Origin of the sequence: Acinetobacter junii CIP 64.5, assembly GCF_000368765.1 — a bacterium.
GTDB lineage: Bacteria > Pseudomonadota > Gammaproteobacteria > Pseudomonadales > Moraxellaceae > Acinetobacter > Acinetobacter junii.
Genome location: NZ_KB849659.1, coordinates 115,363 through 159,739, shown reverse-complemented (window position 1 = coordinate 159,739; position 44,377 = coordinate 115,363). Strand labels below are relative to the sequence as shown.

36 protein-coding genes, 2 tRNA genes, 2 rRNA genes and 1 pseudogene are annotated in these 44,377 nt (G+C 41.2%); 15 read left to right on the top strand and 26 right to left on the bottom strand.

From position 1 onward, the window contains the following. Positions 1-43 precede the first annotated feature (43 nt). From F948_RS15785 to F948_RS15755, 7 genes are all read right to left on the bottom strand, one after another. A 23S ribosomal RNA gene (locus F948_RS15785) occupies positions 44-2,934 on the bottom strand. Between the two features lie 424 nt (positions 2,935-3,358). Next, a tRNA-Ala gene (locus F948_RS15780) sits at positions 3,359-3,434 on the bottom strand. A 70-nt stretch (positions 3,435-3,504) separates the two neighbouring features. Beyond that, positions 3,505-3,581: transfer RNA gene (locus F948_RS15775), tRNA-Ile, on the bottom strand. A 59-nt stretch (positions 3,582-3,640) separates the two neighbouring features. After that, positions 3,641-5,177: ribosomal RNA gene (locus F948_RS15770) — 16S ribosomal RNA — on the bottom strand. Together the 16S and 23S rRNA genes with 2 tRNA genes alongside form the textbook arrangement of a ribosomal RNA operon. Before the next feature lie 717 nt (positions 5,178-5,894). Further along, positions 5,895-7,871: a BCCT family transporter gene (locus F948_RS15765; protein ID WP_004967064.1), complete on the bottom strand. Its 1,977-nt coding sequence runs from the start codon at positions 7,869-7,871 to the stop codon at positions 5,895-5,897. A 160-nt stretch (positions 7,872-8,031) separates the two neighbouring features. After that, positions 8,032-8,721, bottom strand: coding sequence for an ion channel (locus F948_RS15760; RefSeq protein WP_004956532.1), 690 nt, complete (start codon positions 8,719-8,721; stop codon positions 8,032-8,034). A gap of 36 nt (positions 8,722-8,757) precedes the next feature. Beyond that, a complete protein-coding gene (locus F948_RS15755) occupies positions 8,758-9,357 on the bottom strand; it encodes a TetR/AcrR family transcriptional regulator (RefSeq protein WP_004967061.1) in 600 nt (199 codons plus the stop codon). Between the two features lie 85 nt (positions 9,358-9,442). On the opposite strand from F948_RS15755, the gene F948_RS15750 reads away from it, so the two are divergent. After that, positions 9,443-10,648, top strand: coding sequence for an oxygenase MpaB family protein (locus F948_RS15750; RefSeq protein WP_004967060.1), 1,206 nt, complete (start codon positions 9,443-9,445; stop codon positions 10,646-10,648). 52 nt (positions 10,649-10,700) lie between these two features. Here F948_RS15750 and F948_RS15745 read toward each other — a convergent pair whose 3' ends face one another. Next, on the bottom strand, positions 10,701-12,416 hold the full coding sequence (locus F948_RS15745) for a cation acetate symporter (protein ID WP_004905491.1): 1,716 nt from the start codon (positions 12,414-12,416) through the stop codon (positions 10,701-10,703). A gap of 1 nt (position 12,417) precedes the next feature. Next, on the bottom strand, positions 12,418-12,750 hold the full coding sequence (locus tag F948_RS15740) for a DUF485 domain-containing protein (protein ID WP_004956538.1): 333 nt from the start codon (positions 12,748-12,750) through the stop codon (positions 12,418-12,420). Positions 12,751-12,934: 184 nt separating this feature from the next. On the opposite strand from F948_RS15740, the gene F948_RS15735 reads away from it, so the two are divergent. Continuing rightward, the gene (locus F948_RS15735) at positions 12,935-16,435 is read left to right on the top strand and encodes a hybrid sensor histidine kinase/response regulator (RefSeq protein ID WP_171057544.1); all 3,501 of its coding nucleotides are present in this window, start codon (positions 12,935-12,937) and stop codon (positions 16,433-16,435) included. A 345-nt stretch (positions 16,436-16,780) separates the two neighbouring features. Next, positions 16,781-17,542, top strand: coding sequence for a hypothetical protein (locus F948_RS15730; RefSeq protein ID WP_004956542.1), 762 nt, complete (start codon positions 16,781-16,783; stop codon positions 17,540-17,542). A 46-nt stretch (positions 17,543-17,588) separates the two neighbouring features. On the opposite strand, the gene F948_RS15725 is transcribed toward F948_RS15730, so the two are convergent. From F948_RS15725 to def, 3 genes are all read right to left on the bottom strand, one after another. Further along, complete coding sequence (locus F948_RS15725; protein WP_004967054.1) at positions 17,589-19,685, bottom strand: TonB-dependent copper receptor; 2,097 nt, start codon at positions 19,683-19,685, stop codon at positions 17,589-17,591. Positions 19,686-19,758: 73 nt separating this feature from the next. After that, a complete protein-coding gene (locus F948_RS15720; RefSeq protein WP_004967052.1) occupies positions 19,759-20,196 on the bottom strand; it encodes a DUF2946 family protein in 438 nt (145 codons plus the stop codon). 21 nt (positions 20,197-20,217) lie between these two features. Further along, complete coding sequence (gene def / locus F948_RS15715) at positions 20,218-20,748, bottom strand: peptide deformylase (RefSeq protein WP_004905508.1); 531 nt, start codon at positions 20,746-20,748, stop codon at positions 20,218-20,220. Positions 20,749-20,868: 120 nt separating this feature from the next. Between def and F948_RS15710 the strand changes: the two genes are divergently transcribed. The 3 genes from F948_RS15710 to F948_RS15700 are packed head-to-tail and all read left to right on the top strand — an operon-like array spanning position 20,869 to position 23,764. After that, on the top strand, positions 20,869-22,020 hold the full coding sequence (locus F948_RS15710) for a LysM peptidoglycan-binding domain-containing protein (RefSeq protein WP_004967051.1): 1,152 nt from the start codon (positions 20,869-20,871) through the stop codon (positions 22,018-22,020). Between the two features lie 9 nt (positions 22,021-22,029). Then, on the top strand, positions 22,030-23,157 hold the full coding sequence (gene dprA / locus F948_RS15705) for a DNA-processing protein DprA (protein ID WP_004905514.1): 1,128 nt from the start codon (positions 22,030-22,032) through the stop codon (positions 23,155-23,157). A 37-nt stretch (positions 23,158-23,194) separates the two neighbouring features. Continuing rightward, positions 23,195-23,764, top strand: a complete 570-nt coding sequence (locus tag F948_RS15700; protein WP_004967050.1) for an L-threonylcarbamoyladenylate synthase type 1 TsaC — start codon at positions 23,195-23,197, stop codon at positions 23,762-23,764. Between the two features lie 394 nt (positions 23,765-24,158). Here F948_RS15700 and F948_RS15695 read toward each other — a convergent pair whose 3' ends face one another. Together F948_RS15695 and F948_RS15690 are read right to left on the bottom strand one after the other, a co-directional pair. Next, entirely contained in the window at positions 24,159-25,079 is a 921-nt protein-coding gene (locus tag F948_RS15695; protein ID WP_004905522.1) for a DMT family transporter, read from the bottom strand. 103 nt (positions 25,080-25,182) lie between these two features. Next, positions 25,183-25,848 (bottom strand): TetR/AcrR family transcriptional regulator, encoded by a 666-nt coding sequence (locus F948_RS15690; protein WP_004967048.1) that lies wholly within the window; start codon positions 25,846-25,848, stop codon positions 25,183-25,185. 116 nt (positions 25,849-25,964) lie between these two features. On the opposite strand from F948_RS15690, the pseudogene F948_RS15685 reads away from it, so the two are divergent. From F948_RS15685 to F948_RS15670, 4 genes and pseudogenes are all read left to right on the top strand, one after another. After that, a pseudogene (locus F948_RS15685) lies at positions 25,965-27,185 on the top strand (MFS transporter). Positions 27,186-27,200: 15 nt separating this feature from the next. Beyond that, complete coding sequence (locus tag F948_RS15680) at positions 27,201-27,974, top strand: AraC family transcriptional regulator (protein WP_004967045.1); 774 nt, start codon at positions 27,201-27,203, stop codon at positions 27,972-27,974. A 118-nt stretch (positions 27,975-28,092) separates the two neighbouring features. Beyond that, positions 28,093-28,638 (top strand): glutathione peroxidase, encoded by a 546-nt coding sequence (locus F948_RS15675; protein WP_004956561.1) that lies wholly within the window; start codon positions 28,093-28,095, stop codon positions 28,636-28,638. A 104-nt stretch (positions 28,639-28,742) separates the two neighbouring features. Continuing rightward, on the top strand, positions 28,743-29,438 hold the full coding sequence (locus F948_RS15670) for a phospholipase D family protein (RefSeq protein WP_004905534.1): 696 nt from the start codon (positions 28,743-28,745) through the stop codon (positions 29,436-29,438). Positions 29,439-29,518: 80 nt separating this feature from the next. On the opposite strand, the gene F948_RS15665 is transcribed toward F948_RS15670, so the two are convergent. The 11 genes from F948_RS15665 to F948_RS15615 all read right to left on the bottom strand — a co-directional run bounded on the left by F948_RS15665 (position 29,519) and on the right by F948_RS15615 (position 40,187). Beyond that, positions 29,519-31,696 carry a hypothetical protein gene (locus tag F948_RS15665; protein WP_004967043.1) on the bottom strand — a complete coding sequence of 726 codons (2,178 nt, stop codon included), beginning with the start codon at positions 31,694-31,696 and terminating at the stop codon, positions 29,519-29,521. A gap of 324 nt (positions 31,697-32,020) precedes the next feature. Beyond that, entirely contained in the window at positions 32,021-32,440 is a 420-nt protein-coding gene (locus F948_RS15660; RefSeq protein WP_004905537.1) for a F0F1 ATP synthase subunit epsilon, read from the bottom strand. Positions 32,441-32,457: 17 nt separating this feature from the next. Continuing rightward, positions 32,458-33,852, bottom strand: coding sequence for a F0F1 ATP synthase subunit beta (atpD, locus tag F948_RS15655; protein ID WP_004798063.1), 1,395 nt, complete (start codon positions 33,850-33,852; stop codon positions 32,458-32,460). A 30-nt stretch (positions 33,853-33,882) separates the two neighbouring features. Continuing rightward, positions 33,883-34,752, bottom strand: a complete 870-nt coding sequence (atpG, locus tag F948_RS15650; protein WP_004905540.1) for a F0F1 ATP synthase subunit gamma — start codon at positions 34,750-34,752, stop codon at positions 33,883-33,885. Positions 34,753-34,829: 77 nt separating this feature from the next. Then, on the bottom strand, positions 34,830-36,374 hold the full coding sequence (atpA, locus tag F948_RS15645; protein ID WP_004777723.1) for a F0F1 ATP synthase subunit alpha: 1,545 nt from the start codon (positions 36,372-36,374) through the stop codon (positions 34,830-34,832). A gap of 42 nt (positions 36,375-36,416) precedes the next feature. After that, complete coding sequence (locus tag F948_RS15640) at positions 36,417-36,953, bottom strand: F0F1 ATP synthase subunit delta (RefSeq protein WP_004905545.1); 537 nt, start codon at positions 36,951-36,953, stop codon at positions 36,417-36,419. A gap of 12 nt (positions 36,954-36,965) precedes the next feature. Next, a complete protein-coding gene (locus F948_RS15635) occupies positions 36,966-37,436 on the bottom strand; it encodes a F0F1 ATP synthase subunit B (RefSeq protein ID WP_004905548.1) in 471 nt (156 codons plus the stop codon). Positions 37,437-37,475: 39 nt separating this feature from the next. Next, on the bottom strand, positions 37,476-37,721 hold the full coding sequence (gene atpE / locus F948_RS15630) for a F0F1 ATP synthase subunit C (protein ID WP_000424060.1): 246 nt from the start codon (positions 37,719-37,721) through the stop codon (positions 37,476-37,478). Between the two features lie 82 nt (positions 37,722-37,803). After that, positions 37,804-38,679: a F0F1 ATP synthase subunit A gene (atpB, locus tag F948_RS15625; RefSeq protein WP_004905552.1), complete on the bottom strand. Its 876-nt coding sequence runs from the start codon at positions 38,677-38,679 to the stop codon at positions 37,804-37,806. Positions 38,680-38,778: 99 nt separating this feature from the next. Continuing rightward, positions 38,779-39,177, bottom strand: a complete 399-nt coding sequence (locus F948_RS15620; RefSeq protein ID WP_004956567.1) for an ATP synthase subunit I — start codon at positions 39,175-39,177, stop codon at positions 38,779-38,781. A 170-nt stretch (positions 39,178-39,347) separates the two neighbouring features. Next, a complete protein-coding gene (locus tag F948_RS15615; RefSeq protein ID WP_004967039.1) occupies positions 39,348-40,187 on the bottom strand; it encodes a metal ABC transporter substrate-binding protein in 840 nt (279 codons plus the stop codon). Between the two features lie 165 nt (positions 40,188-40,352). Here F948_RS15615 and F948_RS15610 point away from each other — a divergent pair, with 165 nt between their 5' ends. The 3 genes from F948_RS15610 to znuB are packed head-to-tail and all read left to right on the top strand — an operon-like array spanning position 40,353 to position 42,433. After that, complete coding sequence (locus tag F948_RS15610) at positions 40,353-40,850, top strand: transcriptional repressor (protein WP_004905556.1); 498 nt, start codon at positions 40,353-40,355, stop codon at positions 40,848-40,850. Then, positions 40,823-41,611, top strand: coding sequence for a zinc ABC transporter ATP-binding protein ZnuC (znuC, locus tag F948_RS15605; protein ID WP_004967038.1), 789 nt, complete (start codon positions 40,823-40,825; stop codon positions 41,609-41,611). The genes F948_RS15610 and znuC overlap by 28 nt, the downstream gene beginning before the upstream one ends. A 3-nt stretch (positions 41,612-41,614) precedes the next feature. Beyond that, a complete protein-coding gene (gene znuB / locus F948_RS15600) occupies positions 41,615-42,433 on the top strand; it encodes a zinc ABC transporter permease subunit ZnuB (RefSeq protein WP_004967037.1) in 819 nt (272 codons plus the stop codon). On the opposite strand, the gene F948_RS15595 is transcribed toward znuB, so the two are convergent. Continuing rightward, entirely contained in the window at positions 42,430-43,056 is a 627-nt protein-coding gene (locus F948_RS15595; protein ID WP_004905561.1) for a LysE family transporter, read from the bottom strand. The two genes, znuB and F948_RS15595, sit on opposite strands and share 4 nt — an antisense overlap. A gap of 157 nt (positions 43,057-43,213) precedes the next feature. On the opposite strand from F948_RS15595, the gene F948_RS15590 reads away from it, so the two are divergent. Both F948_RS15590 and F948_RS16275 read left to right on the top strand, forming a co-directional pair. Beyond that, positions 43,214-44,134, top strand: coding sequence for a Dyp-type peroxidase (locus F948_RS15590; RefSeq protein WP_004967036.1), 921 nt, complete (start codon positions 43,214-43,216; stop codon positions 44,132-44,134). A 116-nt stretch (positions 44,135-44,250) separates the two neighbouring features. Beyond that, positions 44,251-44,377: DUF4372 domain-containing protein (locus F948_RS16275; RefSeq protein ID WP_004908418.1), on the top strand; the 127-nt coding region annotated here is incomplete at its 3' end.

The window sequence follows — 44,377 nt, the reverse complement described above, 5'->3', positions numbered from 1 at the left end:
TGTATTGAATTTATCTTGAATACAACAACTGTTTGGGTGTTGTATAGTCAAGCCTCACGAGCAATTAGTATTGGTCAGCTTCACACGTCACCGTGCTTCCACACCCAACCTATCAACGTCCTAGTCTCGAACGGCTCTTTAGAGGAATAAATTCCTAGGGAAATCTTATCTTGAGGTAGGCTTCCCGCTTAGATGCTTTCAGCGGTTATCCCTTCCGAACATAGCTACCCGGCGATGCCACTGGCGTGACAACCGGTACACCAGAGGTTCGTCCACTCTGGTCCTCTCGTACTAGGAGCAGATCCTCTCAAATTTCCAGCGCCCACGGTAGATAGGGACCGAACTGTCTCACGACGTTCTAAACCCAGCTCGCGTACCTCTTTAAATGGCGAACAGCCATACCCTTGGGACCTGCTTCAGCCCCAGGATGAGATGAGCCGACATCGAGGTGCCAAACACCGCCGTCGATATGAACTCTTGGGCGGTATCAGCCTGTTATCCCCAGAGTACCTTTTATCCGTTGAGCGATGGCCCTTCCATACAGAACCACCGGATCACTAAGACCTACTTTCGTACCTGCTCGACTTGTGGGTCTCGCAGTTAAGCGCGCTTTTGCCTTTATACTCTACGCGTGATTTCCGACCACGCTGAGCGCACCTTCGTACTCCTCCGTTACTCTTTAGGAGGAGACCGCCCCAGTCAAACTACCCACCAGACATGGTCCTCGTCCCGGATTACGGGACAGAGTTAGAACCTCAACATTACCAGGGTGGTATTTCAAGGACGGCTCCATTGGAACTAGCGTTCCAACTTCAAAGCCTCCCACCTATCCTACACAAGTAAGGTCAAAGTTCAATGTCAAGCTGCAGTAAAGGTTCACGGGGTCTTTCCGTCTAGCCGCGGGTACACTGCATCTTCACAGCGATTTCGATTTCACTGAGCCTCTGCTGGAGACAGCGCCGCCATCATTATGCCATTCGTGCAGGTCGGAACTTACCCGACAAGGAATTTCGCTACCTTAGGACCGTTATAGTTACGGCCGCCGTTTACTGGGGCTTCGATCAAGAGCTTCGCTTACGCTAACCCCATCAATTAACCTTCCAGCACCGGGCAGGCATCACACCCTATACGTCCACTTTCGTGTTTGCAGAGTGCTATGTTTTTAATAAACAGTTGCAGCGGCCTGGTTTCTGCGGCTGCCAACCGCTCAGGGAGCAAGTCCCATCACCGTCAGCAGCGTACCTTCTCCCGAAGTTACGGTACCATTTTGCCTAGTTCCTTCAGCAGAGTTCTCTCAAGCGCTTTGGTCTACTCGACCTGACCACCTGTGTCGGTTTCGGGTACGATTCCTGTGTAACTGAAGCTTAGAGACTTTTCCTGGAAGCATGGTATCAGCCACTTCACTGTACAAGTACAGCTTGCTATCGACTCTCAGCATAGAGCACCCCGGATTTGCCTAAGATGCATGCCTACGGTCTTCCACCTGGACAACCAACGCCAGGCTGACTTAACCTTCTCCGTCCTCTCATCGCATTACACAGAAGTATTGGAATATTAACCAATTTCCCATCGACTACGCCTCTCGGCCTCGCCTTAGGGGTCGACTCACCCAGCCCCGATTAACGTTGGACTGGAACCCTTGGTCTTTCAGCGAACGGGTTTTTCACCCGTTTTGTCGTTACTCACGTCAGCATTCGCACTTCTGATACCTCCAGCATACTTCTCAATACACCTTCATCGGCTTACAGAACGCTCCCCTACCACTTGACTAATGTCAAATCCGCAGCTTCGGCACATAGTTTTAGCCCCGTTACATCTTCCGCGCAGGCCGACTCGACTAGTGAGCTATTACGCTTTCTTTAAAGGGTGGCTGCTTCTAAGCCAACCTCCTAGCTGTCTATGCCTTCCCACATCGTTTCCCACTTAACTATGATTTGGGGGCCTTAGCTGGCGGTCTGGATTGTTTTCCTCTTGACTACGGACGTTAGCACCCGCAGTCTGTCTCCCGGATAGTACTCATTGGTATTCGGAGTTTGCATCGGTTTGGTAAGTCGGGATGACCCCCTAGCCGAAACAGTGCTCTACCCCCAATGGTATTCGTCCGAGGCGCTACCTAAATAGCTTTCGGGGAGAACCAGCTATCACCAGGCTTGATTAGCCTTTCACCCCTATCCACAAGTCATCCCCTGGCTTTTCAACGACAGTGGGTTCGGTCCTCCAGTTAGTGTTACCCAACCTTCAACCTGCTCATGGATAGATCGCCTGGTTTCGGGTCTATACCCAGCAACTAAACGCCCTATTAAGACTCGATTTCTCTACGGCTCCCCTATTCGGTTAACCTCGCTACTGAATATAAGTCGCTGACCCATTATACAAAAGGTACGCAGTCACCGAACAAGTCGGCTCCCACTGCTTGTATGCATGCGGTTTCAGGATCTATTTCACTCCCCTCACAGGGGTTCTTTTCGCCTTTCCCTCACGGTACTGGTTCACTATCGGTCAGTCAGGAGTATTTAGCCTTGGAGGATGGTCCCCCCATATTCAGACAAGGTTTCACGTGCCTCGCCCTACTCGTCATCATTATGTGTGCCCTTTCGTGTACGGGAATATCACCCTCTACGTTCGCACTTCCCAGAGCGTTCCACTAAAACACACATAACTTAATGGGCTGCTCCCCGTTCGCTCGCCGCTACTAAGGGAATCTCAATTGATTTCTTTTCCTAAGGGTACTGAGATGTTTCACTTCCCCTCGTTCGCTTCATAAACCTATGTATTCAGTTTATGATACCCGCCTTATAGCGGGTGGGTTCCCCCATTCAGAAATCTCCGGATCAAAGGATATTTGCCGCCTCCCCGGAGCTTTTCGCAGGCTATCACGTCTTTCATCGCCTCTGACTGCCAAGGCATCCACCACATGCACTTAATTACTTGACTATACAACCCCAAACAGTCGTTAACACATACAAGTGAGTGTTATCGTTGCAAACTTAATTGCTACTGGTTTGTTGTCTGTGAATTTAATCACCATACAGCTTCAATCTAAATTCATATACCAAAACGCTTGATTCAGTGTTTTTGCTAGTTCTCAGATTAAATATTAATTTAACAATTACTTGTTATCTTCCTATTTAATCGAGTTTGAACAATTTATTTCAGACTCAATTTTCTAATCTGTTAATGATTAACTACCACCTCGTCGGTGCGTAGTAAACTGTGATAAATCACAGAAGTTAAGAAGCTATTTGCTTACTAAGTTCTGTAATCTTTAGCTCCAAGCTTCGTTCTATGTGTGCCTGCGCACAGCATAGCTGTTTGCTTAAATTCTCGGACAAAGCGTTGCTTTGTTTACCCTCGAATTTGGTGGAGACTAGGAGAGTCGAACTCCTGACCTCCTGCGTGCAAAGCAGGCGCTCTACCAACTAAGCTAAGTCCCCAGCTTTAATCATAATGAACGACATATCTTTTTATCTAGCAGCTTGTGATTATTCATCACTTCGTCAGTAGTGGTGGGTCTGACAAGACTTGAACTTGTGACCCCACGCTTATCAAGCGTGTGCTCTAACCAACTGAGCTACAGACCCTCAGATACATCTTCGAAGAACAACTTGTTGTGGATTCTTACCGGTCACCAATCTTTCGTTAAGGAGGTGATCCAGCCGCAGGTTCCCCTACGGCTACCTTGTTACGACTTCACCCCAGTCATCGGCCACACCGTGGTAAGCGTCCTCCTTGCGGTTAGACTACCTACTTCTGGTGCAACAAACTCCCATGGTGTGACGGGCGGTGTGTACAAGGCCCGGGAACGTATTCACCGCGGCATTCTGATCCGCGATTACTAGCGATTCCGACTTCATGGAGTCGAGTTGCAGACTCCAATCCGGACTACGATCGGCTTTTTGAGATTAGCATCACATCGCTGTGTAGCAACCCTTTGTACCGACCATTGTAGCACGTGTGTAGCCCTGGCCGTAAGGGCCATGATGACTTGACGTCGTCCCCGCCTTCCTCCAGTTTGTCACTGGCAGTATCCTTAAAGTTCCCATCCGAAATGCTGGCAAGTAAGGAAAAGGGTTGCGCTCGTTGCGGGACTTAACCCAACATCTCACGACACGAGCTGACGACAGCCATGCAGCACCTGTATCTAGATTCCCGAAGGCACCAATCCATCTCTGGAAAGTTTCTAGTATGTCAAGGCCAGGTAAGGTTCTTCGCGTTGCATCGAATTAAACCACATGCTCCACCGCTTGTGCGGGCCCCCGTCAATTCATTTGAGTTTTAGTCTTGCGACCGTACTCCCCAGGCGGTCTACTTATCGCGTTAGCTGCGCCACTAAAGCCTCAAAGGCCCCAACGGCTAGTAGACATCGTTTACGGCATGGACTACCAGGGTATCTAATCCTGTTTGCTCCCCATGCTTTCGTACCTCAGCGTCAGTATTAGGCCAGATGGCTGCCTTCGCCATCGGTATTCCTCCAGATCTCTACGCATTTCACCGCTACACCTGGAATTCTACCATCCTCTCCCATACTCTAGCTTCCCAGTATCGAATGCAATTCCCAAGTTAAGCTCGGGGATTTCACATCCGACTTAAAAAGCCGCCTACGCACGCTTTACGCCCAGTAAATCCGATTAACGCTCGCACCCTCTGTATTACCGCGGCTGCTGGCACAGAGTTAGCCGGTGCTTATTCTGCGAGTAACGTCCACTATCCAAGAGTATTAGCCACAGTAGCCTCCTCCTCGCTTAAAGTGCTTTACAACCATAAGGCCTTCTTCACACACGCGGCATGGCTGGATCAGGGTTCCCCCCATTGTCCAATATTCCCCACTGCTGCCTCCCGTAGGAGTCTGGGCCGTGTCTCAGTCCCAGTGTGGCGGATCATCCTCTCAGACCCGCTACAGATCGTCGCCTTGGTAGGCCTTTACCCCACCAACTAGCTAATCCGACTTAGGCTCATCTATTAGCGCAAGGTCCGAAGATCCCCTGCTTTCTCCCGTAGGACGTATGCGGTATTAGCATTCCTTTCGGAATGTTGTCCCCCACTAATAGGCAGATTCCTAAGCATTACTCACCCGTCCGCCGCTAAGATAAGGTGCAAGCACCTCATCTCCGCTCGACTTGCATGTGTTAAGCCTGCCGCCAGCGTTCAATCTGAGCCATGATCAAACTCTTCAGTTAAAATCATTTTGCACCTTAGTTAAGACAAGGTGCTAATTCTGGCTCATCAATTTTCTGACTAAAAATTCGCTCAAATAAACTTCGAGAAATTTCTACCATTCAATCAATGAAAATTATTTCGATCGATCAACCAGTAAAAATCCACACAAGTTGTTCTTCTATTCTCTTAATGATCTTCTCGATGATTCGTCATCATCAAGCTAGGTCGGCTATATTACTCTAAATTTCTTTAAAGTCAACAGGTAATTTAGATATTTTTAAAACTTATCAACCAACCCAAGAATCCAACCATTTTAGCCAAATCCTTGTTTCTCAACAAGTTTTTATCCGCATCACCGCCGATGGATGTGCATTCTACAGCATTTCAGGTCGCTTGCAAGTGATTTTAAAAATTTAATTATTTGGTTGTTTTATTTTTAAACTTTAACTTATCTAATTTACTGATTTATATAATTTAAAATTTATTAATTATAAGAAAAAACGAATTTTACAAACCTAAGCCACTGTAATTTAATAATTTTATTAAAAATTTGTTTTAATTATCTACAGAAAACTAGCTCTATTTTTATATTTAGCCTGTATTTTAGACAACATCCTGAGTTAGAAAATATTTCTTAAAGTTCAATAATGCTCAAATTTAATTCATTCAAAATAAAATAACGGCTTCAATTACTTTGAAGCCGTTATTTTAGTCTCTCAGGAAATTATTTTTGAGGGTTAGGAAGTTGTCGTTCGTACAATATTTAAGAAATAAAGATGTCGTTCATACTGATCAATAATGTCCTGAATTAAATCTTCTTGCGTCCAATCCATTACATCATAGTTTTGACCACCCTCTCGCAAAAACACTTCGGCTTGGAAATATGAAGAATCATCGATCTCAGATCGACCGAGCATAAAACTCGGTGGAAGCGTTGCATGTGATACGACTTTATAAATAAAGTTAATTTCATGCTGATGGTCAACATGTAGCTGCAAACCCTGTTCAGTCTCTTGAATGTCAACTTCTAAATGTCGACGTTTGAATTCTCGTTGAATGCTTTCAAAGGCTTTGCGAACATCATTTGCAATATAATTTTTCACCTCTTGTTCTGTATGTGGATAATGCATAATCAATCCTAAACGTTGCTGCCAACTTCGTGGGTTGTTGATTGCGCGTGGTGTGATACGTGCCTCTTGGATAGCTCGAGTTTTTGTTACATCCAAATTCAATGCTTTTAAAAGCCCCCAACTCATCAACAACATCACAATCGTAAAAGGCAATGCACTCATAATAATGGATGACTGTAATGCGGCTAGACCACCGACGAGTAAAAGCGTAATCGCCAATAGCGCCATCAAGATAGTCCAAAACAAACGTTGCCAAGTCGGTGAATTTTCGGTTTTTGAGGTGAGATAATCCGTCACCAATGCACCCGAATCAGCTGAGGTAACGAAAAAAAGTATAACCAAAAGCGTGGCAACAGAACTTAAAATTCCTGAGAATGGAAGATGATTTAAAAATTCGAATAATGCAACCGAAGAGTCTAACTGTACCGCCTGAATTAAATTGGTATTGCTTTCTTGCATGATGCTAAAAAGTGCCGCATTTCCTAAAAAGCCCATCCAAATAATAGTAAAGCCTGTAGGAATCAGTAATACACCCACAATAAACTCGCGAATTGTTCGTCCTCTTGATACTCGTGCGATGAACATTCCCACGAATGGAGACCATGAAATCCACCATGCCCAATAAAGGATTGTCCATCCTCCAATCCAACCATTGGGTTGATAGGCATAAAGATTAAAAGTCATCGCAAATAAATTTGAGATGTAAGAACCTGTATTTTGAATCGTGGTCTGTAACAGATAGATACTCGGCCCTGCAATAAATACAAAAGCAAGAAGGGTTAAAGCGAGAATTAGATTTAATTCAGAAAGGCGTTTCACGCCTTTATCGAGTCCTAGAAAAACAGATAAAGATGCCAAAATACTGACAAATATAATAAGTCCAACTTGGATATTTGTACTTTGTTCTATCCCAAATAAATAATGCAAACCTGAATTAATTTGCGTTACCCCAAAACCTAATGAAGTCGCGACACCAAATACAGTTCCAATCGTTGCAAAAGTATCAATACTATCGCCCAAAGGACCATGAATCCGTTCACCGATAATAGGATAAAGTGCTGAACGTGTTTTTAAAGGCAAATTATGTCGATACGCAAAATATGCTAGAGCTAAACCCACCAAGGCATAAATTGCCCATGCATGTAGCCCCCAATGGAAAAAGGTAATTCTTAATGCTTGTTGAGCTGAGGCGACACTTTCAGGATCACCACTCGGCGGACTGACATAGTGCATGACAGGTTCAGCCACACCAAAAAACATCAAACCAATCCCCATACCTGCCGTAAATAGCATGGCAAACCACGAACCATTTTTATATTCAGGCTGGCTGTGATCAGGTCCGAGTTTGATTTTCCCACTGTCCGAACAGGCGATGTAAATCAGTAGAATAAGGAAAACGGCGACTGATAATACATAGAACCAACTAAACGAATCAGTGATCCACTGTTTCAGTTGTTGAGTTAAAAACTCAAACGAGCTTGGGGCAATTATCACAATTGCTAAGAAAATTGCGATAATAATGACTGTGCTAAAAAACACATTTGGATTCACATTCGCAAACTGCGAAGGAGTCTTGGAAGACATAATTCACCCATATTATTTTAATGATCATGACAGACCTATAGGTCAAATAAGACATTCACTTAATGTGAACAAAAGCGAGTTCAAAACAAGAAAAAACTCAAATAAAAGTATATAAAACGTGAAAAATAACGCAGTTGTAATGCTGTAACAGAATTAAAGATTAATCTTGTGAATTTTTCGGTGCATGAGGAATATATTGTAGCGCGATTAATCTCGAAACAATCACTGCAAAATACATCACACCACCAAACATCTGTAGCATGGTTAATACTCGAGCGGCTGGACTGAGTGGCATAAGATCAGATAACCCTGTGGCTGATTGCAAACTAAAACTCAAAAAGAGTAGGTCTAACCAACGTTGTAAGGCTTCAGGATGGTTTGGATTTTGAAAACTATTCGGCAAAATAATCTGACAAATACTATATAAAAAAGCGAATGCCCAAGCGATCAAAGTAAATACGGCACCAGCCGCAAATAATTCGTCTTTTGTGAGATAACGATCTGAAAACATATACCTTAGTAAACCATACGCTGCATAAAAATAGGCTAAGGCTTCAAAACTGTATGCCGTAATCTGTATTGTATGATTGTCAAAACCTACAAAGATCAAAATAGAAAATATAAATGCACCACTGACAAAGAATAGTCCCCAAAATGCAAATACTGGGGTTTGTCGAATGACTTTTGCAATAATAAGTAAGGCTAAAACACCTAATGACCATGTTAATGCACGATAGGCACTATCGTCATAAGTGATTGTGGCTAAAATTAATAAAGCCAATTGCACCAATAAGAGCCAAGCTGATGGCAACAATCTAAATCCATTCCAAAACTGTTTTATTGTTTGCATTACTTTTTCCATGTCCAAATTATTGTTTTTCTGAACTCATGATATGGCATCTAAATAAGAAATAATCATATTGGTGAGTTCTTGTTGTAAGCGTTGTTCTTCGATTAAAAACGTATTCTTACTGGCATAACGCATCATTGTAAATAATGTACTGTTAATAATCACAAAGGACTTATGTTTTAAAGTTTCAAAATCCCAATGCGGATAATAACGCCCAAATAAATACATCCCTATTTCTAAAAAATGCTGTTCCAAAACTTGCGCTGCATCTGAATCACTATAAGCGTGCCAGTTTTTTAAAATTTCGATGAAAAAACCTTCATCGGATTTTAGGGACTCAAAACCAAATGCAATACTCAATCTGATGATATCTTGAATCGCAGTCTGTTGTTGAAGCATCACCAGCTGTTTCAGTGCTTGTCCTAAATTTTCACTTTTTCTTAACAGCAGTTCAGAAACAATCTGATCTTTATTTTCAAAGTATTGATAAATCGAACCAACGCTTACACCTGATTTTTCTGAAATTTTTGGTGTTGTGAGTTGCAGAATCCCCTGTTCGGAAATGCATTTTTGCGTACCTTCCAAAATACTTTCAACGATCATTTTGGCGCGTTGTTGTTGTGGGCGTTTTCTCATCAAGAGGCTCTGTTAAAATGCGAATTGAATGCGAATAAATATTCATATTATGCTTTGATTAAATAACAATCAAAGGTGTTTTGCAATGCTAAGCATCCCTAAGCCAAGTCGTTTAGCTGCATTTGAAACTATGGTGCAGTCCAATTTAAAAACCAAAATCTTGGGTTATATGACCAATCAACATTTACAACCAAGCTATGCTGAATATTTACAACTCAACGAAGCGCTTCAAGCAGGTGATGAACCGATGGATCAAGTGATGCGATGGGTATTACAAAATCCCAAACTTCATCGAAAATACTTTGAGACGGCGTTATATGAAGGTTTAGATAAACTGCCTCATGACGTTCCTGAACTGACACAATTTTTTAGCTTAGTTGAACGAAAACCCACTTGGTATGACCAAGTCAAAATAGATAAAGCTCTGCAATTCACTTATCGATTGGGAGCAAATAATGGTCTGATTCTTAGAGATCTCTCTTTAATGGCGGGCTATATGTATCCTGGTTTTAACCAATCGCTAATCCTCACAGGTGCATTAAAAAAACAAGCAGCTACGCGCCTTGCAGAAACCACAAAATGGTGGGTTGATATCACAGAGAAAGAGGGCTTTGAACGTTATAACAAGGGCTTTTGTTCCACAATTTATGTTCGTTTCATTCATTCTTTAGTACGGCATCAACTACAAAAATCAGAAAAATGGGATGCTGAAACATGGGGCTTACCAATTAATCAATATGATCAAGCCATGACGAATATTGCCTTTAGTGGGGTTGTGCTATTAGGAATTCGAGCCTTAGGTATCTTTCCAAGTGCTGAGGAAGTCGACAGCTTTTTACACTTTTGGAAATATGCAGGTTGGTTGATGGGAATTGAGGAAAAATGGTTGGTGGATCAGGAATCTGAAGGATGGAAACTCATCTACTGGATGCAATTCGCGCATCCAAAATCGGATGCAAGTAGTATTTCACTTGGCTCAAGTCTTTCCAAAGAACCTTTTGAACGAAAATATCGTTATTTACGCTCTTTTCAACAAAAATTGGCATATAAACAACACTTAGAACTGACTCAGTTCTTTATAGGACGTAAGAAGATGAAATTGTTGGGCTTAACCCCTCAGTCAGCCTCTTGGTTTGCCTATTATTTGATTGGCCGAAACTTGGCACTTTACTCAGGTGCTAAACATTTTCCACGATTGAATCAGTTTCTTGAACTTAATGGACGCCATCTGCAAAAACTTGGCTTGTCTCTTTATCGCAATCAAGCACAACAACTGGCCAGTATGCATTAGCAATTAAAAAGCCCTCAATGATGAGGGCTTTTTAATAAAGCGTAGAATCTACTTAGTGATCAGATGCACCTGAGATTCCAATACCTGTTTGTGAGCGAACAAACTGTGCGTCGAATGCTTTGCGTTCTTTTTGAGCGCGTGCTGACTTGTCTGTTACAGAGAAGAACCAGCAGCATAAGAACGATAGTGGCATAGCAAATAATGCAGGACCATTAAATGGGTTTGGTGCTGTTTCTGAGATCGCAAGCGTATCTACCCAAACTGCTTTTGATAAGATAATCAGAGTCACTGCACCAACTAAACCAACAACACCACCGATAACCGCACCACGAGTCGTTAAGCCTTTCCAGAACATTGATAAAACAAGGACTGGGAAGTTTGCACAACATGCTACAGAGAATGCTAAACCAACCATGAAGGCAACGTTTTGTTTCTCGAACAAAATCCCCAAGATCATTGCAAAGATTGCTAAGCCTAAAGTTGCAATTTTAGACATACGCAATTCTGATTGTGGAGTCGTTTTACCTTTTTTGAATACGTTTGCATAAAGGTCATGAGAAATTGCAGAAGCACCTGAGAGTGTCAAACCAGCAACAACCGCCAAGATTGTTGCGAAAGCCACTGCTGAGATGAAGCCCATGAATAGGTCACCACCCACAGCATCACTAAGGTGAACCGCAGCCATGTTGTTACCGCCGACCAACTCTAATTTTCCTGTCATAGCAGCTTTTGCAACATCAAGGAATTGAGGGTTGTTTGCAACAAACAAGATTGCACCGAAACCAATGATGAAAGTTAAAAGATAGAAGTAACCAATAAAACCAGTTGCTACAACTACAGATTTACGTGCTTCTTTTGCATCTTTAACTGTGAAGAAACGCATTAAGATATGTGGTAAACCAGCAGTACCAAACATCAAAGCAAGGCCTAATGACAGTGCATCAATTGGGTTTGCAGCGAGTTTGCCTGGCCCCATGATTTTTGCAGCTTCTTCCCAGCTCATACCATGCGCTTGGCTATAAACACCAATCGCTTGGTTAAACATATTCGTGAAACTAAATCCAACGGCTTTCATTACCATAAATGCCATGAAAGTCGCACCACTGAGTAACATCACCGCTTTGATGATTTGTACCCAAGTGGTCGCCAACATACCACCGAAGATTACGTATGCCATCATCAGTAAGCCAACGATCACAACAGCGATGTTATAGTTCAGACCAAACAATAATTTGATTAACTGACCTGCACCCACCATTTGAGCAATCAAATAGAATGCAACAACAACCAATGAACTAAATGCTGCTAAGGTACGGACTGGCTTCTCATCTAAGCGGAAAGAAACCACGTCAGATAAATTGTATTTACCCAAGTTACGTAAACGCTCTGCAACTAAGAATAATACAATTGGCCAACCCACCATGAAACCAAGTGAGTAGAGTAAGCCATCAAAACCTGAACTAAAAACAAGTGCGGAAATACCCAAGAACGATGCTGCCGACATATAGTCACCCGCAATCGCCAAACCATTTTGGAAACCGCTGATACCACCGCCTGCCGTATAGAAATCACTAGCATTTGTTGTCTGTTTTGCTGCCCATTTAGTAATAAACAGCGTAAAACCCACGAAGATCATAAACATAATGATCGCGTGCCAGTTGGTTGCTTGCTGCTCTGCTGCTCCAAGGTCTGGTCCAGCGTAGGCGATTCCAGAACTCACCAAGCTTGTGAGAGCGAAGAGTTTCGCTTTTATTGACGTCCCTTTCATCTCAGTGCATTCCTTTTTCATGTGTGATCGCCTCAACTTCCTTGAGAGCCTCTTCATTTAAACGGTCTAATTTATTGTTGGCGATATATGAATACACACCACATAACAAAAAGGACAACACGATAATGCCCAAACCAAGAGGCATCCCCCATGTTGTTACACCACCGCTAAATGAACTTGCTAGAAATTCTTTGTTGTAGCCAACTAAAAGCATAAAGCCGACGTAGATAAACAACATGATTGCTGTTAATGTCCAACTTAAAGTACGCTTCTTGCTCACCATCTCTTGAAACTTTGGATTACGTAGAATTCGTTCTACCTGTGAATCATCCATAACCGACTCCTTATTTTTGTGTCCAACCATGGACCCCTTTTCAAATGGGATTTTTCATAATTAAAGTTAACAAGATTATGCTTGACTCGTAACTTAGACTTTGGTCTCTAAATGCACATCTCAACTCATCATGCAAGCGAAGCATCGGGTATGATAAAAAATGGAATTTGAACACGTGGGCAATATGAACAGTTGGCTTATTATCGGGGTACTCGCCCTCTATATCGTGCTACTTTTCGGCTGTGCTTTCTTCGGTGAAAAACACGCTAGCCGCTTGAGTCCACGTGGTCGTATGCTGTTGTTTAGCCTAACGCTCGGCGTGTATTGTTCATCTTGGACGTTTTATGGTGCTACAGGCGCTGCTGTTCGAGAAGGTGTTATTTTCCTCCCGATTTATCTGGGTCCTTTGCTATTTATTTGGTTTGGCTACGATATTTGGAAACGGTTGGGACGTATTCGCCAATACCATGCCATTTCATCTATTGCCGATTTTGTTGCTGCTCGTTACGGTAAAAGTGGAAGTTTGGCTGCACTCGTCACGATTTTAGCAGTCATTGCTATTGTTCCTTATTTGGCATTGCAATTACGCGCTATTGCACTCAGTGCATCGGTCATTCTAGAACAAAATGCACACGTCACTACGACAACAAACAGTGTGTTAATGCTAACTGCCCTTTTGGCTATTTTGGCAATGATTTTCGGAACACGACATATTGCACACACGGAACAACATGGCGGTTTGATGCTGGCGGTTGCCTTTGAATCCTTTGTGAAATTATTCGCCCTCCTCTGTGTTGCAGGATTTTTCTTATTGCAATCGCCTGAAAATATTAAACAAGTCAGCAACGATGTCAGTCAACATTTTCATGACTTACAACAAGTTGGCGTTCCAGAAACCTTTTGGGTGCAAACGCTACTGGCTGGTTTAGCCATGATTTGTCTGCCTCGTCAGTTCCACGTTGCAGTGGTTGAGTTACGCGATGAAAAACATATCCGTGGTGCTCGACGTTGGTTTGCAGCGTATTTGATTTTGACCATCATCGCGATTATTCCTATCGCAAGTTGGGCATTACACTCATTGCCTGAATCATTGGGCACACCTGATATTGCGGTACTCGCACTACCTCTCAGTTATCAACAAGAATGGCTTACATTACTGGCATTTCTAGGCGGATTTTCAGCATCTACAGGAATGTTACTGGTTGCATCAGTGGCACTGTCAATCATGCTCAGCAATGATTTGATCATGCCTGCACTTTGGCGATTTAAGATCATTTCTCGTCAAGATCAACAACTGCCACGTGTTTTGAAATTAACTCGTCGGATTAGTATCGTTGGTGTCATGCTGCTCGGCTTTTTGTTTTTCCATTTTTTCAATGATATCAACCAACTATCAGTTTTTGGCTTACTAGCTTTTAGTGCAGTCGCACAATTTTCACCTGCTTTGATTGGTGGTTTGTACTGGCGAGGAGCTAGTCGTCAAGGAGTATACGCGGGACTGATTGTTGGCTTTGTGATGTGGAGCTATACACTGTTATTCCCAACAGTTTTACGTAGTCTTCCTGAGCATTATCAAAATTTTGCTCAACATTTATTGCTGTTTGGTCCTTTTGATATTAATAGCTTACGCCCAGAAGCATTATTAGGTTTTGAATCTTTTGTTCCATTAACACATGGTGTTTTATGGTCTTTAGGACTAAATATCGCCATGTATATTTGGGTTTCACGCTTGTACCGCCCAAGTATTGCTGAACAAATTCAGGCTGAAAGTTTCTTTTATTACGAAAGCAAACCTCTACCTTCAGCACAGACTTCAACAGATCTCAGTGATTTACATCAAAATGCCGCACGATTAAAAGTCGGTGACCTACTCGCTCTCGCGAAAAGAATTACAGGTGAAAAACCGACAATCCAAGCATTCCAGCAATTTTGTGAACAAAATCATGTGGTTTTAAATGAAAACCATGTCGCAAATGGGATGTGGTGGCGTTTTACTGAACAATATTTAGCGGGGATCATTGGTGCAGCATCGGCACGAACATTATTGACCACTGCTTTGATCAATAACGGTTTAGCTTTAGGTCAAGTCGCCAATATCTTAGACCAAGCCTCACAATGGCAGCGTTTCAACCAAAACTTACTGATGACCATGATTGATCACATGACTCAAGGGGTGAGTGTGGTCGATAAAAATATGTGTTTAGTTGCATGGAACAATCAATATCTAAAACTGTTTGATTACCCTAAAGATTTAGTTTATGTCGGCTGTCCAATTGCTGATCTTATACGCTATAACGCCGAACGTGGTGAATGTGGTCCAGGACCAGTTGAGGAACATGTTCGTAAACGTATTCATTGGATGAAAGTTGGAAGTGCTCATGAATTTGAACGGATTCGTAAAGATGGTCTTGTGATTCAAATGCGTGGTAATCCAATCGAAGGTGGTGGTTTTGTCACGACGTTCGCAGATATTACGGCATTCCGTGAAAATGAAGCTGTTTTAGAAGAAAGAGTCCGTGATCGTACCCGACAGCTTGCCGATGCATTGACAGAACAGCAATTAGCACTTGAACAAGCCGATAAAGCCAATCAATCCAAAAGTCGATTCTTGGCTGCCGCAAGCCATGACTTATTGCAACCGATGCATGCGGCACGACTGTTTAGTACTGCACTTGAGCAAAGTATTGATAATCCAGATGATCAACTCACCCTACAACAGCTAGACCGTGCGCTCTATGGTGCAGAGAGTATGTTATCCGCACTTTTAGATATTGCTCGCCTCGAAGGTGGAACAATTCAACCGAAGCGCCAAGCATATTCATTACATGATTTGTTGAGTGATCTCGAATTGCAATTTAAATCCATCGCAGCTCAACGCAATATTCAACTCAAAGTGCATGACACTAAGTTTTGGGTAGACACTGATCCACAATGGATGCGACGAATAATCCAAAATTTTGTCAGCAATGCATTACGTTATACTGCTCAAGGTCGTGTTGTAGTAGGTGTGCTACGTTCAGCTCAACGTCCGAATCATATTCGAATCGGTGTGTGGGATACAGGACCTGGTATCAATGAACAACAACGCGTAAAACTTTTCCAAGAATTTGAACGTTGTGGACATACTTCACCATGGGGTGAACAAGGACTTGGTTTAGGTCTGGCGATTGTGCAACGTATGACGAGCTTACTAGATTTCCCTGTTCAAGTTTATTCTGAGTTGGGTAAAGGTTCTTGTTTTATGATTGAAGTACCTCTAGCAGAAGCTCCAAAAATCCAAGTCACCTCACCACAAATGACCGCCTTACAACATACGGCTTATAAAGTTTTATGCTTGGATAATGATGAAACGATTTTGGAAGGTATGCGGACTTTACTCAGCAAATGGGGTTATCAAATCTTTACTGCCACTGAACCAGCAGAAGCATTAGAGCTGATCCAACATGAAGATATTCAGGTTTGGCTGATTGATCAACATTTAAATCATGATCAACGTGGACTCGATTTTATCAAACAGCATCGCCCTGCCCACATTCCTGTTGCACTCATCACTGCAGATTCTGACCCAGAGTTACCGCAAAAACTTAAACAACAGAATATCGTCTTACTGAAAAAACCACTAAAACCAGCAGGTCTGCGTTCGTGGCTTTCGGGGTTAAAAATTATGCCGATGCACAAAAATTAAGTTAGAAGGGTCAAACGCCCATTAATGATCAGTGACTAGCATAATATTTTTAGATATAGGCAGAAGTGATCAACAAAAAGCATTTTGGTTGCTAAAAAATTGACCAAAATGCTCAAACAGTAGTTGACTATGGCAAAATAAACCACTTACATTAGTGAACGTTTGTACACTTACTTACAATTACATATATCATTGATTTTAATTATTTTTATAACATAAAAACCCATATCTACAACTTTAGTCGTATTCTACTTGCTTTTTAAATCACGCATAAATTGATCAAATTGCAAGAAACCAATGCATCAATCCTTTGGTTTCTTACTCTCGCCAAAAAGGACATTGATCATGAATAGCAATACAGCCACTTCAGAGCATACCGCATTACAATTTTATCGCCAATATAGTGCGAATGCGCTACTTCCAGAACTTGACTGGCAACAAATTTTCGAACAAAGCAAGCTCAGTGAATTACACACTCGTGCATTAAACACACTGTATCAAGCTGCTGTTCCTCTAGCGCTAAAAGTGTTTCACGAACTGAATTTTGATGTTTTTGCACCAGCTGCATATCATCCACAAGGTTTAGGGCTTTTTGATAAATTAGCTCAGCAAGAAGAGAATCTAGTTAAAGCCTTGGAAAATGAATCTGCACATTTAGATCACGATACACGCCATCAAATGTGGAGCATGCTACTTCGTGGAGGTGCAGTTCTCGTCTTTAAAGCATGGTTAGGGCACGTTAAAACAGGCACACATCAACTCGATAAATCACAATTTGATGAATTGACCGATTTACTGTTTATCAAAACACGTCCTTTAGAGCTTGCACAACGACTCAAAGTCGATGCGAATGCAGACTTAGACCATGTATTCCTGATGTATGAAAATGACGTATTTTTAGATCATTTTAATAGCTTAGAAACTGCTGCTTTATTTGTAGATTTAGGGGTTTACGATGCAGCATTCTTAAGTTTAAGAGATGATCGCGTTGCAGAATATCTCAAAGCTAAAGGCTATGTGACCCAAGAACAAATTGATGACCTACAGTGTGCTTTAAATCCTTTGTATTGCGATAGTTTGATGCCAAAACAAGATTGCTTGGCTTAATTACAAAATAAAACAAGGTGGAATTCCCACCTTGTTTTTTTATTCCTTAGAACTTCATACTCATACGCATCCAATAATTACGTCCAATATTATTGAATTGCTCATTGGCTGCATAACCAAACATCGAAGCGCCTGCTTTATTTAAATGCTCGGTGTAAACCTTATCTAAAAGATTATCAACGCCTACCGAAACATCGACAGTATCGGTCAATTGATATGTTCCATTGATCGCCAAGGTATTAAACGCTTTACTTTCATTCATATCATAACCAACCACATTCCCTTCATTGAGACTGATACGGTCCTGTTTTGCAACGGCACGCCATAGCAATCCTAGACTATATTTTTCATCCACATAACGAAGATTCATACGCGCTTCAAAAGGTGCTATCTGTGGCAAAGCACGATCATCTGACCTATTTTCACCCCACGCATACATTGCTGAAATATCTGCTTGGAAATGATCATTAAATTGATAACCTACCCCAGCCTCTGCCCCAGCAATTGTGGCATCAACATTACGCGCAAGTGGTTTTCTTTTATCTGGTGTATTGTATTCAAGTAGGATGAAATCTTTGATTAATCCAGCATAAACTGATGCCCAAGTACTCCATGCACCATGCTCTGCTTGCAAACCGAGATCCAATTGTGCTGTGCGTTCATTGTTCAGATTGTCTAGATTATCCACCATTTTATATGTGGTTTTACCCATCATATCTGTGGAACCTACACCATGATCTGTCGTGGTGCTATACAACTCCCAAAAGTCAGGTGTGCGTTCCACATATCCCAAACCTAGATAAGTCTTTAAACCATGTCCTGGAAGACTCTTTTCCAAGCGCACAAAACCACTTGGTACAGTATCTTTACGATTTTTAGCATTTTGCAGATTGTCTATTTTGACTTGATCGACACGCGCTCCTGCTACAACTTTTTGATCTTGATCAATCGCATAAGTCCACTCACTAAATGCACCATAAGATTGAAACTTCAAGTCTTCCGCATAAGGCATGTTCATCTTCGGCATGGCATACATCACCATATCGCCACCATGCTTATTCTGTTGCGTGTCTACACCCGAAATCACGCTAAATTTGTCCCAATCGGTTGTTACTGCTAGACGTGTATTTAAGGTACGACGATCAACACGCATCGACATTTTGTTCGGTACAGTCATCTCCATACCGTGCATTTTCATCGTGGTCATCGGAGGTGTGCGTAGACTAAAATTATCCATCACATGATAGTTATAACTGTAATCAATCTGTGCTTGAAGCTTCTTAATCACCTCACTGATATTCTTTTGTTCCGCATGCAAAGCTAAACTTTCGCGTTTAAATTGCGAACCATCCATAGTACGACCTGCATATGCCGCTTCGCCATCTGCTTTACCCGCACGAAACTCTAGCCAAGAATCTTCTGAAGGCTTCCAGCCTAAGGCAAGATCGGCATTCCAGCGCTCCCAATTTGAATGAACCGTCTGACCATCACCATCTTGATAATCATTTGAGACAGAACGATTAGCATTTAATCGCGCATATTTGCTCTCATCCCCAATCGCAGCCTCTACATTATGATCGAGTCTCCCATATGAACCAATCAAGACGCTCGCTTGTCCACGATAAGGCTGATCTTTGCTCAAGTTCTCTGGTTGGCGCTCAAAAATCACCGTTGCTGCAGAGCCAGGCGTTGCGTATTGAACAGTTTGTGGACCTTTCACTACCGTAATTTTGTCAAAACTTTCAGGCTGAATATATGAAGTCGGAGCATCCATTCGTTGTGGACAAGCACCTAAACTCTCACTGCCATCCACCAGCATTTTTATCCGAGAACCAAACATTCCTCTAAATGTAACATCACCATTCGTTCCGCCATTTTTGATGGCGCTAAAGCCTAAGATGCTTTGCAAATAATCAGCACCATCAGTTGCTGGTACAGGTTGTATGGGTTGTTTAGGATCAACTTCAATGACTAAACCATTATTCTGGTTCGGTTGTTGAGCAGTCACAACAATAGGTGCAAGCTTTGCTTCAACACGTTGCTGAGTCGATAAATCTTCAGAATTTGCCCAAAGTAAGCTCGAATTTGAGGCAGCAAGAATCGCAACCGTTAAGGGTTGTAATAAAAATTTAGGCTGTGCCATGAGATGTCTTCTCTTAAAACATAAATAAAACGGGCTTAGAGTTCATACAAACCCTAAGAAAAAGTGCTTTGATTTATGCGAAAACAGGTGGGGCTCGCCCTTGTGGCAATAGAAAAAGTCGTTGTAGCGCAAAATAAACATGATGAAATGTTTGCTGAAATGCGACTAAACGTACTTGAACACGAACTAAAATTTCTTTGACACCCACATCAGGCGGCAATACTAAATTGGCATATACCGTACAGTACTGACATTGATGATTGGGATCGTGATGATCGTGCGAAGATGCAGATGCGGGTGCTTGTTCGAGTTGATGTGAATGATGATGAGCATGATGCTGTGATTGACTTTGCTCAGCTTGTACCTGAGGTAACAGTAAAGCTTTGGTAATCGTTTCACAGACTGGTGCGATTTGATATTGCTTCGGCAGTAGAGGCTGCAAAAACACCGCAATCTGCAAACAGACTGCGGTAAATGCGAATAATAAACCGCTGCGAAACAATAATGGCATCACGAAAAACCAACGATGAGCTTAGCGCTTCACGGCAACTTTCTCTTTTTCACGCTGGCGTACTACTTTCTCAACCTTTTCACGTGCACGCTGACGTTTTAATGGCGATAAATAATCAACAAAAAGTTTGCCATTTAAGTGATCCATTTCATGTTGGATACAAACTGCGAGAAGTTCGTCAGCTTCTAACTCAAATGCTTGACCATCAAGGTTAATTGCTTCAATTTTTACACGTGACGGACGCTCAACTTTGTCGTATATTTGAGGCACAGAGAGACAGCCTTCTTCGTACGGCTGAGTCTCTTGAGTCAGTGGAGTGACTTTGGGGTTAATGAACACCATCGGTTGATTTTTCTCTTCAGAAAGGTCCATGACAATAAGCTGAATATGATGATCAACCTGAGTTGCCGCTAAACCTATACCCGGTGCCTCGTACATGGTTTCTAACATATCTGCTGCAAGCTGACGAATATCATCAGTGACTTCTTCGACTGGCTTGGCAATGGTACGAAGACGGGGATCAGGAAAACTTAAAATAGGTAATAAGGCCATACTGTTCCTCATTTATGCCATTGATCAGAAAACCAACTGAAGGGAATGCTTGATCAAAAAATTGTGTGTAAAGTCGTTATTATAGCGCAACTACACACATAATTTTTAGGAATTATGATAATGAAAAAGGTTTTAAACGGCATACACTCATTTCATGCCTTGGGGTTAAAAAAACAACTGATTGCTGTTGCCATCTGTGCAGGATTAGGCATGACGGTAAATATAACGCATGCAGCAAGCCCTAATGTTAGCCCACCCTCTGTTAAAGCTGGAGCACCACATGTCTATGTAGTGAAAAAAGGCGATACCCTTTGGGATATCTCAGGCAAGTTTTTAAGTAAACCATGGCGCTGGCCAGAAATTTGGGCAAGCAATAAACACGTTAAGAATCCTCACTGGATTTATCCAGGTGACCGCTTACTACTCTGTAGTTTGAATGGCAAACCGTTAATCGGTAAAGATGAAGGTGACGGCTGTGACGGTATTATTCGTCGTTATACAGGTGGTGGAACAACTTTACGTCCGCAAGTACGTATCGAAGCATTGAACAATAGTGTGCCAGTTATTCCATTGGCTCATATTCAACAATGGTTAGAACGTAGTTCAGTATTACCAGCGGATGCGATTGCGAATACCCCTTATATCTTAGGCACAGCTGACAATCGCGTGCTTGCAGGCAAAGGACAAAGTGTTTACGTCCGTGGTCAAGGTCTAGAAAATGGTCAGCGTTATGGCGTTTACCGTGAAGGCGAACCTTACATCGTGGTCGATGAGCAAGGCAAAAAACAAAACCTAGGTGTTGAATTACTTCAAGTCGCATCTGGTGTTGCTGTGCGCAATGAAAACGACATTACTACGGTTGAACTGACTGATAGTTATAACGGCGAAGTTCGTCGTGGTGATCGCGTGATGCTTGAACAAGAGGCAATGTTGCCAACCTTGTTCTATCCTATCGATGCAAAACAAGTCCGCGATGGCGGTAAAGTGATTCGTGTATTTGGATCGATTGGTACAGCCGCTAAAAATGGTGTTGTCACTGTTGATCGTGGTACTGCTGATGGCGTTGAAATTGGTCAAGTCTTTAGCACTTACCAAGAGGGTGAGATCGTACAAGATCCAAAAACTAAAGAGAAAGTTAAATTACCTGGACAATATGTGGGTAGCTTGATGATCTTCAAGAGTTTTGATCGTATCAGCTATGCCTACGTTTTAGAAAGTGAACTACCAATCAAGGTCGGTTCAAACATCCAACCACCACGCTTGGATGACTAAGAACAAACTATGTTGAATCAATTATCACCCCACCACTACCATACCGTGTTGGTGTGGTATTTGGTTCAACACTCCCTATCCAGCTTTCACAAAATTCTGAAACATTTTGGGAGTTGTGAACAAGCAACACAAAGCCACCGATTCTCTGAGTGGTATCAACTCGGTTTACATGCAAACCATCTAAAACGCTTAGAAGAATTTCAAAGTACACAAGGTCAAAAACAATTTGAACAGATAGTTCAACTGATTTTGAAGCACTGTGACTTTATCGTGACGCCACACGATATTGACTATCCCAAACAACTCATGCCTTATGCAGATCATCCCCCCATATTATTTGGTCAAGGTCATCTTCAGGCTTTACTGCAACCGCAAATTGCATTGGTGGGGAGCCGCAAACCTAGTCCACATGGTCGCCAAGTGGCTTATGATTTTGCTTATTACCTTAGTGAGAAAGGATTTTATATTACCAGTGGTCTTGCACATGGGATTGATGAAGCTGCTCATCGCGGTGGCTTAGCACATCATCGAAGTATCGCTGTCACAGGTACTGGGTTAGATACCGTTTATCCCACTCAAAATAAACCATTGGCACAACAAATTGCTCAATCAGGTGCCATCATCACAGAGTTTCTTCCTACGACACTCCCATTACAACAACATTTTCCACGACGAAATCGGATTGTTAGTGGCTTAAGTTTAGGTGTCTTAGTGGTTGAAGCAGCACTAAAAAGTGGATCTTTGATTACGGCGAATGAAGCAGCCAATCAAGGTAAAATGGTATTTGCTATCCCTGGTCATATTTACAGTGAATACCATCAAGGCTGTCATCAACTTATTCGTGAAGGGGCTGTTTTGGTCGATCATCCTGAACAGATTATTGAAGATTTAGCATTACCTACACATTGGCAGACCCAACAACACACTAAAGATGCTGTAGAACAGCACTCAACACTTCCACCACATTTGATTAGCTTGTATCAGAATTTAGATTGGATTGGACAGGATTTAGATTTACTCAGCCAACGCTATCCAGCACCGATCTCTGAAATCACATCTCAATTAATGGAATTAGAGTTACTAGGTTTGTGCATACAACAAGGTGGTCGCTATTTACGTTGTCGTCCAATCCATTAAACTATAGCCAATCTTTTCTGTTAGTACCCTCCTAGACATGATTACAAACTCGATTGCCGAAGCCGCTGATTGTCTAAAACAAGGACAAGTCCTCGCCTATCCAACAGAAGCCGTTTGGGGTTTGGGCTGTGATCCTTTTAATCAACAAGCATTTCAAGACATTCTTGAGTTAAAACATCGTCCAGTTGAAAAAGGCGTGATTTTATTAGCTGGGCATCTAGAACAAGTAGAACATCTACTACAGAACCTAGAATCCAACCTCCGCAACCAAGTGATTGCCAGTTGGTCAAATCGTCAAGAGACCGAACGTGCCACAACATGGCTACTTCCAGCCGACCAACATATCCCGACTTGGATTAAAGGACAACACCCTTTGGTTGCTGTTCGTGTAACAACACATCCTTTGTGCGTAGAGCTATGTGATTCATTTGGTGGATTTATCGTATCGACAAGCGCAAATCCCGCAGGCTTAACTCCAGCAAAAAGTTTAGAAGAAGCACAAGATTATTTTGGTTCATCTCTGCATTATCTAGATGGTAAATTAGGCTTGAGCCAAGAACCAAGTCGTATTCTAAATGCGTTAACAGGTGAAGTGATTCGCGCTTAATTACATGAATAGCAGATAAAAAAAAGCTCAGTTATATAGGGATAACTGAGCATAAAAAGGATGTGTATCATCACATCCAGAGGGTTCGCAAATTTGGTAAGCAACTCATTCATTCTAAAACGAATCATCTTGCTGTGTTGAGTATTATGGATCAATCATTCATCTTATACAAATATATTATTTATCTAACAAAAAAAGTGAAAAGCGTACCTTTTTTGTCAGTTTTAAAGATCCAATAAAAATATATTTTTATTTTTATTGATCTTTTTCAGAATCACAAATGAGGCACTCCTTTAAAATATATTTGTAAATCATATAGAAAGAATAAAAAGTTAATAAAAAAATTACGTTCGTTTGTTGCTCTTTTAAGCAAAACCATCTCATTTATGCGCAACTAAGTCGCCGTTTCCAACTGTGATTGAACAACTTTTTTTGTCTTTTTTTGAGCCAAAATAATCCCTATGAGAATCATTATACCGCCAACCGAGTGATAAATTGTCCATTGTTCAGCTAACCAAACACTGGCTATCACTGCCGTAAATACAGGCATAAGATTCATAAAAATACTGGTTCGATTTGGGCCAATCGCTTGTACTGCCATCATCCATAACAAGGGAGCAATCAAAGATGGAAACATACCAGCATAAAGCACACTCATGGCATTCTCTGCATCAATCGCATCCAAGCCTAAATATAATAAAAATGGGACGTGATATAACAATGCAAACCCTATTTGTACATATAGACTGGTCATCAAGGGTAACTGGACTTGCCATTTTTTGAGAAACACCCCATAAAATGCATAGAATCCTACAGCAATCACCATGACAGCATCTCCCCAATGCCCACCTTGAGCAAACAAACTAGAAAGCTGACCTTGGCTCATCACATAGATCAATCCAGCAAAGGACAATAAACTACCAAAGATCGCAAAACGATTAGGTTTATCCTTTAAAATCAAATATGAAATAAATATAGTAAAAATGGGAACAAATGCATTGACGATGCCCATATTGGTCGCCGTCGTATAATGTGCCGCGGTATATGATAGACCTTGATATAACACCATACCAAAAGCACTTAACACAGCTAAACGTCCAATCAAAGGTCGAATCAAAGCACGTTGTTGCCAAACTTTGGGTAACATGAATGGCGTCAGGATAATAAAAGCGACAAACCACCGATAAAAACTAATACTGGCAGGTGAAATATAATCTGCAACATAACGAGTCACCGCAATGTTCAATGACCAAATGAAAACAGCAATGAGAGGTAAGATAAACACCCATTTTTGATATTTGCTTAGCAGACCCATCCACTTTCCCGCATTTTCTAAGTAATGCGAATATTCTGAAAGATGTCTAAATCAATTTAAATATCGTATTTCAGACATTTATATCGCTGTTTAGACATCAAATTTAGAATAAGTCCCAGCTACGCATTGCGTGTTCAACCACCTTATGCAATTGTTGAACCGTTGCACCATCTCGTGCTTGCACAGTCAATCCTTGTAAGACTGTCGCATAGAAATCTGCTATCTCTTGTAGAGAGGCAGAATGGGCAATGTCACCATTTTCTACACCCTGTTTTAAACGCTCAAGCATTTTCTGTTTGGTCTTCAGACGCCTTTCAAGAATAGTATGCTGCACTGTCTGCGCATGATCAGAACAATTCATGGTAGCAACGACAAGCATACAACCTGTAGGTTTATTGGGTTGAACCAAACGTTGTACATTGTCATAAAGAAATAATTCAAATGCGACTTTGGCAGTTTTCGCCTCTAAGAAAATCGCTTCAATTGGACATGCTTCATGAGCCAAATAGTAGTCGATACACTTATAAAAAAGTCCCACCTTATCACCAAAGCTACTGTATAAACTTGGTGCAGTTAACCCTAAAGCTTGAGTTAAATCACTCATCGATGTCGCTTCAAAGCCATGTTCCCAAAACAATAGCATGGCTTTTTGTAAGGCTTGTTGTTCATCAAAACACTTTGGGCGACCACGTTTCTTTTTAAAGCTATTATCACAAGGCATTAGGTGAGATTCATGCGTATCTTTCATAAAAGCCACAGATATTTTCATAACGATCATTATTAAATTAATTGACGCATCTATTTTTATTTTATAACGATCGTTATAAAAATTTAACCAGTATTCGAAATTTTATTGTTATGCATCTAACAATAAAGGAATTTTATATGGAAAACTCTTACTCTCCCGAATCTAGTGGCGCATCATCAACGAAAAATCAAGGGAGTTGGTATGCGATTCTCGCAGTCGCGATCGGCGCTTTTGCACTTGTGACCAGTGAATTTCTCCCTGTAGGTGTACTCAACAGTGTTGCAGCTGATTTGAATATTTCTATTGGCACAGCGGGTTTGATTATCACTCTACCAGGCGTCATGGCAGCATTTGCAGCACCCCTTCTCCCGATATCAGTGAAACAACTAGATCGTCGTTATGTCTTAATTCTACTGACTGCGATCATGGTGATAGCAAATACCATTACTGCATTTGCTGAGAGTTTTAATATCCTCTTACTGAGTCGGTTAGTATTAGGAATTGCAATTGGAGGCTTTTGGGCAACAGCAATTGCTTTGAGTGGCAAACTTGCTCCTGCTCATTTGCCCATCGCTAAGGCAACCGCAGTCGTCATGGCAGGTGTAACCTTTGCAACGGTATTAGGCGTTCCTATCGGCACATGGCTCAGCGAGTTCTACGGATGACTTAGCGCATTTGGAATAACGGCGGCAATTGGCTTAATCGTCCTCTTATTACAAATCATCTTCTTACCCAAATTAAATCCTGAATCCGCTATTCACCTGCGTGATCTTCCTGCGCTGTTGAGAATACCCAAAGCACGTAGTGGCATGTTGATTGTACTCTTAATTGGTTTAGCACATTTCTGTGCCTATAGTTATTTAGCCCCTTTCTTTAAAAATATCGCAGGTTTTGATGGCACCACCATTAGTTCTCTCCTGTTACTTTATGGAATTGCTGGTGTGTTTGGGAATGCATTCGCAGGTTATAGTGGCAATTTAAATGTTCGCTATACACTTGCTTTTGTGGGTTTCTGCTTTGCAGTTGTGTTCTTTGGCTTCCCAATATTTGCAGTGCATGAACTGGGTGCTGTCATCCTCACCGCACTTTGGGGTTTTGCCTTTGGAGCTTTTCCAACTTCCGCGAATATTTGGATGTTTGTTCATGCACCCAATGCTGTTGAAAAAGGAATGCCTCTATTTGTTGGCATGTTCCAGGTCTTGATTGCTGTTGGCTCATTATTAGGCGGTTATGTCGTTGATCACTTTAATGAAAATATCTTAATTTATGGTGTAATTAGCTTTGTGGCTTTAGCCTTGATTAGCATTTTTACTTTAGCCAAAGGCTTAAATAATCCAAAAGTCACTTGTGAAAATTAAAAGTTGAGAATCCAAATGAAGTTTGACGGTACCCAACAATTTCCATTATTAACAGGTATAGAGGTGCATGAATTTCTCTATCAAAAGAATGACGTTGTTAGTCCTCACTCTTCACTTTGGGGTGACTTTAATTTTAGTTTAAATGGAACACTAGAGTTTGATATTGAAGGAAAATATTACTTATCACCGCCAAGCTATGGGCTATGGCTACCACCACGCACAGAACACCAATCACTGCCTGTTGAACATGAAATTCATTATATTTGCATCCGACTTCATCCTCGTTTCGGAAATGCATTAGGCGATGTCTGCCGCTGTTTTAGTATTCAACCTTTTTTTCGCGCCTTGGTCATTCAAATTCTAGAGCAACAAAAGCAAAATCCTGCACCCGAATATCTTGAACATTTATTACAAGTGTTATTCGATCAACTAAAACAAGCTCCAGCATATACACATTATTTGCCGCAAAGCACGCATCCAACCTTAGCTCCGATTCTCGATCAACTTGCGAATCCTGAATTATTTCATATGAGCCTACAACAGATCTTACAGCACTTTACATTCAGTGAACGTCACCTGTTTCGCCTCAGCCAACAAGAGTTACAGCTATCTTTAGCAGAATGGCGCAATCGAGCTAAGATCATCTATGCGATCAATCAAATTCGCCAAGGTATGACCATTAAACAACTTGCGTTTTCTCTGGGTTATCAACACAGCTCAAGTTTTATCGAATTTTTTAAACGCTATACGGGACAAACACCTATTCAACTCAAAAATGCATCTACCTAATTCAGCTTTCTTCTTTTGCTCATTATTTGTATTGATTACTATGAATAAGATTGCACTCTGATAAATAAGCAGTTAAAACAAACAAGTCTTGTCACAACAACAAATTAGGACGTATTCCATGAGCCAATCGGTTTATCACATTCCTGTTAAGGACATCAAAGGTCAGGAAGTCGACCTTGAACAATACCAAGGTAAAGTACTTTTAATCGTCAATGTCGCATCTAAATGCGGCTTAACTCCCCAATATGAAGGTTTAGAAAAACTGTACCAAGCGAAGAAAGATCAAGGTTTAGAAATCTTAGGTTTTCCAGCAAATAACTTCTTAGAGCAAGAACCTGGCAGTAATGATGAAATTCAGCAATTCTGTTCATTGAATTACGATGTTCATTTCCCTTTATTTGCAAAAATCTCCGTTGCTGGCGATGACAAACATCCACTCTATCAAACACTAACTCAAGCAATCCCTGAACGTATTGGTGAAGGTCCTTGGTGGAAAGATTTAGTTGATTATGGTTTAACGCCAAACAATCCGCCTGAAGTTTTATGGAATTTTGAAAAATTCTTGGTAAATAAAAATGGTGAAATTGTGGCGCGTTTTGCACCAGATATTACAGCGGATGATGAACGCATCGTTAATGCAATTGAAGCTGAATTAGCAAAATAAAATAAAAAATTAATAAAGAGAATGGTTTAACTATTCTCTTTATTAAAATAAATATTATAATTTTTTTACTTTAATTTTAATATTTACATAAATGTTGGAACGACATGTCTAAATTTCTTAATACAAGTGCAACTAATTTTTATCTAGAAGAATTAATTAAAAATGCAAAAGAACGCCTTATTCTAATTAGCCCTTTTTTAAAACTAAATGATCGTATAAAGGAACTTCTTGAAGATAAAAATCGTCTTAAAATTGATATTCGTATAATTTATGGCAAAAGTGATTTACATCCTGATGAAATCAAATGGATGCAAAAACTTGATTATGTAAGGGTGAGTTTCTGTAAGAACCTTCATGCTAAATGTTACATCAATGAATCAACTTGTATAATTTCCAGTCTAAACTTATATGAGTTTAGCCAAGTGAATAATAATGAGATGGGGATTTTGATTGAAAAAGATCATGATGAATCGGTGTTTAAAGATGCTTATGAAGAAGCTCAACGCATTATTCGAATCAGCGATGAAGTTAGAATTTCTCTTGATGAGGTAAGAGATACAGAAATAAGCCAAGAAAATAGTGAACAAGATGATTTTAGCAAATTAACAACTTCGAAACTTGCTGCCAAACATAAACTGAAAACAAATGAGCTTTTAGAAAAATTTGTAGCTAAAGGCTTTCTCATAATTAATGATAAAGGTAGGCACCAATTAACAGATGAAGGGAAAAATATTGGTGGTGAATTTAAATTTAATAGCTACGGTGGTTATTTCCTCTGGCTTGCTGATATGAGTATTTAAATTCTTGAGCTCAACTATCTTTATTAGAAATACTTGAGCTTTTAGAGAATGAGAATACTAATTACATGATCTTAGCAATATCAAATCTCATAACTCATTTTGATGGGTTGTATCTGATACGATGGCATAGAAACTGAAGTATTAGCTTTCTGTTTGCTTAGATTTGGAAAATCATGCCCCATTTGAGTCATCTTTTTATATTGATCTAATACAGTATTCAATTGATTAAGACGTTGCTTCAACTCAATCGACATAAACTGATCTGATTGTGCTAATGCCACCCAGCCTGCTTGCACTTTGCGTTTGGGATTGTCATGTGTCAATTGTTGCTGCATCCATTCATACAACTTTACCGCTCGATGATGCGCTTCAAACTTATAGGCAAACAACAAAGTAGAAAGAGACAACTCAGGTATCTGTCCCATCAGCTTCATTTCAATTTGTCTGAGTTGGTAAGCATATAAATCAATCCGATACTTGAGTAGGTCGTGAGTAAACCATTCCGCAAAATCAATCAACAAATCCATGACTTGGTTTCTTTGCGCAATGATTTGTTGTTTCTCATGAGCCGATTTGGTTTGTTCTTTATTCTGAACACGCCAAGTTCGATAAATCGCTAGTCCCCCAACAAAAAAAGCACCGATCGAACCTGAGACAATCCCACCGATTGCTGCTCCCAAAGCCAAACCATTTTTCATAGTAGAGTTAGACGATTTGTATTGCAGAAAAGGGCGTACAGTTTGTCTAGTTTGTACTTTATTAAAATTACGATAGACAGCAAAACCAGTATTCATTAAAGGGATTGGTAAAAAATCCTCACGTCCAACGACTTGCTGCAGGCTTTGCTGAGCAGTGCGTTGGACCGACTCATAACTAAGTGCTAAATCAGCAAAAACCGATGGGTATTTTTCTTGCAAATGAGCCAGTTCAATATTCACAATGATTGCAATATGTGGATAGCTCTGCGCAAATTTTTCGACTTTTTCGGTATCAAGCGTGCATTTAACCTGCATCGGTGCACCATCCACAATAAGGTCAAATCCAGCTAAATGTGAATGCTCTACAAACTCAATGCTATGTCCCTGCTGACTCAAGTTATATGCTACTTGTTGTTTAGCCAAATAAGATGATATCTGCTGCATAGCAGCATCATGATTATAATCAGGCGCTGGAATCTGTTTTAAATTATAAAATGCTTCTGGATCACCCTTTGAAGCAGTGACAAGCGCATCTAAAACCAAAGGATTGATATGAAAATAATTCCAAATAAATCCTAAGCTATGATTTGCAGCGTTAATCCCACTAACAAATTTTAAATCTCGCCCAGTTAATATTTTCTGTAGTGCTGCATTTGCTGCTTTATGGCGATCTAAATGCATAACCACCTCTTGGTTATTGAGCAATTTAGGTGCTTGTTCAATTCTATTTTTATAATAAGGTACAACAAACTCATCAGCCGATAGCCAATGATTTAAAGAGTATCCAACGAACTTTAGCTTATGCTGAAGATGTATAAATGGTTTTGGAGATTGCACAATATACGAGTTGAGATTCTCAGGCAATAATAACCCTACAGCTCGTCGTGTCAGTTCATCGTGTAGTTTTTGCTGTTGAATCTGATCAAGATTTCCTAGTCGATCCAAAGCCTCAACGATATCACCATGACCATGTTCATTCGAATAATGATTACGATTTAACAGACTTTGAATGTAATCGTAGTGAATATCTTCATGCTGTGTAGGTTGTTGCTGGAATACACGATCATAGATTTCTATAGCTGCATGCCAATTTTCCAAACGTACATACAACTTCGCAAGATTCAATTTGATTTCAACAATATCGTATTCATCACACAGTTGTTTCAAAACACTCAGTTTTAATTCACCATCTTTGCACTCTGATAACTGCAACAAAATCGTTTGAATTTCATTTGAGCTAACTTTTTCTTCTGAATATTGCAAACGAAATGCTAAACACTGCTCTAGCCATGCATTTTTTTGTGCATGGAACTTATAACTAGGAATAAAGGTATCTGTAATTAATTGAATTAAACGTAAAGCACAATGAATATCTTCTTTGGTGGAATGACGAAAATTCCAAATCTTGGGTAAAGTAAGATTAAATATTTGTGTGTAAATATTTGCAGTTAAATCAGGTTGGGTGAGCGTTACCAGCTTCAATTGGTCTTTGACAGATAAATGATGCCCTTGTTGTTCGATGCGATCTAAACGCAACTTTAAGACATTACTCGGTAACATATACTTCCTAATTGAATTTTTATAAGATCTATTCGTTATTGCAAATATAGAAAAATCAGCAAACTCTTACTTCCGATCACTATTGTTAAGCGAGTTGCTAGATTGTTAAATATATCCTTAATTTATGCTTCACGCACAGATTACCAAATAAAAAAAGTTTAAATAAACTAAGCATTATTTTCTTATATCTTTAAGAATATCTATTCTTGATCGTATTGCTACTGAACCTTTTTATAAAGGCAATTGTGATAATTGTCAGATTCATAAAGCCAATCCAAATAAAAAAGCCACCTGACGGTGGCTTTTTCAATCTTAAATCTGCAATTACATTGCACGATTCTTGATTTTACGGATCGTTTCAAGCTGAGCAGCTGTTTCAGCCAACGCAGCAAGTGCAGCAGCAGAATCCAAATCACTCTTTTGATTTGCTAGCAATTGTTCAGCTTGTTTACGAGCTTCCATAATTGCAGCTTCATCCAAGTTGTCTGCACGGATTGCACTATCTGCAAGTACCGTAACAACATGAGGTTGAACTTCTAACACACCGCCAGATACGTAAACAATTTCTTCCGTACCATTTTCCAACTGAACACGAATCGGTCCAGGTTGGAGTAAAGTTACAAGTGGTGCATGTCCAGGTAAAATACCTAACTCACCACCCGCACCTTTTGCGATTAACATCGTAACTTGTCCAGAGTAAATAGACTCTTTAACACTTACGACATCACATTGCATAGTCGCCATGAGATGATCTCCTTAAATTAGAGTTTCTCAGCTTTAGCAATCACTTCGTCAATACCACCAACCATATAGAACGCTTGTTCTGGGATGTGATCGTATTCACCAGCTAATAGACCTTTAAAGCCACGAATAGTTTCTTTAAGCGGTACTAATTTACCAGGAGCACCAGTAAATACTTCAGCTACGTGGAATGGTTGAGAGAAGAAACGTTGGATTTTACGCGCACGGTAAACAACCAATTTATCTTCTTCAGCTAATTCATCCATACCCAAGATTGCGATAATGTCTTTAAGCTCTTTATAACGTTGCAATACGTTCTGTACAGAACGTGCAATTTCATAATGCTCTTGACCAACAACCAATGGATCTAACTGACGTGAAGTTGAGTCAAGTGGATCGATCGCTGGATAAATACCAGAAGATGCGATGTCACGGCTCAATACTACTGTTGCATCTAAGTGAGCAAACGTTGTTGCAGGTGATGGGTCAGTCAAGTCATCCGCAGGTACGTATACAGCTTGGATCGATGTGATCGAACCAGACTTAGTAGACGTAATACGCTCTTGAAGAACACCCATTTCTTCTGCAAGTGTCGGTTGGTAACCTACCGCAGATGGCATACGACCTAACAATGCTGATACTTCAGTACCCGCAAGTGTATAACGGTAGATGTTGTCGACGAATAATAATACGTCACGACCTTTACCATTTTCGTCTTTTTCATCACGGAAGTATTCAGCCATAGTCAAACCAGTTAACGCTACGCGTAAACGGTTACCTGGTGGCTCATTCATCTGACCGTAGACCATTGCTACTTTGTCAAGAACGTTAGAATCTTTCATTTCGTGATAGAAGTCGTTACCTTCACGAGTACGCTCACCAACACCAGCAAACACAGATAAACCTGAGTGTGCTTTCGCGATGTTGTTGATCAACTCCATCATGTTAACGGTTTTACCAACACCCGCACCACCGAATAAACCAACTTTACCACCTTTCGCGAACGGGCAAAGTAAGTCAATTACTTTAATACCAGTTTCTAAAAGATCAGTAGAAGCTGCTTGTTCAGCATAAGAAGGTGCTTGACGGTGAATCGGCAAACGTTCTTCAGTCGCTACAGGACCTGCTTCATCGATAGGGCGACCCAATACGTCCATGATACGACCAAGCGTAGCAGGACCCACTGGAACAGAAATCGGTGCATTTGTGCTAGTTACATTAAGGCCACGTTTAAGACCTTCTGTAGAACCCATTGCGATGGTACGAACAACACCATCGCCAAGCTGTTGCTGAACTTCTAAAGTAGTTTCAGTACCGTCAACTTGGAGAGCGTCATAGATCTTAGGAACGCTATTGCGCTCAAACTCGACGTCGATAACCGCGCCGATGATCTGAATGATACGACCGCTACTCATTGCTGTCTCCTCAATTCAAACTTAATAATGTTAAACGGCAGCGGCACCGCCAACGATCTCGGAAATTTCCTGAGTAATCGCGGCTTGACGCAGCTTGTTGTAAATGAGTTGTAGGTCTTTAATCAATTGGCCTGCGTTGTCTGTCGCTGCTTTCATTGCGACCATACGAGCAGACTGCTCACATGCAACGTTTTCAATCACACCTTGATAAACCATAGACTCGATGTAGCGAACCAACAAACCATTTAACAATTCTTCTGCTTCTGGTTCGTAGATATAGTCCCAACCATAAGTACGGTTGAGATCATCGCCTGCTTGCGCTGGTGCTAAAGGAACAAGTTGTTCTACTTTAGGCTGTTGAGTCATCGCATTGACGAAACCATTTGAAACGAGGTAGATACGATCTAATTCGCCTTTATCAAATGCATCAAGCATAACTTGTACAGAGCCAGTTAACTGTTCCAAACTCGGCGCGTCGCCAAGTTGGGTCGTTGCACCAAGCACTTTACCGCCGTAATTCTTAAAAAACGAAACCGCTTTTTGACCAATCAAAGCAAATTCAACTTCAATTGACTGCTCTTGTTGTGCTTTGACATGCTGCACAACTTTCTTGAACAAGTTAATGTTCAAGCCACCTGCCAAGCCACGATCTGAAGACACCACGATATAGCCAACGCGCTTAACAGGGCGATCAACCATATAACGGTGTTTATATTCAGGATTTGCTTGAACTAAGTGAGCAATTACACGGCGCATATTATCGGCATACGGACGGCCTTGAGCCATGCGCTCTTGCGCACGACGCATTTTAGAAGCAGCTACCATTTGCATCGCGCGAGTAATTTTCTGCGTGCTTTTGATACTAGCTACTTTGGCGCGAATTTCTTTTAAATTTGCCATACGCTTAACCTAGTATTCGAAAGCTCTTTCGAGCTTCCGAAGGTTGATCCGTGAACCAAACTTAACTAAAGATAAACTTAGTAAGTTTGAGTCGCTTTGAAGCTCTCAATACCTGCTTTGAATGCTGCTTCGATGTCTTTGTTATAATCACCAGTTTCATCGATCTGTTGCATTAACGCAGCATGTTCTGAACGGAAGTAAGCAATCAACGCAGCATCAAAGTCTACGATTTTCTTCACTTCAACGTCAGCCATGTAGCCTTCGTTAGATGCATAAACAGATACAGCTTGGTCAGCAATTGAGTAAGGAGCATATTGTTTCTGCTTCATTAACTCAGTTACACGTTGACCATGCTCAAGTTGCTTACGAGTTGCTTCATCAAGATCAGAAGCGAACTGAGCAAACGCAGCCAATTCACGGTATTGTGCTAAAGCAGTACGGATACCACCAGACAATTTTTTGATAATCTTAGTTTGAGCAGAACCACCAACACGCGATACAGAGATACCCGCGTTCACAGCAGGACGAATACCTGCGTTGAATAATGATGTTTCTAAGAAGATCTGACCGTCAGTAATCGAAATTACGTTCGTTGGTACGAATGCAGATACGTCACCCGCTTGAGTTTCAATGATCGGTAACGCAGTTAAAGAACCAGTTTGACCAGTTACTGCACCGTTCGTGAACTTCTCAACGTAGTCAGCTGAAACGCGCGAAGCACGCTCAAGAAGACGTGAGTGAAGATAGAATACGTCACCTGGATACGCTTCACGACCTGGTGGACGACGTAATAACAATGAAATTTGACGGTAAGCAACAGCTTGCTTAGACAAATCATCATAAATAATTAACGCATCTTCACCGCGGTCACGGAAGTATTCACCCATTGTACAGCCTGAGTACGGAGCTAAATACTGCATAGCTGCAGGATCAGCTGCCGCAGCTGCGACAACAGTTGTATACGCCATAGCGCCAGTTTCTTCTAGCTTACGTACAACGTTTGCAATTGTTGATTGTTTTTGACCAATCGCAACGTATACACATTTAATGCCAGAGTTTTTCTGAGCGATGATCGCATCGATCGCCATTGCTGTTTTACCAGTTTGACGGTCACCAATGATCAACTCACGCTGACCACGACCTACAGGGATCATGGTATCAACTGATTTATAACCAGTTTGAACAGGTTCGTCGACAGATTGACGCCAAATTACACCTGGTGCTACTTTTTCAACAGCATCAGTTAGTTTTGCATCAATAGGGCCTTTACCATCAATTGGATTACCCAAAGCGTCTACGACACGGCCAAGAAGTTCAGGACCTACCGGAACTTCTAATACACGACCTGTACAACGAGCTTTTTGACCTTCTTGAAGGCTTAGGTAGTTACCTAAAACAACGGCACCCACTGAATCCTGTTCTAGGTTCAGTGCCATACCAAATAAGCCGCCGTCGAATTCGATCATTTCACCGTACATTGCATCCGCAAGACCGTGAATACGCACGATACCGTCAGATACCATGACGATGGTACCTTCATTCTTAGCGGTCGCGCTGGTGTCCAGATCGCCGATACGCTGTTTAATGAGCGCACTGATCTCGGATGGATTCAGTTGTTGCATTGCGCTATTCCTCAATCTTTTTTAAGTTCAGTCTTTTTGCTGTTACGCAAGAAGACGAGTCCGCATTTTTTCAAGCTTGTTAAGCGCAGAGTCATCTATCACTTGGTCGCCTGCACGAATCACAACACCTGCGATTAACGCTGGATTAACGCTAACAGTCACATGTACAGTTCTGTTAAAACGTTTTTCAAGCGCATGAGCTAAAATATGCTCTTGTGTCGCATCCATTGGAAAAGCAGATTCAATCTCCACTTCCAACGTGTTGTTGTTCTGCGATTTAAGTAATTCGTATTCTGCAGCAATTTCAGGCAATAAAACTAAACGATCGTTATCTGCAAGAAGTGTCAAAAAGTTAGACACTGATTGAGATTGATCTTCACCTAAAACTTTCGCAAAAAGACCTACTTGTTCCGCAGGAGTCAGCTCAGGGCGATTTAAATAAGCGGAAAATGCTTCGTCTTGCACCGCAGCACTGAGCAGTTGTAACGCATTTGACCAAGCGTCAGTTGCATTCTGCTCAGATGCATAAGCAAATGCTGCTTTGGCGTACGGGCGTGCTAACGTCAAGAGTTCAGCCATATTTCGCCTCGCTTATAGTTTAGCAGCCAGCTGAGTCAGCATGGCATTATGAGCTTCTGCGTCAACTTGTTGGTTCAGAATTTTTTCTGCGCCAGCAACTGCCAAAGCAGCAACTTGTTGACGTAATTCTTCGCGAGCAGCATTGATGTCTTGATCAACAGTTTCTTTCGCCTGTTGACGAATACGCTCACCTTCAGCCGCAGCCTGGGTACGCGCTTCTTCTACCAATTGTGCTGCACGACGGTTCGCTTGTTCGATCAATTGAGCCGCTTGTGCTTTCGCTGCATCTAACTCTGCCTTAACTTGTGCTTGCGCATCAGCAAGGTCAGCTTTAGCTTTTTCAGCAGCGTTTAAGCCATCAGCGATTTTACGCTGACGCTCACTAATCGCATTGATTAGTGGTGGCCAAACAAACTTCATGCAGAATGCGACGAACATCGCAAATGCAATTGCTTGACCAATCAATGTGAGGTTGATATTCATTTCGCTATTCCTCAATATGTGGATTTAGGAATTAAGCTATTAACCTACAAATGGATTAGCGAAGATGAAGAACAAGCCAATACCAACACCGATCATAGGCACAGCATCAAGAAGACCCGCGATTAAGAACATACGAGTTTGAAGTTGTGGAGCCAATTCTGGTTGACGAGCAACAGCTTCTAAGAAGCGACCACCTAAAAGACCAAAACCAATCGCAGTACCTAAAGCACCGAAAGCGATCAAGATAGCAGATGCAATTGCAACTAGACCTAAAGTGAGTTCCATGAAAAATTCCTCAGAGGTTAGGTTATTACCAAATTAAACTAAAATTTAAGCCCAACCATCAGGTGATAGTTAGGCAATACCATTAATGCTTTTCGCTTGCCATGCTCAAGTAAACGATGGTCAGCATCATAAAGATAAATGCTTGCAGCGTGATTACAAGAATGTGGAAGATAGCCCAAGGCACAGATAACGCCCACTGGATCCAGAACGGTAATAACGCGATTAAGATGAAGATTAACTCACCTGCATACATGTTACCGAACAGTCGTAGAGCCAACGAAACTGGACGAGCAAGGAAAGTTACTAATTCCAAAATCAAGTTCACTGGAATCAATAACGCTTTTGCAACTGGGTTACTTGGATTAAACGGGTTAAGTGCCAACTCGCCAACGAATCCTCCAACACCTTTTTCACGGATGCTGTAGAACAAGATCAACACAAATACCGACAATGACATACCTAAAGTAATGTTCGGGTCAGTAGATGGAACAACCTTGAAATAAACGTGGTGAGGGTCCATACCAAATACACTTGCACCAATCTGTTGAGCTAGATAAGGAATCCAGTCTACAGGAATCAAGTCCATTGCGTTCATGAGGAAAATCCACACGAAAATGGTCAATGAAAGTGGAGCAATTAAACGTGATTTGCCGTGGAAAGTATCACGAACACTTGAGTCAACAAACTCAATGATCATCTCGATCGCTGATTGGAATTTAGTTGGTACACCTGCATTCGCAGCTTTCGCAACTGTCCAGAACAACAAACAGAAAATAACACCAAGTCCGATAGACCAACCCATTGAATCCAAGTGAATTGCAGTGAACCCCATCGATTGAGCTTCTTCAGCAGTCTCAGCCAATTTCCATGTACCATCAGGCATTTTGCCATAGGTCATATTGGTCAAGTGATGCTTGATATACTCGGTCGAAGTCAGGGCATGTTCTTCAGCAGCCATAAATCACACCTGGTCAATGTCAATCATTAAAAAGAAGTTAAACGAACCATGCGTACTGCAATAATCTCGTTTCTACTTCCAAAAATCTCAAAATGTGCTTTATCCACGTTTTTGTAGACGCGACGCCCAAAACGGCGCGACCCACGACATCGCTTGTACGAGGATAAATCCACTAAACAATGCAACCGGTGACAGCGGTTTAACATTGCTTAAAATTAATATAAAACCAACGATCACAATCGCAAACTTCCCAAGCATGCCTCGATACATGTTTAGCATGACTTGTTTTGATGCTCTGGCACCTGCCGTTCTGAACGACTGCCAAGCAAAATAACAGTGTGCTAACCAACAGACCAAAGCTCCAAGCGCAGCACTTAAAGCAGCAGTTGTATCTTTAATCAGCCAAGCCAATAAAGCTGCCACTGGGATCATACACGCTTGTAAGAAGACCAAAGCTTTTGCTAATCGTCGGTCAATCATGCGACTAGTTCGGCTCATTTTTTACCCACTTACAGCGTAACTGCTTGACAAGTTTTATTGATGATCGTTTCGAATCGCAGGCATTATAGAGTTACACCCCTGAACATGCAATCTTTTCTCGACTTAAGTCTGCTTTTTTCGTTACCATATTTTCTGACGATAGAGTCAACTCAATTAATTTTTTTTCATCATTTTTGCGCACTTAATACGCACTTATCGGTTTTTGAAGCCAATTTTTTCCAAGCAACCACAAAATCATCCTCCCCTCTCATGCTTTCATCTACCGATTCAAAGATGATGGGATTCAGCTTCTGATATTGGCTTGAACTTGCTGAAGTTTCAGCCAATAGGCACATTTTTGACTTTGGTCGACTATCTTTTAAGTACTTTATTTGTGCAGCTGTAGGCGCAATATGCGGATCATCAGTTAATGCTCCAGCAAACTTCAAATTCAGCGCCCGCTCTAAATATTGATAGGCATCATGATAAGACCAATATGGTTTTGCCTTATTAGTACTCTCGTATATTTGCGAAGCCTGTAGCATTTGTTGTGCAAAGTTTTTTGCATTTGACATATATTTATTTTTATTTTCTGGATTTTGCTGTGATCGCAAAGTCGCAATAAAGAAAGCAATACGAACTGCATTATTTGGTTCCAACCAAACATGACTATCCATCGTATTCGCTAAAGCTACTCCACGTAAACTACGCTGAGGAAGTATCGTTAAAATTCCTGAGTCCAATAAAGCAATCGCTTTTCGATTTTGACCTAAGAGCTTTTCTAAAGGTGCTTCATGTGCCTTGCCTAGCCATATCACCAAAGAGGCATCCTGAATCGCTTTGCGGTGAGCAGGTGTCAATTGAACATCATGTCCAGTTTGATCATTTAAAAGTAATACAGGTTCTTCAATTCCTTGTGTTACTTCCTTAGCGATCAAATAAATTGGATGTGTCGAAACCACTAAACTTTGAGTCCACCCCCATGTACTAAACATTGAAAAGAAAACAAAGATTAAAAGGCGTGACATTACAGTAGTACTCAACTTAGCGAAGCATGTTATAATATAACAAAAGTTAAAAATTGCCTATGTCTATTTTCTACCCCCTTTGTCACCATAATCATCAAGATCACGATATAGATAGTTATAGATCATTTGCATGTTATGATATGTGCAAAACAATGAGGTCAAGTTATGAGTTCTTGTTCACATGAACATGATAATGCTTTGCACGGTGTCCACGGTCATCACGATATTAAAGCAAGAATTGCGGAAGCAGAGCTTTTATGTACTGCGGTTGGCGCACGACTAACACCTTTACGCAAAGAAGTTCTTGAACTCATTCTAAATGCCTCAGCCCCTATGGGCGCCTATGATCTGCTGGCAAAAATAAAAGGTCAAGCTGATCGCCCTGCTGCACCACCGACGGTGTATCGAACATTAGATTTCCTGCTAGAGAAAGGTTTAATCCATCGTTTAACCTCAATCAATGCTTACATCCCTTGCTGCCATCCACGTGAAGGACATCAAGCTGCTTTTTTGATTTGTACAGAATGCCACTCTGTAAAAGAAGCATCTGCTCAAGGCTTAATTCAACAGTTAGATCAATTGGCGGCATCTGATCAATTTATCGCGCAACACAGCATTATTGAAATCTCTGGAAAATGTCATCAGTGCAGCACTCGTCAATAAGCCCTTCATTGATTGAACTTGAAAATATTTCGGTTCGACGAGATGAACGAGACATCCTTAGAAATGTTAATTTTGCTTTACAAGCAAAAGAAATCGTCACATTGATTGGTCCGAATGGCGCTGGTAAGTCTACGTTAATCAAAGTATTGCTTGGCATCATGCAACCCAACGCGGGCAAAGTCACTTTTGCTAAAAAGCTAAAAATGGCATATGTCCCACAAAAATTTAATCCGTCTAGCAGCCTGCCCTTACGTGTCCAAGACTTACTTGATCTAGAAGCATGTGCAAGTGATCTTCGCAAAGAAATTATTCAGGACACTGGGATTTCAAAACTACAATTATCTAAAGTTCAGCAGTTATCCGGAGGAGAACGTCAGCGTGTTCTCCTTGCTCGCGCCTTATTACGTCAACCTGATATTTTAGTTCTTGACGAACCCATGCAGGGTTTAGACATCCAATCAGAAGCCGAACTGTATGAATACGTACGTAGTCTGCCAGAGCGTTATGGTTGTGCTGTTTTAATGGTTTCTCACGATTTACAGTGGGTTATGCAAGGTACGCATCGTGTAGTTTGTCTCAATAAGCACATTTGTTGTAGCGGACTACCTGAAAGCATTCAACAGCATCCTGAGTATCAAGCAATTTTTGGAACTCAACGCATGTTTTATCAGCATCACCACAATCATTGTGGGCATAGCGATCATGTTGAATCCTGTACGCATGACCCTCGTCCACATATCCACCCTGAACCAAAGGTCTAAGCGATGATGGAATGGTTAGAGTTACTGTTACCTGCTTGGATCATGGGGACATTGCTAGTATTTCTCACAGCACCTTTAGGTTGTCTGATGCTTTGGCGCAGGATGTCATTTTTTGCAGACACTATGGCGCATGGCACATTACTCGGTGTTGCCATAGCAGGAATGCTTCAACTGCCTTTTTGGTTAGGTGTTGGTTGTTTAGCAGGACTCTTAGTCGCTATTTTATGGGTTCTACATGATTCAAGATTGCCAAATGATGCCTTATTGGCATTGTGTTCAGCGACATTACTGTGCTCAGGCCTACTTCTAATACAGCATTTACCAAGTTTAAGACCTGAACTATTAAGCTACTTATTTGGCGATCTATTGAGTATCGAATGGGCTGATTTACCTTTATTTGCGATTGTTATCGCTGCAGCATTGGTTGTTCTTTATCGCTCATGGTCCGCACAAATTCAGATTTCTATTGACCCTGACATTGCGATCAGTGAAGGTGTGAATGCTAAATGGCAGCGTCTAGTTTTTATGTTGCTTCTCGCTTTATTTACCGTGTTGGCACTTCGCGCAGTAGGCTCTCTACTGATGGGTGCTTTGCTGGTCATTCCCGCATTGAGTGCTCGCTTACTGGCTCACTCCCCTAAACAAATGGTGATTTGGGCATTTGTGCTTGCTCAATTTGGAGTAACCGTTGGATTATGGTCAAGTGCAGCATTAAATATTGCTACAGGATTAAGCATCGTTTTGTTTATGGCACTTACATTCGCAGCTATTTTCGCAACACAAAAATTTAAATCTCTTAGCGTATCTTCAGCAAAAGATTAACTCGTTTGCTGAATTGCACTCAACAATGCGGCTGCACAACCAAACATCACCGCAAAACTTCGATTTAAATATTTTTGCTGTCGAGGTGAACGCAGTAATCTCAAGATTTTTGATGCAAGTCCTGTGTATGCTGCCATCACCATCAAATCAATCACGACCATTGTAATCGCCATGATCACATATTGTATCCACTGCGGTTGATTTAAATCTAAAAATTGCGGGAGTACAGCCAACAAAAAAACGATAGCTTTAGGATTACTCATGTTGACGATGAATCCTTTAAACACCAGTACTAAAGCAGGTGTGTTTTTCTGCTCGGTTTGAATATCAATATTTTGAGCTGGGGCAGTCCACTGAACATAAGCTAAATATAATAAATAAATGACCCCAAACCATTTCACCACCTGAAACGCCCACGGTGTCGTCGCAAAAAGAACTCCCACCCCTGCGGCTACAATCATAATTTGAATAATCAAAGCCAGCTGCAAGCCAATCGCATTCCAATAGCCATGCTTAAAGCCATAGTTTAAACCACTCGACATTGAAGCGATCGCCCCCGCCCCTGGAGAAAGACTAATCACCCAGCATGCCAACATAAAGGCGAACCAAACTTGGAAACTCATATATAAAAGACATAAATAAAATGGAATTATACTGTTTTATTGCTGAAATTTTCTGCTAATCCATGAGGTAAAAAAGAATAAATAAACTATTAAACAGTTATATCATCAGGCACAATATTGTTTTTTGCTGTATTAAAAAATAATTAAGGAGATTTTAATGACTGCTCAATCTGTCATTCTTCCACTACCTTCAGATCATGCACGCTTTATTGTGCTTCGCTTAAAAGATCTTACAATTTCTGAATTAAAACAACAGATTGAAGCTCTTCTATCAACTCGCGACCGCCTCATCACCCAACATCCAAATGATCAAATTAAAACTGCTGTTGCGTTTGGTCCTGAGTTGTGGACACAACTCAGCACTGAAACACCAGAAGGTTTTAAACAACTCGACCCTCAAAGTGGCGCATTTAATATGCCTGTTGTACCAGCAGATGTATTTATTCATATTGCAAGTGCACGTGCTGATATTTGCTTCTCAATCAGTCAAGCCTTCTTTGCAGGTATTCAAGACAAAGTAGAAGTCTTGGATGAACGCCATTGCTTTAGATTTTTTGATGGACGTGATATGACAGGGTTTATTGACGGCACTGAAAACCCTCAATTTCCTGACGATCGTGCTGAAGCTGCGCTGCTACCTGAGCAAGCAGGCAAATTTGCGGATGGAAGTTTTATTTTTGCTCAGCGTTATGTCCACGACTTAGCGAAATGGCAACAACTCAAAGTCGATACGCAAGAGCAAGTATTTGGTCGTACCAAATTAGAGTCAATTGAACTTGATGATGATATCAAACCTGAAAACTCTCATGTTGCACGCACAGTCGTGGAGGACGATGAGGGTGAAGAAATGGAAATCCTCCGTCACAGCTTGCCATATGGTGATGGCAAAGGTGAACAAGGTTTATTTTTCGTCGCCTATACCAATGATCTAAATATTATTGATGCAATGTTACAGCGTATGTTCGGAACTGCTGGTGATGGCATTCATGATCGCCTATTACATTTCACTACAGCAGTTGATGGTGCCTATTACTTTGCGCCTAGTGATGAACTTCTAGAGGAAATATTGGCAGCATAAAAAAAGGAAGCCTTAGCTCACTACTGTCCCATAGTTTGCTCTAAATAAAAAAACCTGAGTCTAAATAGTTAAAATATGAGTGCAAACAAACACTTTAACTATAAAGGACTCAGGTTTTGTCACATCAGAATACCGTATTTCATCAATTACTCAAACCCATTCTAAGACAAGATTTTGAACGTCTGGCTAAACTGCACCACTCTGGGCAAAAATTAAGATCAGCCACCCGCTGGGATCAGTTTG

What these genes read in the sequence shown, in the direction of transcription:
- F948_RS15765 (WP_004967064.1), bottom strand. Translation starts at nt 7,871, where the DNA reads ATGTCTTCCAAGACTCCTTCGCAGTTTGCGAATGTGAATCCAAATGTG.
- F948_RS15760 (WP_004956532.1), bottom strand. Translation starts at nt 8,721, where the DNA reads ATGCAAACAATAAAACAGTTTTGGAATGGATTTAGATTGTTGCCATCA.
- F948_RS15755 (WP_004967061.1), bottom strand. Translation starts at nt 9,357, where the DNA reads ATGAGAAAACGCCCACAACAACAACGCGCCAAAATGATCGTTGAAAGT.
- F948_RS15750 (WP_004967060.1), top strand. Translation starts at nt 9,443, where the DNA reads ATGCTAAGCATCCCTAAGCCAAGTCGTTTAGCTGCATTTGAAACTATG.
- F948_RS15745 (WP_004905491.1), bottom strand. Translation starts at nt 12,416, where the DNA reads ATGAAAGGGACGTCAATAAAAGCGAAACTCTTCGCTCTCACAAGCTTG.
- F948_RS15740 (WP_004956538.1), bottom strand. Translation starts at nt 12,750, where the DNA reads ATGGATGATTCACAGGTAGAACGAATTCTACGTAATCCAAAGTTTCAA.
- F948_RS15735 (WP_171057544.1), top strand. Translation starts at nt 12,935, where the DNA reads ATGAACAGTTGGCTTATTATCGGGGTACTCGCCCTCTATATCGTGCTA.
- F948_RS15730 (WP_004956542.1), top strand. Translation starts at nt 16,781, where the DNA reads ATGAATAGCAATACAGCCACTTCAGAGCATACCGCATTACAATTTTAT.
- F948_RS15725 (WP_004967054.1), bottom strand. Translation starts at nt 19,685, where the DNA reads ATGGCACAGCCTAAATTTTTATTACAACCCTTAACGGTTGCGATTCTT.
- F948_RS15720 (WP_004967052.1), bottom strand. Translation starts at nt 20,196, where the DNA reads ATGCCATTATTGTTTCGCAGCGGTTTATTATTCGCATTTACCGCAGTC.
- def (WP_004905508.1), bottom strand. Translation starts at nt 20,748, where the DNA reads ATGGCCTTATTACCTATTTTAAGTTTTCCTGATCCCCGTCTTCGTACC.
- F948_RS15710 (WP_004967051.1), top strand. Translation starts at nt 20,869, where the DNA reads ATGAAAAAGGTTTTAAACGGCATACACTCATTTCATGCCTTGGGGTTA.
- dprA (WP_004905514.1), top strand. Translation starts at nt 22,030, where the DNA reads ATGTTGAATCAATTATCACCCCACCACTACCATACCGTGTTGGTGTGG.
- F948_RS15700 (WP_004967050.1), top strand. Translation starts at nt 23,195, where the DNA reads ATGATTACAAACTCGATTGCCGAAGCCGCTGATTGTCTAAAACAAGGA.
- F948_RS15695 (WP_004905522.1), bottom strand. Translation starts at nt 25,079, where the DNA reads ATGGGTCTGCTAAGCAAATATCAAAAATGGGTGTTTATCTTACCTCTC.
- F948_RS15690 (WP_004967048.1), bottom strand. Translation starts at nt 25,848, where the DNA reads ATGAAAATATCTGTGGCTTTTATGAAAGATACGCATGAATCTCACCTA.
- F948_RS15680 (WP_004967045.1), top strand. Translation starts at nt 27,201, where the DNA reads ATGAAGTTTGACGGTACCCAACAATTTCCATTATTAACAGGTATAGAG.
- F948_RS15675 (WP_004956561.1), top strand. Translation starts at nt 28,093, where the DNA reads ATGAGCCAATCGGTTTATCACATTCCTGTTAAGGACATCAAAGGTCAG.
- F948_RS15670 (WP_004905534.1), top strand. Translation starts at nt 28,743, where the DNA reads ATGTCTAAATTTCTTAATACAAGTGCAACTAATTTTTATCTAGAAGAA.
- F948_RS15665 (WP_004967043.1), bottom strand. Translation starts at nt 31,696, where the DNA reads ATGTTACCGAGTAATGTCTTAAAGTTGCGTTTAGATCGCATCGAACAA.
- F948_RS15660 (WP_004905537.1), bottom strand. Translation starts at nt 32,440, where the DNA reads ATGGCGACTATGCAATGTGATGTCGTAAGTGTTAAAGAGTCTATTTAC.
- atpD (WP_004798063.1), bottom strand. Translation starts at nt 33,852, where the DNA reads ATGAGTAGCGGTCGTATCATTCAGATCATCGGCGCGGTTATCGACGTC.
- atpG (WP_004905540.1), bottom strand. Translation starts at nt 34,752, where the DNA reads ATGGCAAATTTAAAAGAAATTCGCGCCAAAGTAGCTAGTATCAAAAGC.
- atpA (WP_004777723.1), bottom strand. Translation starts at nt 36,374, where the DNA reads ATGCAACAACTGAATCCATCCGAGATCAGTGCGCTCATTAAACAGCGT.
- F948_RS15640 (WP_004905545.1), bottom strand. Translation starts at nt 36,953, where the DNA reads ATGGCTGAACTCTTGACGTTAGCACGCCCGTACGCCAAAGCAGCATTT.
- F948_RS15635 (WP_004905548.1), bottom strand. Translation starts at nt 37,436, where the DNA reads ATGAATATCAACCTCACATTGATTGGTCAAGCAATTGCATTTGCGATG.
- atpE (WP_000424060.1), bottom strand. Translation starts at nt 37,721, where the DNA reads ATGGAACTCACTTTAGGTCTAGTTGCAATTGCATCTGCTATCTTGATC.
- atpB (WP_004905552.1), bottom strand. Translation starts at nt 38,679, where the DNA reads ATGGCTGCTGAAGAACATGCCCTGACTTCGACCGAGTATATCAAGCAT.
- F948_RS15620 (WP_004956567.1), bottom strand. Translation starts at nt 39,177, where the DNA reads ATGAGCCGAACTAGTCGCATGATTGACCGACGATTAGCAAAAGCTTTG.
- F948_RS15615 (WP_004967039.1), bottom strand. Translation starts at nt 40,187, where the DNA reads ATGTCACGCCTTTTAATCTTTGTTTTCTTTTCAATGTTTAGTACATGG.
- F948_RS15610 (WP_004905556.1), top strand. Translation starts at nt 40,353, where the DNA reads ATGAGTTCTTGTTCACATGAACATGATAATGCTTTGCACGGTGTCCAC.
- znuC (WP_004967038.1), top strand. Translation starts at nt 40,823, where the DNA reads ATGTCATCAGTGCAGCACTCGTCAATAAGCCCTTCATTGATTGAACTT.
- znuB (WP_004967037.1), top strand. Translation starts at nt 41,615, where the DNA reads ATGATGGAATGGTTAGAGTTACTGTTACCTGCTTGGATCATGGGGACA.
- F948_RS15595 (WP_004905561.1), bottom strand. Translation starts at nt 43,056, where the DNA reads ATGAGTTTCCAAGTTTGGTTCGCCTTTATGTTGGCATGCTGGGTGATT.
- F948_RS15590 (WP_004967036.1), top strand. Translation starts at nt 43,214, where the DNA reads ATGACTGCTCAATCTGTCATTCTTCCACTACCTTCAGATCATGCACGC.